At 67.6% G+C, this 57,671-nt stretch carries 53 protein-coding genes (1 of these 53 running past the window's edge); 25 read left to right on the forward strand and 28 right to left on the reverse strand.

Going from position 1 to position 57,671, the window contains the following annotated elements:
* Nucleotides 1–592: 592 nt before the first annotated feature.
* Genes rplE through rplN form a run of 3 tightly spaced genes read right to left on the reverse strand, consistent with a single transcriptional unit; the run spans nt 593 to nt 1,854 of the window.
* A complete protein-coding gene (gene rplE / locus CVA01_RS08340; RefSeq protein WP_014010868.1) occupies nt 593–1,162 on the reverse strand; it encodes a 50S ribosomal protein L5 in 570 nt (189 codons plus the stop codon).
* Entirely contained in the window at nt 1,162–1,476 is a 315-nt protein-coding gene (gene rplX, locus CVA01_RS08345; RefSeq protein ID WP_014010869.1) for a 50S ribosomal protein L24, read from the reverse strand. Before rplX ends, rplE begins: the two co-directional genes overlap by 1 nt.
* 3 nt (nt 1,477–1,479) lie before the next feature.
* Nucleotides 1,480–1,854, reverse strand: coding sequence for a 50S ribosomal protein L14 (gene rplN / locus CVA01_RS08350; RefSeq protein WP_014010870.1), 375 nt, complete (start codon nt 1,852–1,854; stop codon nt 1,480–1,482).
* A gap of 528 nt (nt 1,855–2,382) precedes the next feature.
* Between rplN and CVA01_RS08355 the strand changes: the two genes are divergently transcribed.
* The 9 genes from CVA01_RS08355 (at nt 2,383) to CVA01_RS08395 (ending at nt 9,166) form a co-directional block, all read left to right on the forward strand.
* Entirely contained in the window at nt 2,383–2,721 is a 339-nt protein-coding gene (locus CVA01_RS08355) for a hypothetical protein (protein WP_014010871.1), read from the forward strand.
* Nucleotides 2,722–2,996: 275 nt separating this feature from the next.
* On the forward strand, nt 2,997–3,326 hold the full coding sequence (locus CVA01_RS08360; RefSeq protein ID WP_141330015.1) for a hypothetical protein: 330 nt from the start codon (nt 2,997–2,999) through the stop codon (nt 3,324–3,326).
* A gap of 244 nt (nt 3,327–3,570) precedes the next feature.
* On the forward strand, nt 3,571–3,981 hold the full coding sequence (locus tag CVA01_RS08365) for a hypothetical protein (RefSeq protein WP_244938222.1): 411 nt from the start codon (nt 3,571–3,573) through the stop codon (nt 3,979–3,981).
* A gap of 214 nt (nt 3,982–4,195) precedes the next feature.
* Nucleotides 4,196–4,573 carry a hypothetical protein gene (locus CVA01_RS14920; protein ID WP_170209735.1) on the forward strand — a complete coding sequence of 126 codons (378 nt, stop codon included), beginning with the start codon at nt 4,196–4,198 and terminating at the stop codon, nt 4,571–4,573.
* 144 nt (nt 4,574–4,717) lie between these two features.
* Nucleotides 4,718–4,999 carry a hypothetical protein gene (locus tag CVA01_RS08375; protein ID WP_141330017.1) on the forward strand — a complete coding sequence of 94 codons (282 nt, stop codon included), beginning with the start codon at nt 4,718–4,720 and terminating at the stop codon, nt 4,997–4,999.
* Nucleotides 5,000–5,157: 158 nt separating this feature from the next.
* On the forward strand, nt 5,158–6,276 hold the full coding sequence (locus tag CVA01_RS08380) for a FecCD family ABC transporter permease (RefSeq protein ID WP_373862668.1): 1,119 nt from the start codon (nt 5,158–5,160) through the stop codon (nt 6,274–6,276).
* Between the two features lie 44 nt (nt 6,277–6,320).
* Complete coding sequence (locus CVA01_RS08385; protein ID WP_052302620.1) at nt 6,321–7,433, forward strand: FecCD family ABC transporter permease; 1,113 nt, start codon at nt 6,321–6,323, stop codon at nt 7,431–7,433.
* Nucleotides 7,430–8,260 carry an ABC transporter ATP-binding protein gene (locus tag CVA01_RS08390; RefSeq protein WP_141330019.1) on the forward strand — a complete coding sequence of 277 codons (831 nt, stop codon included), beginning with the start codon at nt 7,430–7,432 and terminating at the stop codon, nt 8,258–8,260. Before CVA01_RS08385 ends, CVA01_RS08390 begins: the two co-directional genes overlap by 4 nt.
* A 3-nt stretch (nt 8,261–8,263) precedes the next feature.
* The gene (locus tag CVA01_RS08395; RefSeq protein WP_141330021.1) at nt 8,264–9,166 is read left to right on the forward strand and encodes a siderophore-interacting protein; all 903 of its coding nucleotides are present in this window, start codon (nt 8,264–8,266) and stop codon (nt 9,164–9,166) included.
* A gap of 105 nt (nt 9,167–9,271) precedes the next feature.
* Here the strand turns inward: CVA01_RS08395 and CVA01_RS08400 are convergent, their stop codons facing one another.
* Complete coding sequence (locus tag CVA01_RS08400) at nt 9,272–10,516, reverse strand: MFS transporter (RefSeq protein WP_141330023.1); 1,245 nt, start codon at nt 10,514–10,516, stop codon at nt 9,272–9,274.
* A 4-nt stretch (nt 10,517–10,520) separates the two neighbouring features.
* The gene (locus CVA01_RS08405) at nt 10,521–11,591 is read right to left on the reverse strand and encodes an esterase-like activity of phytase family protein (protein WP_170209736.1); all 1,071 of its coding nucleotides are present in this window, start codon (nt 11,589–11,591) and stop codon (nt 10,521–10,523) included.
* A 211-nt stretch (nt 11,592–11,802) separates the two neighbouring features.
* Between CVA01_RS08405 and CVA01_RS08410 the strand changes: the two genes are divergently transcribed.
* Genes CVA01_RS08410 through CVA01_RS08420 form a run of 3 tightly spaced genes read left to right on the forward strand, consistent with a single transcriptional unit; the run spans nt 11,803 to nt 15,820 of the window.
* Nucleotides 11,803–13,200: a styrene monooxygenase/indole monooxygenase family protein gene (locus CVA01_RS08410; protein WP_141330027.1), complete on the forward strand. Its 1,398-nt coding sequence runs from the start codon at nt 11,803–11,805 to the stop codon at nt 13,198–13,200.
* Entirely contained in the window at nt 13,197–14,630 is a 1,434-nt protein-coding gene (locus tag CVA01_RS08415) for an LLM class flavin-dependent oxidoreductase (protein ID WP_244938223.1), read from the forward strand. The genes CVA01_RS08410 and CVA01_RS08415 overlap by 4 nt, the downstream gene beginning before the upstream one ends.
* Nucleotides 14,627–15,820, forward strand: coding sequence for an acyl-CoA dehydrogenase family protein (locus CVA01_RS08420; protein WP_141330030.1), 1,194 nt, complete (start codon nt 14,627–14,629; stop codon nt 15,818–15,820). Before CVA01_RS08415 ends, CVA01_RS08420 begins: the two co-directional genes overlap by 4 nt.
* A 253-nt stretch (nt 15,821–16,073) precedes the next feature.
* Here the strand turns inward: CVA01_RS08420 and CVA01_RS08425 are convergent, their stop codons facing one another.
* Nucleotides 16,074–17,075 carry a type IV toxin-antitoxin system AbiEi family antitoxin domain-containing protein gene (locus tag CVA01_RS08425; RefSeq protein WP_141330032.1) on the reverse strand — a complete coding sequence of 334 codons (1,002 nt, stop codon included), beginning with the start codon at nt 17,073–17,075 and terminating at the stop codon, nt 16,074–16,076.
* A 349-nt stretch (nt 17,076–17,424) separates the two neighbouring features.
* Between CVA01_RS08425 and CVA01_RS08430 the strand changes: the two genes are divergently transcribed.
* The 3 genes from CVA01_RS08430 to CVA01_RS08440 are packed head-to-tail and all read left to right on the forward strand — an operon-like array spanning nt 17,425 to nt 20,197.
* Nucleotides 17,425–17,997, forward strand: a complete 573-nt coding sequence (locus CVA01_RS08430; RefSeq protein WP_141330034.1) for a flavin reductase family protein — start codon at nt 17,425–17,427, stop codon at nt 17,995–17,997.
* Nucleotides 17,997–19,091 (forward strand): dimethylsulfone monooxygenase SfnG, encoded by a 1,095-nt coding sequence (gene sfnG / locus CVA01_RS08435; protein ID WP_141330036.1) that lies wholly within the window; start codon nt 17,997–17,999, stop codon nt 19,089–19,091. The genes CVA01_RS08430 and sfnG overlap by 1 nt, the downstream gene beginning before the upstream one ends.
* Entirely contained in the window at nt 19,088–20,197 is a 1,110-nt protein-coding gene (locus CVA01_RS08440) for an acyl-CoA dehydrogenase family protein (RefSeq protein WP_141330038.1), read from the forward strand. The genes sfnG and CVA01_RS08440 overlap by 4 nt, the downstream gene beginning before the upstream one ends.
* A gap of 16 nt (nt 20,198–20,213) precedes the next feature.
* On the opposite strand, the gene CVA01_RS08445 is transcribed toward CVA01_RS08440, so the two are convergent.
* On the reverse strand, nt 20,214–20,846 hold the full coding sequence (locus CVA01_RS08445; protein WP_244938224.1) for a GNAT family N-acetyltransferase: 633 nt from the start codon (nt 20,844–20,846) through the stop codon (nt 20,214–20,216).
* Nucleotides 20,847–20,956: 110 nt separating this feature from the next.
* Complete coding sequence (locus CVA01_RS08450) at nt 20,957–21,652, reverse strand: GNAT family N-acetyltransferase (protein ID WP_141330042.1); 696 nt, start codon at nt 21,650–21,652, stop codon at nt 20,957–20,959.
* A gap of 86 nt (nt 21,653–21,738) precedes the next feature.
* Between CVA01_RS08450 and CVA01_RS08455 the strand changes: the two genes are divergently transcribed.
* A complete protein-coding gene (locus tag CVA01_RS08455) occupies nt 21,739–23,094 on the forward strand; it encodes a SidA/IucD/PvdA family monooxygenase (RefSeq protein ID WP_141330044.1) in 1,356 nt (451 codons plus the stop codon).
* On the forward strand, nt 23,091–24,836 hold the full coding sequence (locus tag CVA01_RS08460; RefSeq protein WP_141330046.1) for an amino acid adenylation domain-containing protein: 1,746 nt from the start codon (nt 23,091–23,093) through the stop codon (nt 24,834–24,836). The genes CVA01_RS08455 and CVA01_RS08460 overlap by 4 nt, the downstream gene beginning before the upstream one ends.
* Nucleotides 24,837–24,847: 11 nt before the next feature.
* On the opposite strand, the gene CVA01_RS08465 is transcribed toward CVA01_RS08460, so the two are convergent.
* A complete protein-coding gene (locus tag CVA01_RS08465) occupies nt 24,848–25,126 on the reverse strand; it encodes a phosphopantetheine-binding protein (protein WP_141330048.1) in 279 nt (92 codons plus the stop codon).
* A gap of 87 nt (nt 25,127–25,213) precedes the next feature.
* Here CVA01_RS08465 and CVA01_RS08470 point away from each other — a divergent pair, with 87 nt between their 5' ends.
* Together CVA01_RS08470 and CVA01_RS08475 are read left to right on the forward strand one after the other, a co-directional pair.
* The gene (locus CVA01_RS08470; RefSeq protein ID WP_141330050.1) at nt 25,214–31,969 is read left to right on the forward strand and encodes a condensation domain-containing protein; all 6,756 of its coding nucleotides are present in this window, start codon (nt 25,214–25,216) and stop codon (nt 31,967–31,969) included.
* A 47-nt stretch (nt 31,970–32,016) separates the two neighbouring features.
* On the forward strand, nt 32,017–33,603 hold the full coding sequence (locus CVA01_RS08475) for a (2,3-dihydroxybenzoyl)adenylate synthase (protein ID WP_218024567.1): 1,587 nt from the start codon (nt 32,017–32,019) through the stop codon (nt 33,601–33,603).
* Between the two features lie 108 nt (nt 33,604–33,711).
* Here CVA01_RS08475 and rpsQ read toward each other — a convergent pair whose 3' ends face one another.
* Genes rpsQ through rpsJ form a run of 11 tightly spaced genes read right to left on the reverse strand, consistent with a single transcriptional unit; the run spans nt 33,712 to nt 38,878 of the window.
* Nucleotides 33,712–33,993 carry a 30S ribosomal protein S17 gene (rpsQ, locus tag CVA01_RS08480; RefSeq protein ID WP_014010885.1) on the reverse strand — a complete coding sequence of 94 codons (282 nt, stop codon included), beginning with the start codon at nt 33,991–33,993 and terminating at the stop codon, nt 33,712–33,714.
* Complete coding sequence (rpmC, locus tag CVA01_RS08485) at nt 33,990–34,223, reverse strand: 50S ribosomal protein L29 (RefSeq protein ID WP_014010886.1); 234 nt, start codon at nt 34,221–34,223, stop codon at nt 33,990–33,992. The genes rpsQ and rpmC overlap by 4 nt, the downstream gene beginning before the upstream one ends.
* Nucleotides 34,223–34,639 carry a 50S ribosomal protein L16 gene (rplP, locus tag CVA01_RS08490; protein WP_014010887.1) on the reverse strand — a complete coding sequence of 139 codons (417 nt, stop codon included), beginning with the start codon at nt 34,637–34,639 and terminating at the stop codon, nt 34,223–34,225. The genes rpmC and rplP overlap by 1 nt, the downstream gene beginning before the upstream one ends.
* A 3-nt stretch (nt 34,640–34,642) precedes the next feature.
* Nucleotides 34,643–35,392, reverse strand: a complete 750-nt coding sequence (gene rpsC, locus CVA01_RS08495) for a 30S ribosomal protein S3 (protein WP_014010888.1) — start codon at nt 35,390–35,392, stop codon at nt 34,643–34,645.
* Nucleotides 35,392–35,754, reverse strand: a complete 363-nt coding sequence (gene rplV / locus CVA01_RS08500) for a 50S ribosomal protein L22 (protein WP_014010889.1) — start codon at nt 35,752–35,754, stop codon at nt 35,392–35,394. The genes rpsC and rplV overlap by 1 nt, the downstream gene beginning before the upstream one ends.
* 2 nt (nt 35,755–35,756) lie before the next feature.
* Nucleotides 35,757–36,035 carry a 30S ribosomal protein S19 gene (gene rpsS, locus CVA01_RS08505; RefSeq protein WP_014010890.1) on the reverse strand — a complete coding sequence of 93 codons (279 nt, stop codon included), beginning with the start codon at nt 36,033–36,035 and terminating at the stop codon, nt 35,757–35,759.
* Nucleotides 36,036–36,050: 15 nt separating this feature from the next.
* Nucleotides 36,051–36,893, reverse strand: coding sequence for a 50S ribosomal protein L2 (gene rplB / locus CVA01_RS08510; protein WP_014010891.1), 843 nt, complete (start codon nt 36,891–36,893; stop codon nt 36,051–36,053).
* Nucleotides 36,894–36,929: 36 nt separating this feature from the next.
* Nucleotides 36,930–37,232 (reverse strand): 50S ribosomal protein L23, encoded by a 303-nt coding sequence (gene rplW, locus CVA01_RS08515; RefSeq protein WP_014010892.1) that lies wholly within the window; start codon nt 37,230–37,232, stop codon nt 36,930–36,932.
* Nucleotides 37,229–37,879: a 50S ribosomal protein L4 gene (gene rplD / locus CVA01_RS08520; protein ID WP_014010893.1), complete on the reverse strand. Its 651-nt coding sequence runs from the start codon at nt 37,877–37,879 to the stop codon at nt 37,229–37,231. The genes rplW and rplD overlap by 4 nt, the downstream gene beginning before the upstream one ends.
* Complete coding sequence (gene rplC, locus CVA01_RS08525) at nt 37,876–38,532, reverse strand: 50S ribosomal protein L3 (protein WP_014010894.1); 657 nt, start codon at nt 38,530–38,532, stop codon at nt 37,876–37,878. Before rplC ends, rplD begins: the two co-directional genes overlap by 4 nt.
* A gap of 40 nt (nt 38,533–38,572) precedes the next feature.
* Nucleotides 38,573–38,878 (reverse strand): 30S ribosomal protein S10, encoded by a 306-nt coding sequence (gene rpsJ / locus CVA01_RS08530; protein WP_010120790.1) that lies wholly within the window; start codon nt 38,876–38,878, stop codon nt 38,573–38,575.
* A 666-nt stretch (nt 38,879–39,544) separates the two neighbouring features.
* On the opposite strand from rpsJ, the gene CVA01_RS08535 reads away from it, so the two are divergent.
* Genes CVA01_RS08535 through CVA01_RS08560 form a run of 6 tightly spaced genes read left to right on the forward strand, consistent with a single transcriptional unit; the run spans nt 39,545 to nt 42,795 of the window.
* Nucleotides 39,545–40,045, forward strand: a complete 501-nt coding sequence (locus CVA01_RS08535) for an Asp23/Gls24 family envelope stress response protein (protein WP_141330052.1) — start codon at nt 39,545–39,547, stop codon at nt 40,043–40,045.
* An 18-nt stretch (nt 40,046–40,063) separates the two neighbouring features.
* Nucleotides 40,064–40,552 (forward strand): hypothetical protein, encoded by a 489-nt coding sequence (locus CVA01_RS08540; RefSeq protein ID WP_141330054.1) that lies wholly within the window; start codon nt 40,064–40,066, stop codon nt 40,550–40,552.
* Complete coding sequence (locus CVA01_RS08545) at nt 40,549–40,737, forward strand: hypothetical protein (protein ID WP_014010897.1); 189 nt, start codon at nt 40,549–40,551, stop codon at nt 40,735–40,737. Before CVA01_RS08540 ends, CVA01_RS08545 begins: the two co-directional genes overlap by 4 nt.
* Nucleotides 40,738–40,743: 6 nt before the next feature.
* Nucleotides 40,744–41,637: an Asp23/Gls24 family envelope stress response protein gene (locus CVA01_RS08550; RefSeq protein WP_141330056.1), complete on the forward strand. Its 894-nt coding sequence runs from the start codon at nt 40,744–40,746 to the stop codon at nt 41,635–41,637.
* A 4-nt stretch (nt 41,638–41,641) separates the two neighbouring features.
* Nucleotides 41,642–42,235: an Asp23/Gls24 family envelope stress response protein gene (locus CVA01_RS08555; protein WP_141330058.1), complete on the forward strand. Its 594-nt coding sequence runs from the start codon at nt 41,642–41,644 to the stop codon at nt 42,233–42,235.
* Nucleotides 42,232–42,795, forward strand: a complete 564-nt coding sequence (locus CVA01_RS08560; protein WP_141330060.1) for a hypothetical protein — start codon at nt 42,232–42,234, stop codon at nt 42,793–42,795. Before CVA01_RS08555 ends, CVA01_RS08560 begins: the two co-directional genes overlap by 4 nt.
* A gap of 227 nt (nt 42,796–43,022) precedes the next feature.
* Here the strand turns inward: CVA01_RS08560 and tuf are convergent, their stop codons facing one another.
* The 8 genes from tuf to pgfA form a co-directional block, all read right to left on the reverse strand.
* Entirely contained in the window at nt 43,023–44,213 is a 1,191-nt protein-coding gene (gene tuf, locus CVA01_RS08565; RefSeq protein WP_141330062.1) for an elongation factor Tu, read from the reverse strand.
* A gap of 363 nt (nt 44,214–44,576) precedes the next feature.
* Nucleotides 44,577–46,703, reverse strand: a complete 2,127-nt coding sequence (fusA, locus tag CVA01_RS08570) for an elongation factor G (RefSeq protein ID WP_141330064.1) — start codon at nt 46,701–46,703, stop codon at nt 44,577–44,579.
* Nucleotides 46,704–46,727: 24 nt separating this feature from the next.
* Complete coding sequence (gene rpsG / locus CVA01_RS08575) at nt 46,728–47,198, reverse strand: 30S ribosomal protein S7 (RefSeq protein WP_141330066.1); 471 nt, start codon at nt 47,196–47,198, stop codon at nt 46,728–46,730.
* Between the two features lie 3 nt (nt 47,199–47,201).
* Nucleotides 47,202–47,573, reverse strand: coding sequence for a 30S ribosomal protein S12 (gene rpsL / locus CVA01_RS08580; protein ID WP_014010904.1), 372 nt, complete (start codon nt 47,571–47,573; stop codon nt 47,202–47,204).
* 238 nt (nt 47,574–47,811) lie between these two features.
* Nucleotides 47,812–49,032 carry an aminotransferase class I/II-fold pyridoxal phosphate-dependent enzyme gene (locus CVA01_RS08585; protein WP_141330068.1) on the reverse strand — a complete coding sequence of 407 codons (1,221 nt, stop codon included), beginning with the start codon at nt 49,030–49,032 and terminating at the stop codon, nt 47,812–47,814.
* Between the two features lie 93 nt (nt 49,033–49,125).
* Nucleotides 49,126–53,097 (reverse strand): DNA-directed RNA polymerase subunit beta', encoded by a 3,972-nt coding sequence (locus CVA01_RS08590; protein WP_141330070.1) that lies wholly within the window; start codon nt 53,095–53,097, stop codon nt 49,126–49,128.
* Between the two features lie 68 nt (nt 53,098–53,165).
* Nucleotides 53,166–56,675 carry a DNA-directed RNA polymerase subunit beta gene (gene rpoB / locus CVA01_RS08595; protein ID WP_014010907.1) on the reverse strand — a complete coding sequence of 1,170 codons (3,510 nt, stop codon included), beginning with the start codon at nt 56,673–56,675 and terminating at the stop codon, nt 53,166–53,168.
* 345 nt (nt 56,676–57,020) lie between these two features.
* On the reverse strand, nt 57,021–57,671 hold the 3' portion of the coding sequence (gene pgfA / locus CVA01_RS08600; protein WP_244938225.1) for a cell envelope lipid trafficking protein PgfA. The gene runs 354 nt beyond the window's last position; only the last 651 of its 1,005 coding nucleotides appear in the window; its start codon lies off the right edge, out of view; its stop codon occupies nt 57,021–57,023.

Here is a 57,671-nt window from a genome sequence, read left to right on the forward strand (position 1 = left end):
GCCCTTTCGAGGAGATGTAGGAGTTGAGTCGAAAGGTACCTGCGGTGGTCGCCGTCGTCGTGGACGGGGTGGTCACCGGCAGTTACAGATACACCACGCTAGAGGACGTAACCCTCATCTGGCAGGGTCCACGCCACCAGACGTGAACCTCGCGCCCGAACAGCACAAGCCCCTTGACCAGCAGACCCGGGCGGTTCCGCGTTGCAAGGGCCCACGCAGCAGCGAGGAGGGCGACCGACGGGCCGCACCACGTGCACCACTTCCGGACACTAGCAACCCGACCGGACACCGGAACCCGCCCTCTTCAGAGCCGCTCACCCCGGTCGCTGCCCTGCTGCCGCAGCTACCAGTACGCAGGAGGGGCTTCATGTCTGCGGCAGGCACAAATCATGACTTTCGTGGCACAGAAACCCGGATTCGTGCCTGACGCAGACATGCTGCAATCTTGGGACCAGATCCACCCCGGAACCGCCCACATCCCGGCCCCCTCAAGAACCCTACCCACACAACAGAAAACCACCCGCCCCGTGCACGAAGCACAGGAGCGGGCGGTCAGCTCACCGGGGCCGGAACCCCGAAGACAGAGGCCGAATTACTCGGCGTTCTGGCCGGCCTTGAACGGGAAGCCGAGCTCGCGCAGGAGAGCGCGACCCTCGTCGTCGTTCGAGGCGGTGGTCACCACGGTGATGTTCATACCGCGGGGACGGTCGATGGAGTCGACGTCGATCTCGTAGAACATGGACTGCTCGGAGAGACCGAAGGTGTAGTTACCGTGGCCGTCGAACTGCTGGTCGGAGAGACCACGGAAGTCGCGGATTCGCGGCAGGGCCACGGTCAGCAGACGGTCCAGGAACTCCCACATGCGGTCGCCACGCAGGGTGACGCGGGCGCCGATGGGCATACCCTCGCGGAGCTTGAAGTTCGAGATGGCCTTCTTGGCGACGCGGATCTGCGGCTTCTGACCGGTGATGAGGGTCAGGTCCTTGATGGCACCGTTGATCAGCTTGGAGTCGCGGGCAGCCTCGCCGACACCCATGTTCACGACAACCTTGGTCACGCCCGGGATGAGCATGACGTTCTCGAAGGAGAACTCGGTGTTGAGCGTGTCGCGGATCTCGGACTTGTAGCGGGCCTTGAGGCGGGGAGTGTAGTTCTCGCTCATTAGATGTCCTTCCCGTTACGGCGCGAGACGCGGATCTTCTTGCCGTTCTCGTCGAAACGGTAGCCGACGCGGGTCGGGTTACCGTCGGCGTCCAGGACCATCACGTTGGAGACGTGGATGGGGGCTTCCTGGGTGACGATGCCCTCGGACTCGGCGCCACGCTCCGGAGCGGAGTTGACGACGTGCTTCTTGATGCGGTTGACACCCTCGACGAGGACCTTGTCGCGGGCCGGGTAGGCCTCGATGACGCGACCCTTGGCACCCTTGTCGGGGCCGGAGATGACGAGGACGTTGTCGCCCTTACGGATCTTCATGAGTTAGAGCACCTCCGGGGCGAGAGAAACGATGCGCATGAAGCGCTTGTCGCGCAGCTCGCGGGCAACCGGCCCGAAGATACGGGTACCGCGCGGGTCGGTGTTGTCGGCGCCCTTGATGAGGACGGCGGCGTTCTCGTCGAACTTGATGTAGGAGCCGTCCGGACGACGGGTCTCCTTCTTGGTGCGGACGACGACGGCCTTGACGATGTCGCCGGCCTTCACTGCGCCACCGGGGGTGGCTTCCTTGACGGTGCCGACGACGATGTCACCGATGCCGCCGGAACGTCGGGTGGATCCGCCGAGCACGCGGATGACCAGGATTTCCCGGGCACCGGTGTTGTCGGCGACCCGCAGACGTGATTCCTGCTGGATCACTGGAGTCTCCTTGTAGACCTAGTAGTTCTGTGTGCGTGTGGATTTCCGTCCCGCACGCACCGGTCTGTGCCTGTGTGCGGTCCGGTGGGCTTTGTCGCGTCCCGGAGGTCTCCGTCTCTTCCTGCAGCGGAAGGGTCGGACACAACGGGCCGCGCCCGTGGGACCACAGGCAACCGCCCAAGTATGCCACCGGCGGTGGCGGGGACCAAATATCGACCGGGAGGACACACAGGGCAGCAAAAGGACCCCATTCCGACCCAGTGGACCTGAGGCCTATGCCACATCTGCCGCAACAACCTTCACTTTCCCTCAACACCCGGCACACGCAGGATCTTTAGGCCCTTGACGCGCTGTTACCGCAGGGATCGTAAGTAATTGCCGACTACCCCCGTTTTCACCCCTTGTGACTCACATCACTGTAGTTTCCTGACGTGATCTGTCTGTAACATTCTGGGAAACGTCGCGTTAACGTGCCCTTCCCTGGGTTTCGCGACGTGCCCTTCCCTTTTGACGTAAAGGACATGTCACATGACCATCAAGAAGAGCCTGCTCGCAGTTGCCACCGCTTCCGCCGTTGCCGTCGCCGGTGCCGGTGTTGCCAGCGCCCAGGAGGACCTCCCCAAGACTGAGCTTTCCGCCGACGGCTCCCTCGACAATGTTGACCTGAGCGCCCAGGTCGGCGACGTCTTCGGCTCCGTCGTGACCGAAGAGGGTAAGGCGCCCACCTGGCAGCTCGGCGCAGCCATCGGCGCCCTCGGCGCCATCGTCTCTGCTGGTGGCGCTGTCGCCGGCTCCATCGTGCTCCTCCCGACGCTCGACGGTGCCATCAAGGACTTCCAGGCCTGGGCCGGCCAGTACGTCGGCTAATCGTCCTCCCGGACACCACGAAACCCCCGCGATACATCGCGGGGGTTTTCGCGTCTCTGTTACCGGAAGATGTCCCGTAGCGGACGTTTGCATGACGAGCTACTGCGATACATGAACCCCAGGTTACGCCGTCTTTCTGCGCCCACAGTGGTGAGTCGATTCTCGGCGCGACACACCCGGGAAACACCGCTAGATTCCTTCTCGTCCGGCGGATCCCCCGCCACCGGGAGCAACGGCACACGCCGCCCGGCCCAGTGACCAGAAGGATCACAGACATGACCATCAAGAAGAGCCTGCTCGCCGTCGCCACCGCCTCGGCCGTCGCCATCGCCGGAGCCGGCGTCGCCTCTGCCGACACTGGGGTTCCCGACACCCAGCTTTCCGCCACGGGATCCCTCGACAACTTCGACCTCGGCGAGCAGCTGGGCAACGCCTTCGGCTCCGTCGACGACAATGGCGACGCACAGCTCGGCCTCGCCTTCGGCGCTCTCGGCGCCATCGTCACCGCCGGCGCCGCGGTCACCGGATCCATCATGCTTCTCCCGAGCCTCGACGGCGCCATCAAGGACTTCCAGTCCTGGGCCTCCCAGTACATCCCCCAGTAGAACGCCCCGCTCCGCAGCGTCCGCAGCGCTCAGCCCCGACCCCACCCGGTCGGGGCTTTCTCTGCGCCTTGTTTCCCCCTGAGCGTTCCCCCACTGATGTTTTCACGATACTCATACCTCAACGTGGCTCACCTGCCGGTGAATACCCCGTGAACTGCACGTTCACCTGCCGCTTCAGAAGTGAGCAGGCGACCACCCGAACATGTCAGTCGGCGATCCACGCCCGGGTTCCTGCACTGAAGATGTGCTGATTGTCTTAAGTAAGAGCCTGTTCATTATTGTTTTCCCTGTTTCCTCACCTCAGACGCTTCAAGGAGAACACACGTCCATCAAGAAGTCCCTCATCACCGTCGGCACCGTTGCCGCCGTCACTGTCGCCGGTACCGGTGTCGCTGCTGCTGGCGAAGATACTCCAACGCCCGCCACCGCCAGCTCCGCCGAGCTGTCCGCCCACCGCGATGTCTTCGGCTCCATCGCCGGCGCCGACAACCTCGGCTCCTACGACGCTGACGGCCAGATCAACTACGAGAAGACCCTCGGTGCCCTGCTCTCCATCGCCGGTGGCGCCGCTTCCATCAAGGGCATCGCCGACGCCTACCAGGGCGTCGTCGACGACACCCTGGCCTTCCTGGCCTCCCAGGGCATCAAGTTCTAGGAACTCCTGAGTCCCACTCAGGAACAGCCCGGCGAACGCCCCGACCTGCATGGTCGGGGCTTTCGCCGTACCTGTCGGAGTCCGGCACATGCCGATCCGGGGGTGACTCCTCCACTCAGGGAGAGTGAATAGGTCGTATCTGTAGACAGCGTTCTCACAGTCGGTTACCGTGGAGCGCGGACCTCACATCCACACCTCTCCCAGGAGTTCTCCCATGACCATCAAGAAGACCCTCTTCACTGTCGGCACCGCTACGGCCGTCGCCATCGCCGGCACCGGCGTCGCCTCCGCACAGGAGACCGCCGAGACCCCCGATTCCTCCGCCCCCACCGCCGGCTCCGCTGAGCTCTCCAAGGAGCGCGACGTCTTCGGCTCCATCACCGGTGCCGACGTCCTCGGTTCCTGGACCGGCGACCAGCTCGACTACGGCAAGACCATCACAGCCCTCGCCAGCCTCGCCGCTGGCGCAGCCTCCGTCGCCGCCATCGCCGGTGCCTACAACGCCGTGATCGACGCCTCCGACGCCTACCAGGGTGTCATCGACAACACCGTCGGCTTCCTCGCCCAGCAGGGCATCACCCTGCCGAACTAAGGCAGCAGCCGCGTCCTCGTCGACGCACCCCACCCCACCGTTGAGGTCCACGGAAGAACGCCCCGGCTCAGACCGGGGCTTTTCCGTTGGACCCGGTGGACAACCCCTGACCCTCACGAACCGCAACAGAGGTACCCCATGAACATGAAGAAGTCTCTCCTCGCACTGAGCACCACCGCTGTCGTCGCGATCGGCGGTGCAGGCATCGCCGCCGCCGACGAGCCTGCCGGAGACACCCCCACCACCACCGGCTCCATCACGAACCTCCCCTCCGGGGACGCCGCCGGCAGCCTCGAGTCCGTCGCCGGCGCAGCCAAGAGCATCACCACCATCCTCAAGGCCGTCAACACCCTCATCGCGACCGGCGGCAATGTCGAGGGCGTCATCTCCGACACCCAGGACTTCCTGGGCGCCACCGGAAACTGACAGACCAACTGACCGCATCCGCTCCACGAGGTCCACGGATACGGGCGACCCCGGCCACCCGGCCGGGGTTTCGTTGTATCCGCCCCGTCGTTGCACCCGAAACACCACGTACGTAAGGTTAACCTGTCCTGCAGCCGACGAAAGGTCCCGACGCGCCCATGACCACCGGTACAACCACCGGGGCCGCCCACGGCACCCTACCCGGCATGCCCGGCACGAAAGCCGGACGCCACGGTGCCCCGTCAGCCACCGCGGCCCTGCGACGCAGACGACTGATCGGGCTCCTCGGCCTCACCGTCCTGCTGGTCATCGGGTTCGCCCTCAGCCTGGCCTTCGGCTCGCGCAACATCCCCCTGGGCGACCTCTGGGGCCTGCTCAAGCAGGTGCCCGGGGCCCTCGGCAGCGACAACATCGACAACACCGACCTCCAGGTCATCGTCGAGTACCGCTGGCCACGTACCCTCATCGGCATCATCGTCGGAGCCGGACTCGGCGTCGCCGGCGCTCTGATCCAGGGTCATACCCGTAACCCGCTGGCCGACCCCGGCATCCTCGGCATCGCCTCCGGTGCCGCGCTCGCCGTGGTCATCTCCTTTGCCCTGTTCAACGTGTCCGGCACCTGGGCCACCTCGCTCTGGGCCTTCGGTGGTGCATGTATCGCCACCGCCGTCGTCTTCGCCCTGGCGTCCGTCTCCGGCGGCAACGTGAACCCGATGACGCTCATTCTCGGCGGCGCGGCGATGAACGCCGTGCTCCAGGCGATCATCTCCGCTTTCGTGCTCACCGACTCGAACAACCTCGACCGGATGCGCTTCTGGACCGTCGGTTCCATCGCCGGACGCGACATGTCGATCTTCTGGACCGCGCTGCCCGTGGTCCTTGTCGGCCTGCTGCTCGCCTTCATGACCGGCCCGACGCTCAACCTGCTCAACCTCGGTGACGATGTCGCCACCGCCCTGGGTGTGAACACCGGTCGCGCCCGCGTCCTCGGGATGGTCATCATCGCCCTGCTCGCCGCCTCGTCCACCGCTGCCGCCGGCCCGATCAGCTTCCTCGGACTGGTGATCCCGCACCTCGTGCGTACCCTCACCGGCCCCGACTACCGGTGGATCCTCCCCTACTCCGCCCTCGGCGGCGCGGTCCTGCTGATCTACGCCGACATCCTCGGCCGCGTCATCACCCGCCCCGGCGAACTCGAGGTCGGCATCGTCCTCGCTTTCGTCGGCGCCCCGATCTTCATCTGGATGCTGACCCGACGCAAGGTGGTGGAACTGTGAGTGCCCCAGAGAACTCCCAGGTATCCTCCCAGTGCGACCTGCGTATCGAGCGCCAGCGTCGACGCGGTGTCTACCGCTACGTCTCGGGCACCAAGGTCGCCGGTCGGCCGGCGTTCCGTGTCGGTCCCGTCTCCACGGTGTGGCGTCCCCGCCACTTCTTCGCCACCATCGCCATGGTCGTGGTCCTGTTCGTCCTCGCCGCCGTCTCCCTCGGCCTCGGCGACTACCCGATCAGCCCGGTCCGCGTCGCCGAGATCCTCCTGACCAACGGCGGCTCCCGCATCGAACACCTCGTCATCTTCGACTGGCGGATGCCCAGGACGCTGACCGCCATCCTCGTCGGTTCCGCCCTCGGCATCTCCGGTGCGCTGACCCAGTCCGTGACCCGGAACCCGCTGGCCAGCCCCGACATCCTCGGCATCACCACCGGTGCGTCCGCCGCCGCGGTGACCGTCATCGTCCTCGGCGGCGGATCCACCGGCATCGTCGGTTGGCTCTCCGACGTCGGCATCCCCGTGGCGTCCCTCATCGGCGCATTCCTCACCGGTGCCGTGATCTGGCTGCTCGCCTACCGCCGTGGCGTGGACCCGTTCCGCCTGGTGCTGGCCGGTATCGTCATCTCCGCACTGCTCGCCGCCTTCATCAACTTCCTCATGACACGGGCGAACATCGACGACGCCGCGTCCGCCCAGATGTGGCTCGCCGGCTCGCTGAACTCCGCCGACTGGTCACGCGTACGGCCCGTGCTGCTGGTCGTGGTGCTGCTGACCCCGCTGTTCGTCTGGATCTCCTTCCAGCTCTTCGCCAACGTCCTCGGCCCCGACGTGGCCAAGGGGCTCGGCCAGAACGTCACGATCGTCCAGGCGCTGCTGCTGGTCCTGTCCGTCATCCTCGCCGCGATGGCCGTCGCCGCGGCCGGGCCCATCGGCTTCGTCGCCTTCGTCTCCCCGCAGATCGCCCGCCTGATCTGCGGACGCGACACCCCACCGATCATCGCGTCCGGACTGTTCGGTGCCACACTGCTGCTCGCCGCCGACATCATCACCCAGTCCTGGCTGCCCGTCGAACTGCCCGTCGGCCTGCTCACCTCCGCCGTGGGTGGACTGTTCCTCATCTACCTGCTCGTCAAGACCAACCGGAAGGTGACCACCTCATGACAACCACCGTCCATGACCACTCCATCTCGGTAGCCAACCTGCGCGTCGGTTACACCCCGGACCGGCCTGTCATCTCCGACCTGTCACTGAACATCCCCGGCGGGCAGGTCACCACCATCATCGGCCCCAACGGCTGCGGCAAGTCCACCCTGCTGCGCGCCATCGGACGCCTCATCCCCTCCCAGGGCGGCGAGGTCCACCTCGGCGACACCGACATCGGAAGCATGAAGCGCAGGGACATCGCCAAGACCATCGGCGTCCTGCCGCAGTCGCCCATCTCCCCGCCCGGGCTGATCGTCTCCGACCTGGTCTCACGGGGACGCCACCCCCACCAGTCGTGGATCCGTCAGTGGTCCTCCTCGGACGAGGAGGAGGTCAACGCCGCCCTGGAGATGACTGACGTCGCCGAGCTGGCCGACCGTTCCGTGGACTCCCTGTCCGGTGGTCAGCGCCAGCGCGTGTGGATCTCCATGGTGCTCGCCCAGCACACCGACGTACTCTTCCTCGATGAGCCGACGACCTACCTCGACCTCGCGCACTCCATCGAGGTGCTTGACCTGGTCAACCGGCTGCGCCGCGACCTCGACCGCACGGTGGTCATGGTGCTCCACGACCTCAACCTGGCGATCCGGTACACCGACAACCTCGTCGTCATGCGCGACGGCGACCTCATCGCGACGGGGAAGCCCGAGGAGATCATCACCTCGGAGCTGCTCAAGGATGTCTTCGAACTGGACGCCACCGTCATCGAGGACCCGGTGGTCGGCGGTCCGCTCATCGTGCCGAACGACCCCTACGACATCAAAGGCAAGAAGGTGCAGAACTAACCCATGACCACTCTCCCCGCGTCCGCCGTCACATCCACTGACCTGATCACCCACCCGAACCGGGACATCTCCGGGTCCGACCGACTGGTGCGCGTGACCGTCTCCGCGGTCTCCGCGGTCGCGCCGAACCTGCGACGGCTGACGCTGCGTGGCCCCGGCCTCGCGTCCCTGGAGCTCACCGGCCCGGACGAGTATTTCGGGCTGCTCATGCCGGCGCCGGGTCAGTCGGTGCCCGATCTGGAGGCGGACGGGTTGAACATCCGCGCCGCCGTCGCCGCGTTGGATGAGGAGGAGCGGCCGGGGCTGCGCTGGTACACGGTGCGGCACTTCCGGCAGGACGCAGGGACGGACGCCGTCTCTGGTGAGAAGGTCGGCGAGATCGACCTCGACGTGGTGATGCACGACGACCGCCCCGGGCCCGGTGCTCAGTGGGTGGCTGCGGCGTCCGTCGGTGATGAGGCCGCGATGTGGCTGTGCAACGCGATCTGGATCCGGCACGCGGAGCGTCCCCTGTTCGTGGCGGACGCCTCGGCGGTGCCTGCTTTGAGGGCGGTGCTGGAGTTCACCGAGGACCACCACCCCGATGACCTGGTGAAGTACCACGTCCGGGTGATCGCCCACTCCCCCGACGAGCTGGAACCGGGCCTGGCCGAGGAGTGGACCGAACGGGTCGGGTCGCTGACCATCCTCTATGTCGCGCCCGGGCTTGAGGCCGAGGCGATCTGTGATGCGCTGCGCCGTGACCGCGAGGCCGGGCATCCCGCTGCGTCCCCGGAGTACCTGTGGGCGTCCGGCGAGGCGGGGTTGACGAAGGCCGTCCGCAAGATGGCCGTCGATGAGTGGGATGTCGACCGGGATTTCGCCGACTGGGTGGCCTACTGGATCGAGGGCCGGCCACGGCCGTAGGTCGGCTGCCTCTCTTTCTCTCCTTGCGCCCGGTTGACCGCCCTGGGTCGGTCTCGCCGTCTGATTCCACCCCTGGACGGTCAATCCAGCGCACACCCCCGATGATCAGTGCCCCTCAAGCTCCCGCCAGTGGGTGGCCATCAACTCGTCGTCGATGACGGTACGCTTGCCCGCCAGCACACCGAGCACACCCATGAGTACCGCGGTACACACCAGGACGATGAGGATCCCGTCCCACGACCCGACCTGCTCATGCACCACACCCAGCACGAACGGCCCGAGCCCGGCGATGAAGTAGCCCAGCGGCTGGACGAAGCCGGATAGTCGTGCGGTCACCAGCGGCGTCCTCGACCGTGCCGGGATCAGGGCAATGGCCGTCGGGAAGCAGCAGCCGCCGATGCCCAGCAGCACCGCCCACAGCAGCGGCACCGTCGACGGCGCCTGCCACAGCCCCACATAACCCAGCCCCGTCAGCGCGGCGAAGACCGCAGGGAAAGGACGCAGGTCAGTCACCCGCGCGATGATGCCCGGCATGAGCAGTCCACCGACGATGTTCAGCGCACCGATCACGCTCAGCCCGATGGACGCGGTCGAAGAACTGACGCCGTTGTCCGTGTAGATCTTCGGCAGCCAGCCCATCTGGATGTAGGCGTTCATCGCCTGCAGCCCGAAGAACAGCATGAGGAACCGCGCGGTCGGCGACCGCCAGAGGGAGGTCTCGCGCAGTCGACGGGCGGTCTCAGCGTCCTCCGTCGTGGCGGACGCCGGCCCTGCACCAGGGATGTCGAGCCCGGTCCGCGGCACCACGAATGCCCAGACCAGGACCTGGGCCACGGCGAGGAAGACCCAGATGAACAGTGCCCATTTCCAGGCGCCCTCCCCGGAGAACCACATCGCCGAGAGCGGACCGAGCGCGCCGGACGCGCCGAGCCCGGCGGAGTAGAGCGTCATGAGGACGACGGCGTGGCGTCCACCGTGGCTCTTGATCCACGCCGGCAGCAGCACGTTGCCGAGCGCGATGCCGCCGACGACACATGCCGTGAGCACCAGAAAGACCGCGACATCACCGACCCACGGGCGGACCGCGAGGCCGAGGAGCGTCAGCAGCATCCCGCCGAACAGGGCGCGACTCAGGCCGATGCGCGTGGCCAGCGGGACGGCGGCGAGACCCATGATGCCGAAGAAGACGCCGGGCATCGCGGTGATCGCGCCGGCAAGCGAGCCGGACGCCCCGAACGCGTCGAGCACGTCATCGAGGACCGGGCCGAGCGACGCGATGCCGGTGCGCAGATTGAGCGCCGTGACCGTGACGGCGAGGAGGAGAAGAAGGAGAGAGAGGTTCTTGCGCACCCGCTCACCGTACCCGGACCCGGTGGAGGACGCCCCGCTGGCCGTCGCTGAAATTGTCGTCCGTGGCGATGAGGAGTTCGCCGGTGGCTCCGGGCTGCCGGCCCGGCGCCCACGCCATCGCCTCGGTATTGCCGACATCGCTGTGACCGATCAGCGCACCGAGGTCTGCGACCCGTTCCCTTATCAGGACGCCGGTTCCGGCGCCTCCCGTACCGGGGAGCGTGGTGCGCCAGATCATCACGGAGTTGCCTGCGCCCGGGGTGTAGCCGCGTTCGAGGACGAGGAGCCGGTTGCCGTCGGTGGGATCGGCGAGGATCTCGGAGATGCCGTTACCGGGCCAGTTGTAGGACGCCACGTCCTGATCCCCCTCGTAGACCGTGATGACCGGGTGGCCGTGGCCGGCTGGTGCGGCTTCGGTGGCGGTGATGATGCGCTGTTCGTCTGCTGTGCCTGTGCCGGTGTCGGTGACGGCGAGCCCTTCAAGTCCCTGGTTTCGCCGGATACCCGCTGCGACCGGGAGTGTTGCTGTGGCCCGTCCGTGCCGGTCAGCGACGGTGACGCCGGGTGTCCCTTCGGCCGTCCAGACGAGGCCGGCGTCCTCGCTCGTGTCGGTGTTTGCGCTGGTGAACCGGATGCTCTCCGGGTCGACGGCACCCGGCCGGTACGGGACGCCGCGATCATCGGTGAGCACGATCGGCTCCCCCACCTCGCCGGTCTCCGGGTCGAGGTCGTAGGCGCGGACCGGGCCGCGCTGCCCCGGGTCGTCGCTGATCGCGATGCAGCGGGGGTCGGTGCCGTCGGCGGTGCAGTCGATGCCCGAGATCCCACCCACCGGGACATGTGCGTAGATGCCGCTGCGGGTGGCGTCCGACGCCGTGATGTCCACCGTCCCGAGGTACTCGGCCTGAGGTGTCGGGCCGGTGGTGGCGTCCTGAGTGGCGTCCTGCGATGTCTCCTGAAATGGCGTGTCGCCGCGCAGCCCGACCACCTGCATCGCCCCACCCACGCCCGGCACCACCAGCAGAGACAGTGCGAGCCCCGCCGACACGGCGAGCCCGCACCCCGTCCGCCGCATCCGCCGCATCTGCCACCTCTGCCTCGCCGACCTCACCCACCCCAGACTACGGCGGCAGCATGTCTGCGGCACTCACAGAATCCTGATTCACCGGCACCGATGGCCATGTTTGTGAGTGCCGCAGACATGAAGCCCTGTAGATCCGCGCCGTTCCATTCAGGACGCGCCGATCCATGGCGCCCCACACAGACCGAGTGGTCTACTCATGGCCATGAGCACACCGAGCACACCACACACCCCGGACAACCAGAACGACACCCGTCAATCCCAGCACACGCCGACCGACGCACCCCGCAGCATCGCGATCATCGGTGCAGGTCTCGCCGGCACCGGAGCGGCACTCGCCCTGGCCCGCGCCGGCTACCGCGTCGACCTGTACTCCGATCGCACCCGCGACGCCCTGCGCGACGAGGTCCCCGCCACCGGCACCGCGATCCTCTTCGGCGCGTCCCGTACCGCCGATGCGCAGATCATCGACGACCTCTACGCCGACAATCCCGCAGCGCACTTCGCCGCCAGCGCCGCGGGCCTGGCCAACCCGGACAACCCGTCCGGTGTCGACAGCTTTCCCGCCCGCTACACCTACGAGGCCCAGTCGGTGGACGCCCGGCTGCGCGCCGACGACCGCCTCGCCGCCTTCCTCGACCTCACCGGAGACACTGCCGGGGACGCCACGGGCTCCGCCTTCCACGTCACCCGCGTCACCCCACCCGACCTCGACCGCATCGCCGCCGACCACGACCTCACCCTCGTCGCCACCGGCAAGGGCGGCCTGGCCGACGCCTTCACCACCGACCACGAGCGCACCCCCTACCCCGGCCCGCAGCGCCGCGTCCTCACCGTCACCGCCACCGGCCTGCCCTCCGACCACCTGTTCAGCGGACGCGCCGAGGTCCCCGGCGTCAACAACGCCCTGCTCTCACTGCATGAGGAAGGCGAGGTCTTCGTCGGCCCCTACCTCCACAAGGACGGCCTCGACGCCTGGGTCATCCTCGCCTGGGCCAGGCCCGGCACCGCCACCGAACAGGCCTTCTCCGAGGCCACCGACGCAGAGTCCTCGCTGCGCATCCTCCAGGACCTGCACCGCCGCGTCCTCCCCGATGTCGCCGACGACCTCGACCAGCTGCGTCCGATCGAGGCCGACCCGCACTCCTGGCTCGCCGGTGCCGTGACCCCGCGGGTGCGGCGTCCGGTCGGCTACACCGACGGCGGCAGTCTCGTCGCCGCCCTCGGGGACACCGCCATCGCCGTCGACCCGATCGCAGGGCAGGGCGCGCAGCTCGGCGACTTCCAGGTCGCCGCCCTCGTCGAGGGACTGACCGCCGCCGAGACCTCCGGACAACCGTGGGACGCCGACCTCCTCACCGACCTTTTCGAGGCTCACTGGGACAACCACGGTGCGGCCGGCGTCGCCGTGACCTCACTGTTCCTCGGCGACCCGTTGTACGCCGAGGTCGCCGGCGCCTTCTTCGGCAGCGCGGGCGCCGATCCCGCCTACGCCACCGCACTGTTCTCCCTCTTCTCCGAACCGGCCCCCGCCCTCACGCTGCGCACCGCGGAAGACGTCGCCGGGCTGGTGGCGTCCTTCAGTCAGAAGGTCACCGCATGACCCGGATCCGCTTCAACGCCTTCGACATGAACTGCGTGGTCCACCAGTCGCCGGGGTTGTGGCGGCACCCCGAGGACCACTCGCGTGACTACACGGACCTGCGCTACTGGACCGACCTGGCACAGCTGCTGGAGACCGGCTACTTCGACGGGCTCTTTCTCGCCGACGTCCTCGGCCTCTACGACCTCTACGGCGCCTCCCCGGACGCCGCCCTGCGCGCCGCCGCCCAGGTCCCCGTCAATGACCCGTTACCCCTGGTCAGCGCCATGGCGGCAGTGACGGACAACCTCGGCTTCGGACTGACCACCGGCACCGCCTTCGAGCACCCCTTCCCCTTCGCCCGCCGGATCAGCACGCTCGACCACCTCACCGACGGACGCCTCGGCTGGAACGTCGTCACCGGCTACCTGCCCTCGGCGGCGGAGAACACGCAGTCCCGTGGCCAGCTCGACACCTTCGAGCACGACGCCCGCTACGACCACGCCGACGAATACCTCGAGGTGCTCTACAAACTCTGGGAAGGCTCCTGGGATCAGGACGCCGTCCTCGCCGACCCCGTCTCCGGCGTCTACACGGACCCGGCGAAGGTCCGTCCGATCAACCACGCGGGGACGCACTACACGGTGCCCGGCATCCACGTCTCCGAACCGTCACCGCAGCGGACACCGGTGATCTTCCAGGCCGGGGCGTCCTCCCGCGGCAGCACCTTCGCCGCCGACCATGCCGAGGCGGTGTTCGTCGCCGCACCGACGAAGGAGGCGCTGGCGTCCACCGTCCGCACGCTCACCGCAAAGCTGGCGGACGCCGGGCGGTCGCGCGAGGACCTGGTCGTCTACGCCCTGCTCACCGTCATCACCGACGCCACGGAGGACGCCGCCCGCGCCAAGGCCGCGGAGTACCGCAGCTACATCGACCACGAGGGTGCGCTGACACTGATGTCCGGGTGGATGGGTGTCGACTTCTCCTCCTTCGACCTCGACGACCCGGTCGTCGGCATCGAGTCCAATGCGATCCAGTCCGCCGTCGCCGCCTTCCAGCGGTCGGCGGGCGAGGAGGGACGCGAGTGGACCGTGCGCGAACTCGCCGAGTTCGGCGGCATCGGAGGGCTCGGGCCGGTCGTCGTCGGCTCCGGCGAATCCGTCGCCGACCAGCTGGAGAACTGGGTGGAGGCCACCGGCGTCGACGGCTTCAACCTCGCCTACGCGGTGACGCCGGGGACCTTCCGCGACGTCATCGACCATGTCGTCCCGGTGCTCCAGGCCCGCGGCGAATACCCGACCACCTACGCCCCCGGCACGCTGCGCGAGAAGCTCTTCGCCGACCGCACCGGTGCCGGACCACTTGTCCCCCACAACCATTCCGCCGCCCGGTACCGCCCTGCGTCCACCGTGTCCGCCGCGTCCCAGCCCCTGACAGGAGCCACCTCATGACCACCTTCTCCCCCACCCCGACCGACGCCGACCTCACCGCCCGGTTCCGCCCCGTCCTCGACAGCATCGCCCACGGCGCGGTCGACCGTGACCGCAACCGCGAACTGCCCCGTGAGCAGATCCGACTGCTGCGGGACGCCGGCTTCACCGCCCTGCGCGTCCCCGTCGAACACGGCGGCCTCGGGGCGACCGTCCGCCAGACCTTCGCCCAGCTCACCGACCTCGCCGCAGCGGACCCGAACCTCACCCAGGCCCTGCGCGTCCACTTCTTCACGGTCGAGGGCTTCCTCGCCGGCGGGGACGCCGAAGGGTTGCGCCGTGCCGGGGAGGGGATCATCTACGGCAACGCGATCTCGGAGAAGGGCATCGGCGCCGTCGACCGCTACCAGACCCACCTGACGCCCACCGATGACGGGAACTACCAGCTCAACGGTACGAAGTACTACTCCACCGGAACGCTCTACGCCGATGTCATCAGCGTCGCCGCGGATCTCGACGGCCGTCGGGTGACGGTCCTCGTGGACGCCGACGCGCCCGGCGTCCACCAGTTCGACGACTGGGACGGCTTCGGCCAGCGCCTCACCGGGTCCGGGACGACCGTGTTCACCGGGGTGACGGTGGACGCCGAGGCCGTGACCGAGGGCGGCTACGGGGACGCAGGCCATGTCATCGACACCGCCTACCTGCAGTTGTTCCACCTCTCCGCCCTCGCCGGCATCGCCCGACGTGCCGCCGACGACGCCCGCGACAGGGTGGGGAACCGGGACCGGACGTTCAGCCATGCGCCTGCCGACCTGCCCCGGGAGGATCCGCTGGTGCAGGCGGTGCTCGGGCGGGTGTACTCGGCGGTCTCGGTCGCCCGGGCCTCGGCTCTGGCGGTGGCGGACGCGGTGGCAGCGTCCTTCGACTCCCCCGGCGACATCGCGCTGATCGACGCCGCGGAGCTGGCGTCCTCCGAGGCCCAGGTCGTGCTGGTCCCGCTGGTGCTGGACGCCGTGTCCGAGGCCTTCGAGACCGGTGGGGCGTCGGTGGCGTCCGAGAAGCTGGACCTCGACCGGCACTGGCGCAACGCCCGGACGCTGGGCGTGCACAATCCGGTGATCTACAAGCAGCAGGCGGTCGGTCGCTACCACCTGACCGGCGAGGGCCTGGCCTTCGCCTGGTCCGCCGGCGTGCGCCCCGCCGACTGAGGCTGGCATCCCGCAGGCCCCATGCGCCCCATTAGCCCCTTCAACCCTTCCGTCCTACACGCCCCACCCGGCCTTTCCGTCTCGGCGTCGCACGGGTCCCTCACGGCTCAACCGCTCCAGTGACCTCTCCTGTCCCACCGAAGCAGTGCAGCATGTCTGCGGCACTCACAGATCCCGACTTCGGCGCCACTGAATCATGGTTCTGTGAGTGCCGCAGACATGAAGCCCTCCAGCCTCCCGGCGTCGGCGATCCTCACAACCGCGAGGACGGCTTCAACAACGCATGCCAGTACTGCGCCGGGCCGTCCAGGAACAGGAACTCCTTCAGCGTGCGCTTCCGACGCGTCCGCGGATGACGCAGGTTGTAGCGCACCGTATCCACGACCATCCCGACCATATGCTCCGGGAGCCACCGCACCGTGTCACCGGTGAAACGCAGCAGCTCCCACCCGGCGCGCACGGCGGTGTTGCCCTTCCACCGGTCCAGCTCGAACGTGCGCTCGGCCGACTCTCTGCCGCTCGGGCCGTGAAACGCGAAACTGTCGATCTCGATCAGCAGATCAGCTTCCTCGATGACGATGTCGAACCGGTATCCGGCGACGACCTCGTTGACCTTCACCGTGACGTCGATACCGTCGAGTCCTTCGAGAATGTACTTCACCGCCTTCAGCTCCAGCTTGCTCGCCGTGCCGGTGACCAGGCCGTCGAGCAGGTCCGTGGCGTCCTTCCTGATCCGGGGCGGAAGTGCGACGAGATCCTCGGCAAGCACCTCATTGCCCTTCGCTCCGGAATACCGGCCGGTGAGAAAGGTCCGCAGCTTCTTTCTGTCCCAGCCGACGGCGAGAAGTCCGACGGCGGTCTCGATCGGCGAGGTGACGGACACGTCGTTGACGACCACCGGGCGCCGCGTCCGCTCCGCCGTGAGGGTGAGGAGTTCCCCGCCGTCCCGACTTCCTTTCCGGTCGACGCGACCGCTCGCCGGCCAGGTCATCCCACCGAGCCCGTAGACGTGGGCCGCTGTCACGCCGGTATAGACGACGCCCCGGTGGTGCCGTCGGCTCAACTCCCGCAGCCGCAGCAGGTCAGTAGGCGGCTCCGTGCTGTAGATGCCCGGAATGACCCGGTGGATCTTCCCCTCGGCGACCGCCGCCGCAATCTGCGACGAGTGCTTACCCGACTTCTGCAGGTCAGCGGTTGTCCAGAGCCGTGACCGCTTCTTCTTCTGCGACCGGCCGATCTTCGGCTCCTGCGCCACATTTCCCCCGTTGTCCGGTGTGAGACCCCCTGCCTCGACAGTTTCAGGTTAGCAACCGGAAAGCATCTGCGGGTCACTTCCGCAAAGATGAGCTGAAGAATGTCCGCGCCGATCCCCCACCCGACCACGCCCCACATATGCAGCATGTCTGCGGCACTCACATATCCGGATCTGAGTGCCACTAAGTTCCGATTTTGTGAGTGCCGCAGACATGAAGCCCCAGCGCAGTGAGGACACAGGGAGGACGCCGAGAGGACTCAGCGAGGACGCAGCGAGCCCCCGGACCCTTCCATTCAGGGGTTCTGGTATTCGTGGCGTCCAATCCAGACCGAGTGGTCTACTCGTGGGCATGACAGCACCGACCTCAGCAGCAGCCCACTCGACCACCGACCGCACCACCACCCGCACCACCACCACTTCGACCACCACCAAGACCACCACCACACCGCTCTCCCCCACCGAGCTCCGCTCCGCGTGGGCGTCCATCCCGACCCCGATCACCACACTCGCCGCCGTCGTCGACGACAAGCCCATCGGCCTCATCGTCGGCTCCTACGTCGGCCTCTCCCTGGAACCCGCCCTCGTCGCGGTCAGCGTCCAGAAGTCCTCCCGCTCCTGGCCGCTGCTGCGCACCGCCGACCACCTCGGCATCTCCGTCCTCACCGCCGACCACGCCTCACTCGTCCGCCAGCTCGCCGGACCGATCGACGAACGGTTCGACGGCATCTCCTGGGACAACGACCGCAACGCGGTCCTCGTCGAGGACGCCGCGGTCCATCTCACCGGCCACATCATCAACGAACTCGACACCGGCGACCACGTCACCGCCGTCCTCGAGGTCGATCGTGTCGCCCAGCACGCCCCGTCCGCCGCACCGCTGGTCTTCCACGGTTCGCAGGTCACCACGATCGGAGAGCTGTAGTGTCCACCGCGCGGATCGCCGACGACCTGCAGTTCGCCTACTGGGTCCCGAACGTCTCCGGTGGCCTCGTCGTCTCGGACATCAAGCAGACCACCGACTGGGGTATCGACTACAACCGCCGCCTGGCGCAGACCGCCGAGCAGGTCGGCTTCGACTACGCCCTGTCCCAGGTCCGTTACCTCGGCTCCTACGGTGCCGAGTCCCAGCACGAGTCCGTCAGCTTCTCCCTCGCCCTGCTCGAGGCCACCGAGAAACTCAAGGTCATCGCCGCCGTCCACCCCGGCTTCTGGCAGCCCGCCGTCCTCGCCAACCTCGCCACGACCGCCAGTGAACTCTACGACGGACGCTTCGCCCTCAACGTCGTCTCCGGCTGGTTGAAGGACGAGTTCCAGAAGTTCGGCGAACCCTGGCTGGAGCATGACGAACGCTACCGCCGCTCCGGCGAGTTCCTGCAGGTCCTCCGCGCGATCTTCGCCGGCGACCACGCCGAGTTCAACGGTGACTTCTACCGACTGCACGACTACTCCATCAGCCCGCACCCGACCGTCGCCCCCGAGCTCTTCCAGGGCGGCAACTCGTCGGCCGCACAGTTCAACGGCGGACACTTCGCCGACTGGTACTTCCTCAACGGTGCCCCGGTCGACGAACTGAAGCTCCAGATCGACCAGGTCCGCCGCCATGCCGAGGAGGCCGGACGCGAGGTGAAGATCGGCGTCAACGGCTTCGTCATCCTCGAGGACACCGAGGAGCAGGCCCATGACAGGCTCCGGGACATCATCTCGCAGGCCAACCAGGACGCGGTCGAGGGCTTCGCCGCGTCCGTGAAGCAGGCCGGCCAGTCCACTGCCGACGGCAAGGGGATGTGGGCGAACTCCTCCCTGGAAGACCTCGTGCAGTACAACGACGGTTTCCGCACCGGGCTCATCGGCACTGCCGACCAGATCAGCGAGCGGATCGAGGAGCTGCGGAGCATCGGCGCCGACCTCGTGCTCACCGGACACCTCAATTTCCAGGAGGAGGTCGAGCGCTTCGGCACCGAGGTCATCGCACCGCTGCGGGCCCGGACCAGCAGTCACGTCCCGACTCACGCATGACCGCGGTACTCACCGGTCCCGCCACCGCCGCCCGTGCGGTGGCCGCCGTCGTCTCCGGGGATGCCGCCGATCACACAGGCCGTGCACACCGGATCAAGGACGCCGTCACCGCACTGAAACCCTCAGGTCTGCTCGCCGCCACCGTCCCGGCGCGTCTCGGTGGCCCGGAACTCCCGCCGTCACAGATCGCGGACGCCCTGCGGATCCTCGCCACCGCCGACGGGTCCCTCGCGCAGATCCCGCAGTCGCACTTCACCTTCAGCCGCTGGCTCTTCGCCGGCGACCACCCCGGATACGAGGAGTACTGGGCCGAGCGCCTACTCACCGGCGCGTTGATCGCCAACGCCCAGGCTGAGCGGGACCCGGTCACGCTCCACCACAAGGCACTGAACGGCACCAAGATCTTCTGTACCGGCTCCCCCTTCGCCGATGTCCTGGCGGTCACCGCGCGTCGCCCCGGCGACGACCGCCAGACCGTCGCCGCGTTCCTCGACGCAGGCTCCCCCGGCATCCGTGTCCACGATGACTGGGACGCCCTCGGTCAACGCTTCACCGGTTCCGGGACGGTCACGTTGGAGGACGCCGCGGTCCCCGACCACCGCGTCCACACCTTTGACCGCGCGCTCGCACTTCCCGGCTACGGGGCGTTCGCGCAGCTGCTGCACACGGCGATCGACGTGGGTATCGCCGCGTCCGCCCTGGACAGTGGACTCGTCGCCACCACCTCGACCGATGACCTCACCGCGCAGCTCGCCGGCGAACTCACCGCGCAACGCTTCGCCGCCGAGGCGGTCCTGGAGAAGGCCGGCCGGGCGCTCGACGCCCTGTGGTCGCGACCCGACCCGACCGACGCCGACCGGGCGGACGCCGCCCTGCAGGTCGCCGCCGCGAAAGTCACCACGGGTGCACTGACGGTCGATGTGGCGTCCCGCATCTTCGAACTCACCGGCACCCGCGGCACGGCGGCCCACGGCGACGACGGCCTCGACCGGCACTGGCGTGACCTGCGCACGCATACTCTCCATGAACGACGCCGCGACAAGGCCGCGGTCCTGGGCCGTGCCGCGCTCACGGGCGAAGCACCGGAGCTCGGGCCGCAGCTGTGAGCGCCGCGGACGCCGGTCACCGCGTCGCGGCGTCCTCCCCGTAGAGGAACAGGCGCACCCGCCGGTCAGGGCGCTGCTGCCGCTCACCCCGGTCGATCCACCCCTCACGGCGCAGCACCGCATGGACCCGCCCGTTGCGGTGGTCCGGCTCGCCGACCACGACCCGGCATTCCGGATCGGCGTCCAGCAGCGCAGGCGGCAGGGCACCGAGCATGGGCCCGACGATCCTCTGACCGACGAGCTCAGGGTCACCGACCGCGATGTGCAGACCGAGGTCGTGCGGCTCCGACGCGTAGACCGCACCGATCTCGTCGCGGTGGGGCCGGTAGATCTCCATGTAGCCGATATCCTCACCACGCAGCGAGAGGATCAGGGGCACGGAGTAGGTCGTGGCGAGCTTCGCGCGCCAGTCTTCGGCCCAGCGCTCGGGTCCCCAGGGCTGTTCCCAGGTCTCGACGAGGTGCGGACGCGACATCCACTCGGCGACGAGGGCGGCGTCCGCCGAATCGGGCGAGGGTGAGGCGACACGGAGGGCGAAATCAGCGAATCCCCCGGTCAGGACGGGCACCGGGGGCTGGGAGGGAAGTACTGAGGTGGCGGGAAGATCGGTCCGCAGACGTGACAGGATCGGTGAGGGAGCGCCTGGCATGGAGAGTTCCTTAGGGGTGAGGGGACAGGATGACATGGGGTAGGGGTGTCGCCGGAGATGCGACGGAGGCGACCCTAACACATGATCCTGATCGGGCCGTGCGGCTCCGGTCAGTGTTCCCGGTCGAACAGCCGCGCCTGGGCGTCCTCCCCCTCCGCCGGCCAGAGGAACAGCCGGACGCGACGGTCGGCACGCTGCTGCCACTCGCCGGCGTCCACCGCGCCGAAGGCCCGCAGCCCGTGGTGGACACGCTCGTTGCCGGCGTCCGGCTCCACGATGACGAGGGTGCACTCCGGGTCGGCGGCCATGAGCGCCCCGGTGAGGTCGCGCAGGAACGGTCCGAAGATGCCGTTGGAGGTCAGGGAGGCGTCACCGATGGCGACGTGCCAGCCGAGATCGTGTGGCTGCGAGCGGTAGACCTTGCCGATCTCGTCCCGGTGCGGCCGGTAGATCTCCATGTAGCCGACGTCGCGGCCCTGGTAGGAGACGATGACGGGCACGGAGTAGGTGGTGGAGAGCTTCGCCCGCCAGTCCGCGGCCCAGCGTTCGGCGGGCCAGGGCTGCTCCCACGCGGCCTCCAGCTGCGGGGTCTGCATCCATTCGGCGACCATCCCGGCGTCCTTCGCAGGATCGGCGGGGCGGACCGCGAAGTGTGCGTCGAGGCCGCGGCCGAGTTCGGCGGGCACCGGCGGGGGGTCGGGGAGGAATTCTCCGGCGGGCACGTCCGCGCGCAGGCGGTGCAGGACGCTGAGATCGACGTCGGGATCCATCGGCTGTCCGGCAGAGTGTGTAGGGTTCGGGGTCATGGCGTGACAACCACTTTCGGCGTATGCAGTAAGGTAGCCACCCTTTACCTTTGATCAGGGTGACCTTCCCAAGGTACCCTACCCACGTGAAGTCACTCGTCATACTCGGCGCCGGCCCGAAAGCGGTCGCCGTCCAGGCCAAAGCGCACGCCCTGCGCAGCCTCGGGCTGCCCGCCCCCGACATCACCGTCGTGGACTACCAGGGCATCGGCGGAAACTGGCGGTCCGGCGGTGGCTGGACCGACGGACGCCACCAGCTCGGCACCTCCCCTACCAAGGACGTCGGCTTCCCCTACCGCACCCGCATCGCCGGGTCCGGGGAGACCGATCCGCTCAACCGCTCCGTCGACCGCGAACTCATGGCGGTCAGCTGGCAGGCCTTCCTCATCGCCACGGACCGCTACGCCTCCTGGGTCGACCGCGGACACCCCTCGCCCCGCCACTACCTCTGGGCGGACTACCTGCGCTGGGCGGCGGTGAACACCCGCATGAACCTGGTCAACGGCCAGGTCACCCGCATCGGACTGCGCAACACCCACGGCACCGGCAACCTCGGCGCCGACGGCTGGTCGCTGTCCGTCGACCTCGCCGACGGCACCACCACCCGCGTCACCGCGGACGCCCTGATGATGACCGGCCCGGGACGCTCCGACCGCCGCATCGCCCCGCTGCCGAGCGTCCTCTCCGTGTCCGGTTTCTGGTCGGCGGTCGGGGCAGGACGCCTCCCCGCGGCCAGCCGTGCCGCCGTCATCGGCGGCGGCGAGACCGCGGCGTCCATCATCGACGAAGTGGTCCGCCACGATGTGGTGGACATCGCCGTCGTCTCACCCACGGCCACAATCTTCTCCCGCGGTGAGGGCGTCTTCGAGAACGAGATCTACACCGACCCGCGGGCGTGGGCCTCCCTCGACGAGGACGCCCGGCGCGACGTCATCGCCCGCTGCGACAGGGGCGTGTTCTCCGCCCGGGTGCAGACCAACCTCATGGCCGAGGACCGCGTCAGCCACCTGCGCGGACGCGTCAGCGCGGTCACCGGCGAGGCCGGGGCGACGGCGGTGCACCTCACCGAGAACCTTCCGGGAGGACGCACCGGTGAGCGCACCGAACTGTTCGACCTCGTCATCGACGCCCGCGGCAATTCGCCGCTGTGGTTCACCCGGATGCTGGACGAGCGCACCGTCGCCTCGCTGATCTCCGCCTGCGGTGGCGCGGTCACCGCCGGAGCCGTCGAGGACCGCATCGCCGGGGACCTCTCACTGGAGGGCATGTCCCCCACTCTCTTCCTCCCCGCCTTCGCCGGTTTCCGGCAGGGCCCCGGCTTCGCCAACCTCAGTTGCCTGGGTGAACTTTCCGACCGGGTCCTCGCCGGACTCGGCGTCCACCCTGCCTCCCCTGCCTCCCCTACCTCCACCGTCCCGTCCCCCGAAAGGATCACCCTGTGACCGCTTCCCTGTCTTCAGCGTCTTCAGCCCCCGCCTACACCGGACGCGCAGATGACCTGCGGTTCGGCCCGACCGTCGACATCGAGCCGGGCACGCTCGACGTCCTGTTCTCGCAGACCGCGGCGGCCCACCCCGACGACCCTGCTGTCGTGGGCGACGGTGGTCCGCTGACCTACGCCGAGCTCGACCGTCGCGCCACCGCCGTCGCCCGCTACCTGCGCGAGCGTGGCGTGGGCACCGGCGACCGTGTCGCCGTGCTCGCCAACCGCTGCGGCTGGATGTCCGCCGTCGTCTCCGGCATCATCCGCGCCGGTGCGGTGTACGTCCCGGTGGACGCCTCCTACCCGGCCGAGCGCGTGGCCTTCATCTTCGGCGACTGTGAGCCGGCCGCGGCCTTCGCCCTCGGTGGGGCGTCCCTCCCGGCGGACCTGGCCGACGGTCTGGCGAAGTCCGGCATCGTCACCGCGACAATCACCGACGATTCCCCCCTGGGCCGCGCGATCATCGACGGTTCCGCCGACCCCGCCTGGGCCACCGCCGGCCCGTTCAGCCAGGCCGAGCAGTCCCGCCCGGTCATCGGCGAGGACCCCTGCTACATCATCTACACCTCGGGCACCACGGGGACGCCGAAGGGCGCGGTGAACACGCACATCGGCGTCACCGCGCACATGCTGTGGATGGGTCGCGCCCTGACCACCGTCGGCGACGAGTCCGCCCCGATCCGCATGCTTCAGAAGGCCCCGGTGAGCTTCGACGTGGGCGTCGGTGAACTCATCGGACCGCTGGCCACCGGTGGTGTGGTCGTCGTCCCCGCCCCCGACTGGTGGCCCGGTGACGTCGACGCGCTGGTGTCGATGATCTCCGGCTACGACGTCACCGTCATGTCGATGGTCCCCTCGCTGATGCGCGTCCTCTTCGACGTCCTCGACGACTTCGGCGTCCCGCTGAGCGCGTTCAGCAATATCCGCCACATGATCTTCGGCGGCGAGGCCGTGCCCGCGGACATCGTGCGCCGCTCCCGCGACGAGATCGGCTGCCACGTCTACGGCCTCTACGGCCCGACCGAGACGGCGATGGACGTCACCTGGATCGAGTACACCGACGAGCTGGTCAATGCCGACGACTTCGATGACACGGCCAGCCTGCTGGGCCTGCCGGAGGACAACGTGGCCTGCTACGTCCTCGCCGACGACGGCAGCGCGACCGGCACGGAGATCGACCCCGCCGGTGAGGCCTGGGACACCCCCGGCGAACTGTGCCTCGCCGGCCCGCAGGTCGGCCTGGGCTACCTCAACCGTGACGAGTTGACCGCCGGGGTATTCGTCGAATCCCTCCATCCCGAGTCCGACGGCGGCCGCATGTACCGCACCGGCGACATCGTCGCCTGGACCGAGGTGGGCGGACGCCGCGTCCTGAAGTTCCTGGGCCGCATCGGCGACCAGGTGAAGATCCGCGGCAACCGCGTGGAGCTCGGCGAGGTCGAGTCCCGTCTCCGGGAACTGCCGGGTGTGCGTCAGGCCGCCGCCGTCGCCGCCGACGAGGACGGCGCGCAGGTGCTCTACGCCGCCGTCATCGCCGACGAGGACGCTGCGGACGCCACTCTGGACGTCACCACGCTGGCCACGGACCTCGCCCGCGAAGTGCCGGAGTACATGGTCCCCTCGAAGATCCTCGTGGTCGACACGCTGCCGATGAGCCACAACGGCAAGCTCGACCGCAAGGCCCTCGCGGAGCTGTTCTAGTTCTCCCCGGGCTAGTTCTCCCCCAGCTCCTCGAGGAGCTCACGCCACGCGGCGAGCGAGCTGTCCTCGGCCAGGTCGGCGAAGTCGGCCTGGTAGCCGGCGTCCCGCAGGAAACTGACGACCTCGACGAGGCGGACCGAGTCCAGCCCCTGGTCCATGAGCTCCTCGTCCTCGTCGAGGTCAGTGACCTCGACGTTCATCAGCGTGGCGACCTTCACCCGGAGGGACGCCATGAGGTCGTCGAGAGCGCCCTGCTCTTTCTGCGCCACCTGGTCTGCCTGCTCTGCCATGTATCTGCCTTTCCTCGTGCGGTTGTTCCGCGCGGACTCTACCACCCCGGCTTAACTGAGCCTCACCAGACCTGAAAGGTCACTGTCTTGTCCCTGCTCGACCTCGGTGCCGCCCAGCGCGGCATCTGGAACGCCCAGCTCCTCGACCCGACCTCCCCCTACTACGTCGTGGGCGAGGTCCTGGAACTCGACGGTCTGGCCCCCGGCGCGCACGGGGAGAGCCCCGTCGACCTGCTCGCCGAGGCCGTCCGGCTGACCGTCGACGAGTCCGAGACCCTGCGGCTCCACGTCACCGACACCGTCGACGGCCCCCGCCAGGTCGTCGACGACACCCCGGCGTCCCGCCCGGAGGTCCGTGACCTCTCCGGCGCGCCGGACCCGGTGCTGCTCGCCCACGCGGTCGTGGACGCGGAGAAAGCGTCCTGCGGGGAGCGCTGGCGCACCATGACCGGCAGTGACCTGCACCGTTACCTGATCCTCGACCTGGGTTCCGATGACGACGGGCTGCGTCGGGTGTGGTGCGTGCAGCTGTACCACCACATCATCGTCGACGGATACAGCGCCGCCCTACTCACCCGTCGCACCGCCGCGCACTACACCGAGCTGGCCGGAGGACGCGCCGCCCGGCGTACCAGGTTCGCCCCGATCGCCGAGGTTATCGAGGCCGACCTGGCCTACGCCGCCACGGACAAGGACGCCGACCGCGCGTTCTGGCACGACTACCTCACGCCCGCTCCGGACACCGCCGGCCGTGAGGACCACGTCCACGGGGCGGGCACGACCTCGATCACCACGACCGTGCGGCTCTCCGCCGGGGAGATGGCCGACCTGCGCTCCCGTGCCGAGGCCGCCGGCCTGGTCTGGTCGGACCTGGTCATGGCGGCCTACGGGGCCTGGCTGCGCAAGTTCGGGTTTGCCGGGGACGAGGCACTGCTGGCGATGCCGATGATGGCCCGGACCTCCGGCCCGTTGCGACGCACCCCGGCGATGCTGGTGAACATGCTGCCGCTGCGCTTCCCGGTCGCCGGCACGGACACCCTGGAGCAGGTCGCCGCTGCGGCCCACTCCGCTCTCGACGAGGTCCGCTCCCACCAGCGCTACCCCGGTTCCGAACTGGCCCGTGACCTGCGTGGCACCGGTGGCCCGGCGGTGCTGCACGGCATCGGACTGAACCTCAAGACCTTTGATTTCTCGCTCGACTTCAACGGCACCGTCGGTGTGCTGCGCAATGTCGCCGGTGGCCCGCCGGAGGACCTCGTCCTCGTGGCCACCCCGGCTGCCGACGGTGGCGTCGACCTCGGTTTCGAGACTGACCCGGTGAGCGTCCCTGCGGTGACCGCCCGCCAGCGGCTCGAGGACATCCGGGCTTTCCTCACCTGCTCCGGCCCGCTGGCCGATGTCCGACTGCGGGACGCCGCCTTCCGGGCGTCCGTCGCCGAGGCCCGCTCCGGTGAGCCGCTGCCGGAGGTCGTCCCGACCCTCGATGACCTCATCGACCGACTCGGGGGCCGTGCTGTCGGTGAGAGCGCGTGGGAGACCGCGGACGCTCCCCTGCTCGTCAGCGACGACGCCACCATCGCCCTCACCGCGGCGGAGGTCCACGGGCAGGTCACCGAGCTGGTCGCCGGACTGTCCGGAGTCGGTGTGGAAGGCTCGGTCATCGCCCTCGACCTGCCGAAGGGCCCGGCGCTGGCTGTCGCGGTCCTGGCCGTGTGGCGTGCCCACCGCGCCTTCGTCATCCTCGACCGGGAGCACCCGGCGGCCCGGCGGGCGCAGATCCTCGCCGACTCCGGCGCTGTGGCGGTGCTCGACGAGGGCGGGCTGCGGATCACCGACAGCACCGACAGCACTGCAGGGACCACCCCTGACCTGGCGTATCTCCTCTACACCTCGGGCACCACCGGCACCCCGAAGGGCGTGGAGATCACCCGGTCCGCCGTCGAAGCCCTGCTCGCCGGGCACGCCGCCGAGCTGTGGCCGGACGCCTGGTCACGCTCCACCGACGGACGCCTCCATGTCGCGCACACGGCGTCCTTCTCCTTCGACGCCGCCCTCGACCAGCTCGCCTGGATCTTCACCGGAGCGACCGTGCACCTCTACGACCACGGCACCGTCGGTGATCCGGCCACGGTGCGCACCGTGCTGCAGCGCGACCGGATCGGCGTCCTCGATGCCACCCCCTCGCTCGCCGGTGCGCTCATCGACTCCGGCGCGCTCGATGATTCCGTGGTGGGCACCGTCATCCTCGGCGGTGAGGCGATCCCGGCGTCCCTGTGGGACCGGCTCGCGGCGTCCGGGGTCTCGGCGTGGAATGTCTACGGGCCCACCGAGACCACGGTGGACGCCCTCACCGCACGCGTTACGCCGGGACCGGTCACCATCGGTCGCGCCGTGCCGGGCATGACCGCGCTGATCCTGGACACCGACGGTGAGCCGGTGCCGGACAACGAGGTCGGTGAGCTCGTCCTCGCCGGTCCGCAGGTCGCGCTGGGTTACCGCGGCCGCCCGGAGCAGACCGCCGGAGTTTTCGGTGGGGCCTCCGGTGAGGTCTTCGGTGACATCCTCCCTGACCTGGACGGCACCCGCACCTACCGCACCGGTGACCTCGTGCGGTGGGTGCCGGGACGCGGCACCCTGTTCCTCGGCCGGGCCGACGACCAGGTGGAGATCCGCGGCCACCGGGTCGAACCCGGCGAGGTCGAGGCCGCACTGCTCGCCCTGCCCGAGATCACCGGTGCCGCCGTCGGCACGTTCGGGACGCCCGGCGCGCTGAAGCTCATCGCCCATGTCTCGCTCACCGAGACTGCTACCGCGCAGGTCCCGGCGTTCGACGTACGGACTGCGGTCGCCGAGACCGTGCCCGGTCACCTCGTGCCGACCCGTGTACAGATCCACGGGCGACTGCCGCTGACGGTCGGCGGCAAGGTCGACCGTCGCGCACTGGCGGAGAACACGACCACCGACCCGAGCGGAAATCTGCCACCCCTCAGGTCATCCAGGGCCCGGGAAAACGACCTGAGAGGTGGCAGATTCCCGGAGGGGGCGGCAGAGGACGGGCCAGTGAACACCCGGACCGACGCCGAGCTGGTCCTCGCCGATGTCCTCGCCGGGATCCTCGGTCTCGACTCCGGCTACCGGCTACCGCTGGACCGGGACTTCATCAGCCTCGGTGGCGACAGCATCGGTGCGCTCACCGCCGCCGGACGCCTGCGCCACCGCGGCTACGGCATCAGGGCGAAGGACCTGCTCGCCGGGACGGAACTGGCCGATGTCGCCGCCGCAGCCGAGCAGGTCACGCCAGGATCAAGGAGCACCGGGAGCACCGGACACACCGGGGCCGCCACGGCCACCACGGCGACCGGAGAGACCGCACAGACCGCACAGACCGTCTACGCCACCGGCTCCTTCCCCACCATGACTGTGCCCGACGGGGCAGCCATGGCCTGCACCGTCTCCGCCCCCGGACTCGACCACGCGCGTCTGCTCACCGCCGTCACCACGATGATGACCACCCACGGAGCACTGCGTGGTGTCCTCGATCTCACCGGACCGACCCCGCAGATCATCATTCCGCGCACCTCGCTGGTCGACCCGGCCGAGGTCATCGCCGACAGCACAGACACCGCTCCCACCACCGCCGACCTCGCCCCGCAGCGTGGTCTCGTCTGGCGCATCACCACCCCGGATGAGAACGGTGACCTGCAGGTCCTCGTGCACCGCAGCGTCCTCGACCCGGACAGTGCCGCCGCTTTCCTCGCAGAGCTCGAGCGCGCCCTGACCGGCTGCCCGCTGCGTCCTGCCGCCGGGTCCTGGCGTGCCGCCGCGCTGACCGACACCACCACCGAACCCGACCTCGTCGCCGTCGACACACAGGAGCCGGCAGAGGAGCCGGCACAGGAGCCCACGCTGCTCGGTGTGCCCGACCGCGAGGCCCTGTTCACCCTGCTCCCCGAGCTGTTCCGCACCTCCCCGGAGGTTGTCCTCACCGCAGCAGCGGCACTGGCGACCGGTCAGCCCGTCGGCCTGCGCCACCGCACCAGCGGCACGCAGGTCCTCGGCAATCTCGCCCACACCGTCACCGTCCCCGCAGCCACGGGCACTCCCCGCGAGGTCCTGCTGCAGGTCAAGGAGGCTGAGCCGACGGAAGAGGTCCCCGCGCTGACGGTCGGGCTGGCGTCCTCCCGGATGCTGCCGACCGGGCCGACGCTGCTCACCGCCGGTGCGCCGCACCTGCTCGTCAGCCCGGACGCCGCCCGGCTCTACAACGGCACCCCGGAACTCACCGCGCAGCTCACCGACGCGCTGACCACCCTGGCCGTGCTCGCCCGCACCACCGACGGCGGTGCGAGCCCCGCCGACCTCGCTGTCGAGGTCAGCCAGGCACAGATCGACACCTGGGAGCAGCACCACGGCCCGCTCGCCGACGTGCTGCCGGTCTCCCCGATGCAGGAGGGCCTGCTCTACCACGCGCTCAGCGGTGGGTCGGGCTACGTCCTCTCCGCCGGCATCGACCTCCGCGGACCGGTGGACGCCGACCGTCTCCACCGGGCGTTCCGTGCCACCCTCGCCCGTCATGACCTGCTGCGCGCCCGCTTCGACGGCGAGAGCCTCGACGAACCCGTGCAGCTCATTCCCCGTGGTGTCGAGCTGCCGTGGCGCACCGTCGATCTCCGTCACCTCCCGACCGACGCCGCCACGGCCGCCGCCGAAGAACGCCAGCGCGTCATGGCGTCCCGACGCATCGACCTGGCCTCCGGCCCGCTCGTCGCCGCCGAACTCGTGCTGCTTCCCCGGGACGTGGACGGTGGCATCTCCGCCCGCCTGGTCCTCGGCAACCACCACCTGCTCACCGACGGCTGGTCCACCCCGGTCATGCTGCGTGACCTGCTCGGCATCTACCACGGGGACGCCCTGCCGACCGCCGCCCCCTACTCCGACTACCTCGCCTGGCTGGCCGACCGCGACGCGTCGGGAGCCACCGACGCCGATGACGCCGCCTGGCGTGGACGGCTCGGAGCGGACACCGGCACCGTCCACGGCACGATCATCCATGATCTCGCCCCGGCCACGCCGGAGGACCTGGAACGTGCCGGAGAGGTCACCCACGAGACCGTCGACGAACTCACCGTCCCGGACTCCCTGTCCCGGCGTGCCCGCGCCGCCGGTGTCACGGGAAACACCCTGCTGCAGGCCGCCTGGTCGCTGACGCTGGCCGCGCTGACCGGCCGGGAAGACATCATCTTCGGGACCACGGTCTCGGGGCGTCCGACCGAACTGCCCGGTATCGAGCAGACCGTGGGCCTGTTCATCAACACCCTGCCCGCCCGCGTCACCCTCGACGCCGCCGCCCGCGCCGGCACCGTCACCGATCTGCTGCGGACCATCGGACGCACCCAGGCGGCGATGACCGCGCACGAATCCACCCCGCTGATCCGCGTGGAGCAGCTCGCCGGCGGCGGGGCCCTGTTCGACACCCTCGTCGTCTTCGACAACTTCCCCTCGCTGCCTTCCACTCCTTTCACCGGCGACCGGATCGGCGTCGCGGAGGTGCACGTCGACGGCATGACCAGCTTCCCGCTGTCCTGCGTCGCACCGCCGAGCGACACCGGAGAGCCGATGCGGGTCGTGCTCGCGCACCGCCCCGACCTGGTGGACGCCGCCTTCGTCGCCCTCGCGCGCGACACACTCACCAGCGTGCTCCACGCCCTGGTCGGCGATCCGACGGTGGATGAGGTACTCACCGGACTACCGCGCTGGGAGAGGGCCGAACGGAAGATCGTACAGCAGGACGGACAGCAGGACGCGGCGCCGGTCACGCCGGTCACTCACGTGGCGTCGCCCACCGCCGCTAAGCCTTGCCTCGATGCCGCAGAGGTCACCGCGACCGTCGCCCGCGTCATGGCGTCCCTGCTGAAGAAGGACCATGTGGGCGACCACGACAACTTCTTCGACATCGGCGGGCACTCCCTGCTCGCCATGCGACTGCTCGGTCGGCTGCGCCGGGAAGGGCTCGACGAAGTCACCATCCAGGACATCGTCGAGACCGGCTCCCCCGCCGCCCTCGCCGCCCGGCTGACCGGCGGTGGGTCGGGCCAGATCCTGCCGCTGGGCCCCGGCACGCTGGCCCCGGTCTTCGCCGTGCACCCCGGCGGTGGGTTCGCCCTGCCGTTCCGCGGCCTGGCGGACCGACTCACCGACCACGACGTCCCCGTCACAGGGCTGCAGCTGCCGGACCCTCACCCGACGGTCACCGACCTGGTCGACCTGGCCGTCGGCTACGTCGATTCGATCCAGCAGGTCCAGGAGCAAGGCCCCTACCGGCTGCTCGGCTACTCCTTCGGTGGCGTCCTCGCGCAGGCCATGACCGCCGAACTGCTGCGCCGCGGCGAGGAGGTCTCCTGGCTCGGCATCATGGACGCCTACCCCGCCGGTGCCGGTCCCCGGCCCGCAGAATCCGCCGGGACGCCGGAGTTGACCGCCACGCAGATCGCCGCGGTCGCCGGTGTTCCCGACATCGACGACCTGCCCGGGGGCGCCGAGGCCGCCGAAATGGTCGCCCGTACTCTCGGCACGAACCTCGCCTACTGCGACGGTCTGCTGCGCACCGCCACCCCGGTGGACCTCACCGGCTTCGGTGGCGAGACCCAGCTCATCGTCGCCACGAAGGCCGATGACCGGGTCGCCTACCTGAACGGGCTCCGCGACTGGGACCCCGCCACCGCCTGGGCCGGCGTCCTCCCCCGCACCCCGCGCACCCTCACCCTCGACCTCACGCACACCGGCCTCGCCACCGACGCCGGCTGGGACGCGATCACCCCCGCCATCCTGGAAGGACTTCAGTGAACCACCAGACTGTTCTCGACGCCGCGACCGACTCCGACGACCCCGGCATGCTCGCCACCGGCGTCTCCCGTGAGGACGCTGAGCGCTACCGCGAGCTCGGCGCATGGACCGGCGACACCCACTGGGCCCTCTTCCGCCGTGCCGTGGACTCCTGGCCGACCGGGACCGCCGCGACCGACCGACACTGCACCGTGACCTGGTATGACCTGGACGCGGGAGTCTCCCGTGCCGCCGCCGTCCTGGCCGGCGCCGGGGTCGGACGCGGTGACGGCGTCATCATCCAGCTGCCGAACTCCGTGGCCTACCTGGAGACCGTCTTCGCCGTCTGGCGGCTCGGCGCGATCCCGGTCTTCTCCCTGCCCGCCCACGGCTCCGCCGAGATCCGCCACTTCGCCTCCCACGCCCCGGCCCGGTTCTACGTCTCCACCGGGACCCCGAACCGGCACCTCGCCCGGGTGCACAGGGACATTGCCGACCTCGCCGGCACCGTCACCATGATCCTCATCGACGAGGCGTCCCCGTGGGACGGGGCGGACGCCCTCCCCGTGCCGGACGCCGCGTCCGTCCCCTCCGAGGAACTCGCTTTCCTGCAGCTCTCCGGCGGGACGACCGGTGTGCCGAAGCAGATCCCGAAGACCCATGACGACTACCTCTACTCGGTGCGCGCCTCCGTCGACGTCTGCGATCTGCGGCACGGCGATGTGCTGCTCGTGGCCCTGCCCGCCTCCCACAACTTCACGATGAGCTCCCCGGGGATCCTCGGTGCGGTGCAGGTCGGGGCGTCCATCGTCTTCGCCGCCGACCCGATGCCGACCGAGGTGCTCCCGCTGATCGCCGAACACGGCGTCACCCATCTGGCCCTGGTGCCGCCGGCGCTGATCAGTCTGCTGAACTTCCCCGGGCGCGACGCCTACGACGTGTCCTCGGTACGCACCGTCTGGGTCGGCGGGGCGAAGCTGTCCGAGGCTGCGGCGCGGCGCGTCCGCCCGGAGCTCGGTTGGACGCTCCAGCAGGTCTTCGGCATGGCCGAGGGTCTGGTCAACTACACCCCGCTGGACGCCTCGATCGAGGAGATCGTCTCCACACAGGGCCGCCCGATGAGTCCGTGGGACGAGATCCGCGTCGTCGATGACGAGGACGTCGACGTGCCGGAGGGTGAGCCGGGCAACCTGCTGACCCGCGGTCCGTACACCATCCGCCGCTACCACCGCGCCCCCGAGGTCAACGCCCGGTCGTTCACCGAGGACGGCTTCTACCGCACCGGCGACATCGTCGTCTTCCGCGAGGGGACGCTGACCGTCGTCGGACGTGCCAAGGACCAGATCAACCGGGGTGGCGAGAAGATCGCGCCGGAGGCCGTGGAGAACATCCTGCTCACCCATGACGCCGTCCACGACGTCTCTGTCGTCGGCGTGCCGGACGAGGTGCTCGGTGAGAAGATCCGCGCCTTCGTCATCCCCCGGCAGGACGCCGCCTCCGACCCCGCCGCCCACGGGCTGACCCCCACGAAGCTGCGGAAGTTCGCCCGCGAGGCCGGCTTGTCGAGCTTCGCGGTGCCGGACCTCATCGACATCGTCGCCGAGTTCCCGCTCACCGGTGTCGGCAAGGTCTCGAAGAAGGCACAGCAGGGGTAGGGGTACTTCCCGACCCCGGGGATGCGAAAGCCCCCGCACCCGGGCAATCCCGGGGGCGGGGGCTTTCAGATCAGACGATCGGGCGTGAGCCCTGCCGTGAGGCAGAGACTACTTGGCCTTCTCGATGATCTCGACGAGACGGAAGTGCTTGTCCTTGGACAGCGGGCGGGTCTCCTCGATGCGGACGAGGTCGCCGATACCGGCGGAGTTCTCCTCGTCGTGCGCCTTCACCTTGGTGTTGGTGCGCATGATCTTGCCGTAGAGCGCGTGGCGCTTACGGTCCTCGAGCTCGACAACGATGGTCTTGCTCATCTTGTCGGACACCACGTAGCCCTGACGGACCTTGCGGCTGCCCTTGGTGTTCTCGTTGGTCACGTTGGCCTCACTCATGCTGCGTCACCCTCCGGAGCGGTGGACAGGCCCAGCTCGCGCTCACGGAGCACGGTGTAGATCCGGGCGATGTCGCGCTTGACGGTGCCGAGGCGACGGTTGTTGGTCAGCTGACCGGTGGCGTTCTGGAAGCGCAGGTTGAACAGCTCCTCCTTCGCCTCCTTCAGCTTGGTGGTCAGCTCGTCGTTGCTGAGGTCACGGAGCTCGTGAGCCGGGGTACCGGTAGCCATCAGAACTGATCCTCCTTCTTCACGATACGCACCTTGCAGGGGAGCTTGTTACCGGCGCGACGGAGAGCCTCGAGGGCGATCTCCTCGTTCGGGTAGGACATCTCGAACAGGATGCGGCCGGGCTTGACGTTCGCGACCCACTTCTCGACCGGGCCCTTACCGGAACCCATACGCACGCCGAGCGGCTTCTGGGTCAGCGGACGATCCGGGAAGATGTTGATCCACACCTTGCCACCACGCTTGACGTGGCGGTTGATGGCGATACGAGCAGCCTCGATCTGACGGTTGGTGATGTAGGTCGGCTCCAGGGCCTGCAGGCCGTAGTCGCCGAAGGTCACGCGGTTGCCGCCCTTGGACACACCGGAACGGTGCGGCCGGTGCTGGCGGCGGAACTTGACGCGCTTGGGGATAAGCATGGGTTAACCCTCCTGCTTCTGGTCGGCACGCTGCCGGCGGGCCCCACCGCGACGCGGACGCTCACGACGGGCGCCACCGCGGGAGTTGCGCTCGTCACGGGCGTTCAGCAGGGACTCGCGGCGACCGCCGACGACGTCGCCCTTGTAGATCCAGACCTTCACGCCGATGCGGCCGAAGGTGGTGCGGGCCTCGTAGGTGCCGTAGTCGATCTCGGCGCGCAGGGTGTGCAGCGGAACGCGACCCTCGTGGTAACGCTCGGTGCGGCCCATCTCAGCGCCGCCGAGACGACCGGAGCAGACAACCTTGATGCCCTTGACCTGGGGCTGACGCATCGCGGACTGGATGGCCTTGCGCATCGCCCGACGGAAGGCGACACGGTTGGTCAGCTGCTCAGCGATGGACTGGGCCACCAGCTGGGCGTTCGCGTCGATGTTCTTGACCTCGAGGATGTTCAGCTGGACCTGCTTACCGGTCAGCTTCTCCAGACGGCCACGGATCCGGTCGGCCTCGGCGCCGCGGCGACCGATGACGATGCCCGGGCGGGCGGTGTGGATGTCCACGCGGACGCGGTCGCGGGTGCGCTCGATGACGACGTCGGCGATGCCGGCGCGGTCGAGGCCCTTCGACAGGAACTCGCGGATCTTGATGTCCTCGGCGAGGTAGTCAGCGTACTGCTTGTCGGCGTACCAGCGGGAGCGCCACTCGGAAGTGATACCCAGCCGGAGGCCGTGGGGGTGAATCTTCTGGCCCACTACTGAGCACTTCCCTTCTGGCTCTCGACAACCACGGTGATGTGGCTGGTGCGCTTGCGGATCTGGAAGGCCCGACCCTGGGCGCGGGGCTGGAACCGCTTGAGCGTCGGTCCCTCGTCGGCGAAAGCCTCGGAGACGACGAGCGAGTTCGGATCCAGGCCGAAGTTGTTCTCGGCGTTCGCGGCGGCGGAAGCGACGACCTTCGCGACCGGCTCAGAGGCCGACTGCGGGGCGTAGCGCAGGATCGCCAGCGCGTCCTCCACGGACTTGCCGCGGATGGTGTCGATGACGCGACGGGCCTTCATCGGGGTGACCCGAACGAACTTGGCCGTGGCGCGTGCGGAGTTGATGGTGTCGGACATGACTATCGCCGACCCTTCTTGTCGTCCTTGATGTGACCCTTGAAGGTCTTGGTCGGGGCGAACTCGCCCAGCTTGTGACCGACCATCGAGTCATCGATGAACACCGGGACATGCTTCCGACCGTCGTGGACGGCGAAAGTGTGACCGATGAAATCGGGGAGAATGGTCGAACGGCGTGACCAGGTCTTGATGACCTTCTTGGTGCCGGCGTCGTTCTGGACGTCCACCTTCGCGAGGAGGTGTTCGTCCACGAACGGGCCCTTCTTGAGGCTGCGTGGCATTCTCAACTACCTCCTTTAGCGCTTCTTGTTCTTGTTGGCACGGCGACGGCGGACGATCAGCTTGTCGCTCGGACGGTTGGGCTTGCGGGTACGGCCCTCAGGCTGGCCCCACGGGGAGACCGGGTGGCGACCACCGGAGGTCTTACCCTCACCACCACCGTGCGGGTGGTCGACCGGGTTCATGACGACACCGCGGACGGTCGGGCGGACGCCCTTCCAGCGCATGCGGCCGGCCTTGCCCCAGCGGATGTTGATCTGGTCCTGGTTTCCGACCTCACCCACGGTGGCGCGGCAACGGATGTCGACGCGACGGATCTCGGTGGACGGCATACGCAGGATCGCGTACTTGCCTTCCTTACCGAGGAGCTGGATGGAAGCACCGGCGGAACGGGCCAGCTTGGCACCGCCGCCCGGCTTCAGCTCCACAGCGTGGATGGTGGTACCGGTCGGGATGTTGCGCAGCGGCAGGTTGTTGCCGGGCTTGATGTCAGCCTGGGCACCGGTCTCGATGACCTGGCCCTGCTTGAGACCCTTCGGCGCGATGATGTACCGCTTCTCGCCGTCGGCGAAGTGAAGCAGCGCGATGTTCGCGGTGCGGTTCGGGTCGTACTCGATGTGGGCGACCTTGGCGGGCACGCCGTCCTTGTCGACACGACGGAAGTCGATGACGCGGTAACGGCGCTTGTGACCGCCACCCTTGTGACGGGTGGTGATGTGGCCGTGGACGTTGCGGCCGCCGGTCTTGGACAGCGGGCGCAGCAGAGACTTCTCCGGGGTCGAACGAGTGATCTCGTCGAACTCGGACACGGAACTCTGGCGGCGACCCGGCGTAGTCGGCTTGTACTTGCGAATAGCCATACTTCTGCTCTCTCTTTACCTGTCGGTATCCGCGGCCTAGGCCGCGCCACCGAAGATGTCGATGGGCTCGCTGCCGGCGACCAGGGTGACCATGGCGCGCTTGGTGGCCTTGCGCTGACCGTAACCGGTGCGGGAGCGCTTGCGCTTGCCTGCACGGTTGAGGGTGTTAACGCTGGCGACCTTCACACCGAAGATCTCCTCGACGGCAATCTTGATCTGGGTCTTGTTGGAGTCCGGGCTCACCAGGAACGTGTAGACGTTCTGCTCCATGAGACCGTAGGACTTCTCGGAGACGACGGGGGCGATGATGACGTCCCGGGGGTCAGCGATGGTGGTCACTTGGCCTCCTCCTTCTTGCTGGACTGCTCGATGAAGGCGTTGAGCGCCTCGACAGAGAAGACCACGTCGTCCGCGTTGAGGACGTCGTAGGTGTTCAGCTGGTCAAAGGACAGAGCGTGGACAGCCGGGAGGTTGTTCACGGACTTCCAGGCGGTGACGTCTTCGCGACCGAGGACAACCAGAACCGTCTTGCGGTCGGTGAGGCGTCCCAGGAAGGAACGCGCCGACTTGGTCGACGGGGTCTGGCCGGCGACGAGCTCCTCCACGAGGTGGATGCGCTCGTTGCGGACGCGGTCGGTCAGGGCACCGCGCAGAGCGGCGGCCTTCATCTTCTTCGGGGTGCGCTGGTCGTAGTCACGCGGCTGCGGACCGTGGACCGTGCCACCACCGGTCATGTGGGGCGCACGGGTGGAACCCTGACGGGCGCGACCGGTGCCCTTCTGACGGAACGGCTTCTTACCACCGCCGCGGACGTCACCGCGGGTCTTGGTGGCGTGGGTGCCCTGGCGCTTCGCGGCCAGCTGGGCCACGACGACCTGGTGCATCAGCGGCACAGAGGGCTCGACGTCGAAGATCGACGCCGGAAGCTCGACGGTACCGTTGGTGGATCCGTCAGCGGTGTGGACGTTGAGGGTCAGATTGCTCATGCGTGTGCACCGCCCTTCACTGCGGTCTTGACGGTGACGATGCCACCGTTGATTCCGGGGATGGCACCCTTGATCAGCACGAGGTTGGACTCTGCGTCCACCCGGGCGATCTTGAGGTTCTGCAGGGTGACCTGGTTGTTACCCATGCGGCCCGCCATACGGGTGCCCTTGAAGACACGACCCGGGGTGGCGCAGGCGCCGATGCCGCCGACGCGGCGGTGGGCGGCCTGGTTACCGTGGGAGGCGCCCTGGCCGGCGAAGCCGTGACGCTTCATGGCGCCGGCGTAGCCCTTACCCTTGGAGGTGCCGGTGACGTCGACGAAGGTGACGTCGGCGAAGAGCTCGGCGGTGATGTCCTGACCGACCTCGTAGGCGGAGGCGTCCTCGACGCGGATCTCCGTCACGTGGCGGCGGGGGGTCACGCCGGCCTTCTTGAAGTGACCGGCCTGCGGCTTCTTGACCTTACGCGGGTCAATGTCGCCGAAGGCGATCTGGACGGCTTCGTAGCCGTCGGTGTCCTTGGTGCGCACCTGGGTGACGACACAGGGCCCAGCCTCGACGACGGTGACCGGGACGACCCGGTTCTCCTCGTCGAAGATCTGGGTCATGCCGAGCTTCTTGCCCAGGATGCCCTTGATCTCGTTTTCGCTCATAATTCTGCTCCGCTGCTCAGTTCCGACTCAAAGACCAGGATTACTGGATGTTCACGTCGACGCTGGCCGGAAGATCGATGCGCATGAGAGCGTCAACGGTCTTCGGCGTCGGGTCGAGAATGTCGATGAGCCGCTTGTGGGTGCGCATCTCGAAGTGCTCGCGAGAATCCTTGTACTTGTGCGGCGAACGGATGACGCAGTACACGTTCTTCTCGGTGGGCAGAGGCACAGGGCCGACCACGCGGGCACCGGTACGGGTGACCGTCTCGACGATCTTCTTGGCAGAAGCGTCGATTGCCTCGTGGTCATAGGCCTTGAGCCTGATGCGGATCTTCTGTCCCGCCACGCTAGTCCTCTTCCTCGTTCCCCGTTCCAATGACGGGTGGGTGACTTCCCTGCCCGATGGCGTGGGAACTTCTTGTTTCTTGGTTAACGCTGTCCGGCTTATGAAGCTGGCACAGACGCCAGTGTCTTCATGACCGTGCGGGTTCCTGCGTCGAATCCGGGACGGGGAGGGGAGGCAATCACCACTGCGCCGTCATTGACCGGAAACGACCGGGAAACCCGAGCCATCCGAGGAAGAGCCCCCATGATGCGTGGGACCTTCGCTTAACTGCCGCTGTTTATTTGCCATGCCCCACTCCGGCTCCCGCAGGACGGACAAGTCCGTGACCCTGCGCTGGAACCCGTGGCTGCCCCGGAGGGCATCCGTGTGGTTCATGCTCACTTCACCATCGTCACCGTCTTGCGTCCGGAGGTGATCCGGGCACGCAGGAGACGTGTCAAAGCAACGAGAGCTATTAAAGCACGCTCTACCGGCGACAATCAAGTCCGGGGGACGACGTACCGCGTAGCATGGTCAACATCACACCGGACCGGACTCCGGATGTGGGTCACGTGGCCCCGAACTGCAGGACGTTCAGCTTTCTCCGGTGTCTACCATGGGCACAGAAAGGCTCCTGCACCACGCAGGCCACACACCGACCGCCTACCGAACGAAGGACGTAACCACATGAGCAACTCCACGCCCGCGGACGAGAAGACCGAGAACACCACCCCCTCGTCCTCCACCACCCCGGCCGTCCGCGAGGACGGCTCCAACCTGGTCACCGACCACGGACGCACCTCCGTCGCCGATGTCGTCGTCTCCAAGATCGCCGGCATGGCCGCGCGCGAGGTCACCGGCGTGCACGGTCTCGGCGGCTCCACCGCCCGCGCCCTCGGCGCCCTGCGCGAGCGTATCCCGGGAGGACGCGTCAACGTCCAGCAGGGCATCTCCGTCGAGGTCGGCGAGCGCCAGGCGGCCGTGGACATCTCTATCGTCGCCGAGTACGGCGTGGCCATCCACGAGCTCGCCGAGGCCATCCGCCGCAACATCATCATCTCCGTCGAGGAGATGACCGGGCTTGAGGTCACCGAGGTCAATGTCACCGTCCACGACGTCCACCTCCCGGGCGATGACGACCACGAAGGGGAGGACGCCGAGCCCGAGAAGGCTCCGCGCGTCCAGTAACCGGGGACTGCAGAGACCATGGCTGACCGAACCTCCCGCGACTCTTCCCGGGGCTCCTTCCGTGACGACCCGGAGTACGTCCGACGCCGCCGTCAGGTGATCCGGGACAACCATCCGGACCACGGTGGTTCCGACGAGGCGCTCATCGAGGCGCTCGCCCGACTCGACGGCGAATGGCAGCGCCGCACCAGGCCCCGACCGGAGTTCAACGACATCCACCTGCCCGGGTTCATCCCCGAGGATGTCGCGCGACAGGCCACCGATCTCGCCGAGCAGTACACCGACGAGGTCTACCGCCGGGCCGAGGAGATCCGCGACCGGGCACGCCTGGTCGTCGACACCCAGACGCCCAGGCTGCGCAAGGTCCGGAAGAACGCGGGCAAGGCGGCGTCCTCCGTGGTCCGCTCCGTCCAGGAGCATCTCCCCCGCAAGTTCCCCGGTGCCCGCCGCTACACGGACACCGGCACCACCAGAGACTCCAGCAACTCCAGATCGGAGAAACAATGAGGTACGCAACCCTCGTCGGCGTGCTTGTCGGCTTCCTGCTCGCCGTCGGTGCCCTGTGGGCCGGAATCACCGGCTTCCTCGTCGTCGCCGTGCTCTGCGGTGTCGGCGGCATCGTCGGTGCCCACCTCGAGGGCCTGATCGACCTCCGGGCCGTCTTCAGCTCGGGGCACCGCGGACGGGGCTGATCCACCGTGGAATCCATTTCCCCGAGCAGCACGACGATCGACGACCGGGTCCCCCGGCAGTTCGCCGTCCGCGGCGCACTGTCGGTGCCCGGCGTCCTCAGTCATTCCTCGGGCATCAACCGCTTCACCGGACGCAGCCTCCCGCGCGTCGATCTGCGGTGGGATGCCGGCCACCGCTCAGTCAGCGTCGACATCCAGATCGCCGTCGCCTGGCCCAGTCCCGTGGTCGACGTCGCGAAGGCCGTCCGGGAGACTGTCGCGCAGTGGATCACCGACGCGACGGGTATCGCCGTCTCCACGGTCAACGTGAGCGTCGGCGCCGTGGTCCCGGCCGCGCGCGTCACCACCACCGACCTCGCGGACGCCCCGCGTTCCCCCGAACTCGAACCCGTCGTCGCGACGCCGCTCGCCGCCACCTCCCCCACCGTCGAGCGTGCGGTATCCGGGGCAGCGCACCCGGTCACCCGCGAGCGCGGACCGCTGACCCCGGTACGTGCCGGACGCCCGCAGCGTCCTGACCATGTCGCCACTCCCCCGGCGCCCGGACTCGACGAGGTGCGGACCGCACCCCGGACCCCCCTCACCATGATCGATGTCACGCACCCTCCGGTGGTCGAGCCTGAGGCGCCGACCCCGCGTCCGGTGATGCACGACATCCCGACACCACCCGGTCCCCGCCTCGAGAACATCCCCACCCCGCAGGGCCTTCCGGTACAGGCTGTACCGACCCCGCAGGGACTGCCGGTGACGGTGTTCCCGCAGACTCAACGGCATGCGGCGACGCCGGTGACGGTGAACCGTCACCCGCGCATCACCCCGACCGTGGGGCGCCACAGGACTGTCGACGAGGTCGCCGAGGGCGCCGCCAGCGACAACCGACCGGACGAAGGAAAGGAATGAGGGCATGAGCGAACAACCCTCGGCGCCGGTTCTGACGCCGGCACTGACACCGGCACCGGTGCCTGCGGCGTCCCCCCGGGCGCGGTGGTGGACCATCCTCCTCGGCCTGCTGCTGCTGGCGGCCGGTGGTGTCGCCGTCCACGACCTGCTCGTGGTTCGCGGGACCATCCACACCGACCAGCTGCTGTCCCCGGTCTACGACTGGATCGCCGACGTCACCTACGCCGACTGGGTCCTTCCTGCCGCGATCGGTTGCGCCCTGGTCGCACTGATCCTCCTGATGGCGACCCTGCGCCCCCGTGCGAGGACGCACCTCTCCTTCGGGGAGGACGCCGCCCTCTACGCACGTCCAGTCGATGTCGCCCGCATGAGTACCGCGGCCGCCCGACAGGCCGGTGGGGTACTCCGGGCGTCCACCGTGGCGACCCGGAAGCGCATCACTGTGACGGCCACCACCGCCGCAGGTGACCAGGCCGAACGGAACGCTGTCTCAGCGGCCGTGTCCGAGCAGGTGGGACACCTGGCGGCGATGCTCGATCCGCAACCCGCCGTCGTCGTGAAAGTCGTCGCCTCGACACCGGGAGGTGATCGTCGATGAACCGCGGAAAGGCGGGCTTCGACCGCTTCATCACCTTCCTGCTCTTCCTCGTTTTCGCCGGCCTGGCTACCTGGGGTATCGGACTGGCGGTGGACTGGGATGTCGCCCACCGTATCGGTGAGTACGCCGACCGGGACTTCTGGGCAGGCCTCCCGGACCGGGAGAACTACGATAATATCCTGCGCATCACCTCCCTCGTCCTCTTTGTCCTGGGTCTGGTGCTGCTGGCGGTGAACATCGAGCGCAAGAGGCTGGGCCGGAAGACCTCGCCGGCATCCGGGACCGACGGAGTCATCAGTATCCATCCGGCAGACCTGGCGTCCGCCGTCGCGCAGACCTTCGAGGCCCGGGATGACATCCGGTCCGCCACGTTACGGGCGGTGGAGGACCGGTCGACTGACGTGCTGGAGATCCGGTTGCGTGCCACGGCGGACGCGGACGTCATGGGCCTGCGTCAGGCGTGTACACAGGCCTCGTCGGACATCGCCGCCGCGTTGCCCGACCAGGACATCCGGCCCCGTTTCCTGCTCCAGATCGAGCAGGTGACACAGGGCAACTGACCCCGGGCATGGCCCCAGGTGATGCCTGACCACGCGCCGTGGGGCGCCGGACCACACTGGTCCGATGGTCCGGCGCCCCTGTCGACTGCCCGCGGCCCCCACCCGCCAACGCATGACGAAGCCCCCACCTCCGATCCCGGGGATCAGTGGTGGGGGCTTCGCGGTGCCTGTATCAGGCGGTGTGTACCGGTACCCGGGCCGGAGCCCGGGCACTCAGGTCGACGAGATTAGTCGTTGATCTTGGTGACACGACCGGCGCCGACGGTGCGGCCACCCTCGCGGATAGCGAAGCGCAGGCCCTCGTCCATGGCGACCGGCTGGATGAGCTCGACGGACATGTCGACGTTGTCGCCGGGCATGACCATGTCGGTGCCCTCCGGCAGCTTCACGACGCCGGTGACGTCGGTGGTCCGGAAGTAGAACTGCGGACGGTAGTTGTCGAAGAACGGGGTGTGACGGCCGCCCTCGTCCTTGGACAGGACGTAGACGGAGCCCTCGAAGCTCTTGTGCGGAGTGTAGGCGCCCGGCTTGGCGATGACCTGGCCGCGCTCGACATCCTCGCGCTTGAGACCGCGGAGCAGCAGGGCGGCGTTGTCGCCGGCCTCAGCGGAATCGAGCAGCTTGTTGAACATCTCGATGGAGGTGACGGTGGTCTTCTGGGACTTCTCGCGGATACCCAGGATCTCGACCTCGTCGTTGAGGCCGAGGGAGCCACGCTCCACACGACCGGTGACCACGGTGCCGCGGCCGGTGATGGTGAAGATGTCCTCGACCGGCATCAGGAACGGCTTGTCGGTCTCGCGCTCCGGGTCCGGGATGGCGTCGTCGCAGGCCTGCATGAGCTCGACGATCTTGGCGGTCCACTCCGGGTCTCCCTCGAGAGCCTTCAGAGCGGAGATGCGGACGATCGGGGCGTCCTCATCGTAGTCCTGCTCGGCGAGGAGCTCGCGGACCTCCATCTCGACGAGCTCGATGAGCTCCTCGTCGTCAACCATGTCGCACTTGTTCAGGGCGACGAGGATGTAGGGGACGCCGACCTGGCGGGCCAGGAGGACGTGCTCACGGGTCTGCGGCATCGGGCCGTCGGTGGCGGCGACAACGAGGATCGCGCCATCCATCTGAGCAGCACCGGTGATCATGTTCTTGATGTAGTCGGCGTGACCCGGGGCATCCACGTGGGCGTAGTGGCGCTTCTCGGTCTGGTACTCCACGTGGGAGATGTTGATCGTGATGCCGCGCTCACGCTCTTCCGGCGCCTTGTCGATGGCGTCGAAGGCGAAGGCCTGGTTCAGGTCCGGGTAGGTGTCAGCCAGAACCTTGGTGATGGCAGCGGTCGTCGTGGTCTTGCCGTGGTCGACGTGACCGATGGTGCCGATGTTAACGTGGGGCTTCGTGCGCTCGAACTTAGCCTTCGCCACTTTTGTCCTCCTGGACTTCTCGGTGGCCACGACTCTCGCGACCACTTGTTGTGTATCTCCCGTAACAGGGAGTCACCGCCGGATGCGGTGGCCTGTCCCGGGCCTTACTTACGCCGGTAACAGCATCAGACAGTGTGATAGCCGGACGGGGATTACCCGGTCCACCCGGACAGACCGAGGTCGGTCGGCCGGACACACTGCGGCTGGGTAACGGCCAGCACCCAGCATCCTAACGCACAAACCCTGTCCGTGAAAACCGGGCCTGACATGAGGGATACGGAGTGCTGACCCCTACCCCCGCGGAGTCCCTCCGATGAACAGCTGTTCACCGGACGGGCACCGCGGATGGTGGGGTGCCGGGTGCTAGGCGTTGCCGTTGCGCTCGGCGATGATCTCCTGGGCCACGGAAGAGGGAACCTCACCGTAGGAGTCGAAGATCATGGTGTAGTTCGCGCGACCCTGGGTCTTGGAACGCAGGTCGCCGACGTAGCCGAACATCTCGGACAGCGGGACCTTACCCTTGACGATCTTGGCGCCGGAGCGGTCCTCCATGGAACCGATCTGGCCACGACGCGAGTTGATGTCGCCGATGACCTCACCCATGAACTCCTCAGGGGTGGTGACCTCGACAGCCATCAGCGGCTCGAGAAGGACCGGCTTCGCCTTGGCGACAGCCTCCTTCAGAGCCTGGGAACCGGCGATCTTGAAGGCCATCTCCGAGGAGTCGACCTCGTGGTAGGCACCGTCGATGAGGGTGGCCTCGATGTCGACCAGCGGGAAGCCGGCGAGGTAGCCGTACTGCATGGCGTCCTGGATACCGGCGTCCACCGACGGGATGTACTCGCGGGGGATGCGACCACCGGTGACGGCGTTGGTGAACTTGTAGTTCGGGTCGTCGCCTTCCTCCAGGGTCTCCGGGTCCGGGTTGTACGGAGCGATGCCGATGATCACCTTTGCGAACTGGCCGGAACCACCGGTCTGCTTCTTGTGGGTGAACTCGACCTTCTCGACCGTCTTGCGGATGGTCTCGCGGTAGGCGACCTGCGGGGCACCGACGTTGGCCTCGACCTTGAACTCGCGCTTCATGCGGTCGACGAAGACGTCGAGGTGGAGCTCGCCCATACCACCGATGATGGTCTGGCCGGTCTCGTCGTCGAGCTCGACGGTGAAGGTCGGATCCTCTTCGGTCAGACGCTGGATGGCGACACCCAGCTTCTCCTGGTCGGACTTGGTCTTCGGCTCGATGGAGACCTTGATCACCGGATCCGGGAAGTCCATGGACTCCAGCTGGATCGGCTCGGCGAGCGAGCAGAGCGTGTCGCCGGTGGTGGTCTCCTTGAGGCCGATGAACGCGTAGATGTTACCCGCGTGGGCCTTGTCGACCGGATTCTCCTTGTTGGCGTGCATCTGGAAGAGCTTGCCGATGCGCTCCTTCTTGCCGGTGACGGCATTCAGGACCTGCTCACCGGGCTCGACGCAGCCGGAGTAGACGCGGACGAAGGTGAGCTTGCCGAAGAACGGGTGCGCGGCGATCTTGAAGGCGAGCGCGGAGAACGGCTCGTCGTCAGACGGTTTACGGGTGAGCGGCTCGTCCTCGTGGCCCGGCTTGTGGCCCTCGATAGCCTCGACGTCCAGCGGGGACGGGAGGTAATCGATGACGGCGTCCAGCATCGGCTGGATGCCCTTGTTGTGGTAGGCGGTACCACAGAGAACCGGGTAGATCTCGGAGTTGATCGTCATCTTGCGGATGGCGGTCTTGATCTCGTCGATGGTGAGCTCTTCGCCGGCGAAGTACTTCTCCATGAGAGCCTCGTCGGACTCGGCGACGGTCTCGAGCAGCTTCTCGCGGTACTCGGCGGCCTTGTCGGCCAGATCCGCGGGGATCTCCTCGATGGTCGGCTCGGCGCCGACCTCGACCTTGCCGCGCCAGGTGATGGCGTTCATGTTGAGGAGGTCGACGACACCGTCGAACTCATCCTCGGCACCGATCGGCAGCTGCATGACCAGCGGCTTGGCACCGAGGCGGTCGATGATGGTCTGGACGGTGAAGTAGAAGTCAGCGCCCAGCTTGTCCATCTTGTTGACGAAGCAGATGCGCGGGACGTCGTACTTGTCAGCCTGACGCCAGACCTGCTCGGACTGGGGCTCGACGCCCTCCTTGCCGTCGAACACGGCGACAGCGCCGTCGAGGACGCGCAGGGAGCGCTCAACCTCGACGGTGAAGTCGACGTGGCCGGGGGTGTCGATGATGTTGACCTGGTTCTCGTCCCAGAAACAGGTGACGGCGGCGGAGGTGATGGTGATACCACGCTCCTTCTCCTGCTCCATCCAGTCGGTGGTGGAGGCGCCGTCGTGGGTCTCGCCGACCTTCCGGTTGATACCCGTGTAGAAGAGGATACGCTCGGTGGTCGTGGTCTTACCGGCATCGATGTGAGCCATGATGCCGATGTTGCGGACCTTCTTGAGGTCCTTCTGGACTTCCTGTGCCACTGTGATTCCTTAAGCTCTCGTGGGTTACCAGCGGTAGTGGGCGAAGGCGCGGTTGGCCTCAGCCATCTTGTGGGTGTCCTCACGACGCTTGACGGAGGCACCGAGACCGTTGGACGCGTCCAGGATCTCGTTGGCGAGGCGCTCGGTCATGGTGTTCTCGCGACGCTGGCGGGTGAAGGTCACGAGCCAACGCAGGGCGAGGGTGGTGCCGCGGCCCGGGCGAACCTCGACCGGGACCTGGTAGGTGGCGCCACCGACGCGACGGGAGCGGACCTCGAGGGCCGGCTTCACGTTGTCGAGAGCCTTCTTGAGGGTGAGGACCGGGTCGGTACCGGTCTTCTCACGGCAGGTCTCCAGGGCGCTGTAGACGATGCGCTCAGCGGTGGACTTCTTGCCGTCCAGCAGGATCTTGTTGACCAGCTGGGAGACGATGACGTCGTCGTAGACCGGATCCTTGACGATCGGGCGTGCGGGGGCGGGACCCTTGCGAGGCATGTTTTACTTCTCCTTCTTCGCGCCGTAGCGGGAACGGGCCTGCTTGCGGTCCTTGACACCCTGGGTATCGAGGGAACCGCGGACGATCTTGTATCGGACACCCGGAAGGTCCTTCACACGACCACCACGGACGAGCACCATGGAGTGCTCCTGGAGGTTGTGGCCCTCACCGGGGATGTAGGCGGAAACCTCGATGCCGGAGGTGAGGCGAACACGGGCGACCTTACGGAGCGCGGAGTTCGGCTTCTTCGGGGTGGTGGTGTACACGCGGGTGCACACGCCGCGACGCTGCGGGGAACCCTTGAGGGCGGCGGTCGCAACCTTCGCCGTCTTGTCGTGGCGGCCCTTACGGACCAGCTGCTGGATAGTAGGCATGAACCGACTTTCTTGTTTCAGTACTTTGGTCGACGGTGCCGTCGACACTGCCGGCCAACGAGACCTCTCCCCGGACACTCGGCGCACTTTGTTTTAAACGTGCCGAAACCCCTCAGCCGCTTTCGCTGGCCTACGGGGTGAGTTTCATCCTGCTGATTCATCATCGGTGACCCAGGGGCCACGCCGTCTCTCGACGGCCGGATGAGTCCTGATACGGGGACTAAAGGTGGACACTACCTTATGCGGGTCGTACCGCCAAATCCCTGAGTGACCGGGACAGCACGTCAACGAGGCGGTCACACTGCGGCAGAGTATGTTGAGCGGTCACCGTGACCCGGAGAATGGCGTGGCCTTTCCTCACGGTCGGCCACCGGATCGCGGGGACATGGATCGCAGCCTCCCGCAACCTTTCCTGAACCGCGAGAGCCAGGCGCTCGTCCCCCACCGCCACCGGAACGATCGGCCCTTCAGTCACCCCTCCCGCGGTGACACCACGCTCGCCCAGGCTTGTCCGCAGGTAGGCGGCATTTCTGTGGAGCTTTCCGACACCTGCCTCCCCACCACGCACGAGACGCACCGACGCCAGGGATGCGGCTGCGGTCACCGGACTCGCGGCCGTCGAGAATACATAGGACCGTGCCTGGTTACGGATGAGATCCGCGAGAATCCGGTCGCAACAGAGGAATCCACCCTCCGTACCGAGTGCCTTGCTCGCCGTACCCACCAGAACATCAGGACGGACTCCGGCATCACTGCAGCACCCGCGACCCGACACCCCCTCCCCCAGCGTGCCGATCCCGTGCGCATCATCGACGACGAGCAGGGCACCGTACCGGTCGCACACCTCACGTAGTTCCCGCACCGGGGCGACCGTCCCGTCCATCGAGAACAGGCCGTCCGTGACGACCACCGCGAGGGACGTCTCCCGCGTCCGCAGGAGTTCGGCCAGATGTCTGACATCGCGGTGCGGGTAGACCGACAACCGGGTCCCGGAGGACTTCGCGAAGCGGATCCCGTCAATGATGCTGGCGTGGTTCCTCTCGTCCGAGAACACGGTCACCTGTTCCTCGCGCGAATCGGCCAGGACAGAGAGCACCGCCAGGTTGGTCTGGTACCCGGTGGGCAGCCAGACGCACTCAGGGAAGTCGAGCCAGTCGGCGACCTCGTGTTCCAGCTCCCGGTGCACCGCGCCGGTGCCGGTGGTCAACCGCGAACCGCCGGACCCTGTGCCGAAACGGTCCAGGGCCCCGCGGGCGGCCTCGCGGAGCGCAGGATGGTCGGAGAGTCCCAGGTAGTTGCTGGACGCGAAAAGGAGACGCTTCTCTCCGTCAATCTCCGCGACAGCCCCCTGCCCTGAGCCGAACACCGACGGCCGGCGCTCCAGGCCGGCGTCCTGCCACTCCGCCCACCGTCGTGCGAGATGGGCCCGGAAACGCGCGCTGTCTTGAACAGTGTTCATGACGGCTACCCTACCCCCATCGACGACAGAGCCCGGACCCCGCAGTGCGGGATCCGGGCTCACAGGTCCGGATGAACCGGAACTGAACCTGGACTAGTTCATGTCGATGTCGTCCAGCGGGACGGCAGCGCCGGTGAAGTCACCGAAGCCGTCATCACCGTAGAAGCCGGAACCGTAGGAATCCGGCATCTGGTACGCGGCGGCACGGGCCTCCGCGGTGGGCTCGACGGAGATGTTGCGGTAACGGGAGATACCGGTACCGGCCGGGATCAGCTTACCGATGATCACGTTCTCCTTCAGGCCGATGAGCTTGTCGGAACGCTTGTTGATCGCGGCGTCCGTCAGAACACGGGTCGTCTCCTGGAAGGAGGCGGCCGACAGCCAGGAGTCGGTGGCCAGCGAAGCCTTGGTGATACCCATGATCTCGGCACGGACCTCGACCGGGCGTCCACCGGTGCGCACAGCCTCCTTGGAGGCGGCGACGGCGTCGGCGTGGTCGACGAGAGAACCGGGAAGGTACTCGGTCGAACCGGAGTCGATGACCGTCACGCGGCGCAGCATCTGGCGCACGATGATCTCGATGTGCTTGTCGTGGATGGCCACACCCTGGTCGCGGTAGACCTTCTGCACCTCGTTGATGAGGTGTTGCTGGACACCACGGCGACCGAGGACGCGGAGGACCTCGTGCGGGTCAGCGGCACCCTTGAGGAGCTGCTGGCCGACGGTGACGTGGTCACCCTCCTTGATCTGACGCTCGAAGTCGCCGACCTTGAGGACAGCCAGGCCCTGACGCTTCGAGAGCTTCTCGTACACGACCTCGTCGGAACCGTCGTCCGGGATGATGGTGAGAGTGTAGAAGTTCTCGTCATCCTCGATGCGGACCTCGCCGTCGACGGACGCGATGGGCGCCTTCGCCTTCGGGACACGGGCCTCGAAGAGCTCCTGGACACGAGGCAGACCGCCGGTGATGTCACCACCGACACCACCCTGGTGGAAGGTACGCATGGTCAGCTGGGTACCGGGCTCACCGATGGACTGTGCGGCCACGATGCCGACAGCCTCTCCGATGTCGACCTTCTTACCGGACGCCATGGACCGGCCGTAGCAGGTCGCACAGACACCGGTGGAGGTCTCACAGGTCATGACGGAGCGCAGCTTGACCTCGCGCACACCGGCCTCGACCAGCTTGTCGATCTCCGGATCGCCCAGGTCGACACCCGCGGGGATGATGACCTCGCCGGACGCGTCGACGGCGTCGGCGACCAGGAAGCGACCCTGGACAGCGGTCTCGACGAACTCGGCGCGACGGAAGGAACCGGTTTCGGCACCCTGCGCGTCCAGCACCGGGTCGGCGAGCGGCATGGTGACGCCGCGCTTGGTACCGCAGTCGTCCTCGCGGACGATGACGTCCTGGGCCACGTCGACGAGACGACGGGTCAGGTAGCCGGAGTCGGCGGTACGCAGCGCGGTATCGGCCAGGCCCTTACGGGAACCGTGGGAGTTGTTGAAGTACTCCAGAACGGAGAGGCCCTCACGGAAGGAGGTCTTGATCGGGCGGGTGATGTAGTCACCACGCGAGTTCGTGACCATGCCCTTCATGCCGGCCAGGGTCCAGATCTGACGCATGTTGCCGGCCGCGCCGGACTTCACGATCATCGGGATCGGGTTGTCGTCCGGGTACAGCTTCTCGACGGACTCACCGACGAAGTCGGTGGCTTCCTTCCAGAGGTCGACGAGGGAGTTGTAGCGCTCGGTACCGTTGATGGCACCGCGGCCGAACTTCTTCTCGATGACCTGGGCACGCTGCTCGTAGCGGTCCAGGATCTCCTTCTTGTTCGGCAGGACCAGCACGTCGTGCATGGTGATGGTCACGCCGGAACGGGTCGCCCAGTAGAAACCGGCGTCCTTGAGCTTGTCCACGGTCTGCGCGACGGTGATCATCGGGTAGCGCGCGGCGAGATCGTTGATGATCGCGGCCTGCGGCTTCTTGGCCATGACACCGTCGACGAACGGGTAGTTCCAGGGCAGCAGCTCGTTGAAGAGCACGCGACCCAGGGTGGTGGACGCCAGCCAGGTGTCGCCCTTGTTCCAGCCGTCGGGGAACTGCTCTGCCTCGACCTCGGCGGTCGGACGCAGGTGGCTGATCCGGACCTTGATCGGAGCCTGGAGACCCAGGACGCCGCGGTCGCGGGCCATGATGGCCTCGGCGAGCGAGGAGTACACGCCCCGCTCCGGACCGTTCTCGTCGGCCGGGGTGTAACGACCCTGGCCACCGGCCTCGTCGGCACCCTTGGGCATGGTCAGGAAGTACAGACCCGTGACCATGTCCAGACGTGGCATGGCCAGCGGCTTACCGGACGCCGGGGACAGGATGTTGTTGGACGCCAGCATGAGGATGCGGGCCTCGGCCTGCGCCTCATCGGACAGCGGCAGGTGGACAGCCATCTGGTCACCGTCGAAGTCGGCGTTGAAGGCCTCACAGGCCAGCGGGTGCAGCTGGATGGCCTTACCCTCGACGAGGACCGGCTCGAAAGCCTGGATACCCAGACGGTGCAGGGTAGGCGCACGGTTCAGCATCACCGGGTGCTCGGAGATGGCGTCCTCGAGAACGTCCCACACCTCGGGGCGCTGACGCTCCACCATCCGCTTGGCGGACTTGATGTTCTGGGCGTACTGCCTCTCGACCAGGCGCTTCATGACGAAGGGCTTGAAGAGCTCCAGGGCCATCTGCTTGGGCAGACCACACTGGTGCAGCTTCAGCTGCGGGCCGACGATGATCACGGAACGACCGGAGTAGTCCACGCGCTTACCGAGCAGGTTCTGACGGAAGCGACCCTGCTTACCCTTGAGCAGGTCAGAGAGGGACTTCAGCGGGCGGTTGCCCGGTCCGGTGACCGGACGGCCGCGACGACCGTTGTCGAACAGGGCGTCGACGGACTCCTGCAGCATGCGCTTCTCGTTGTTCACGATGATCTCGGGGGCGCCGAGATCGAGCATGCGCTTGAGGCGGTTGTTGCGGTTGATCACACGCCGGTAGAGGTCGTTGAGGTCGGAGGTCGCGAAGCGGCCACCGTCGAGCTGGACCATCGGGCGCAGCTCCGGCGGGATCACCGGGACAGCGTCGAGGACCATGCCGGCCGGGTCGTTGCCGGAACGCAGGAACGCGGCGACGACCTTGAGGCGCTTGAGGGCACGGAGCTTCTTCTGGCCCTTGCCGGAACGGATGGTCTCGCGGAGGATCTCGGCCTCGGCCTCGAGGTCGAAGGACCGGATGAGGGTCTGGATCGCCTCGGCGCCCATGCCGCCGGTGAAGTAGTCCTCGTAACGGTCGAAGAGCTCGTTGTAGATGCCCTCGTCGACGATCATCTGCTTCGGGGCGAGCTTGACGAAGGTGGTCCAGATCTCGTCGAGACGTGCGACCTCGCGCTCGGCGCGCTCACGGATGTGGCGCATCTCGCGCTCGGCAGCGGTCTGGATCTTGCGCTTGGCGTCGGCCTTGGCGCCGGCGGCCTCGAGCTCGGCCAGGTCGGCCTCGAGCTTCTCGGAACGCTCGGCCAGCTCGGCGTCGCGGTCGTTCTCGACCTCCTTCTTCTCCAGGAGCATCTCAGCCTCGAGGGTGGACTGGTCGTTGTGACGACCCTCGTCATCCACCGAGGTGATGATGTTCGCGGCGAAGTAGATGATCTTCTCGAGATCCTTCGGGGCGAGATCGAGCAGGTAGCCCAGACGGGAGGGCACACCCTTGAAGTACCAGATGTGGGTCACTGGGGCGGCGAGCTCGATGTGGCCCATGCGCTCACGACGGACCTTGGACTTGGTCACCTCGACGCCACAGCGCTCACAGATGATGCCCTTGTAACGGACTCGCTTGTACTTGCCGCAGGCACACTCCCAGTCCCGGGTAGGACCGAAGATGCGCTCGCAGAAGAGGCCGTCCTTCTCGGGCTTCAGGGTGCGGTAGTTGATGGTCTCAGGCTTCTTGACCTCGCCGTGGGACCAACGACGGATGTCGTCGGCGGTGGCGAGACCGATACGGAGCTCGTCAAAGAAATTGACGTCCAGCACGGGGACTCCCTTTCCCCTCCGTGGGACCGGAGGGCGGTAGTGCGGTGAAAAGTGGGATGGTGTCTGGGTTAGACGACGTCGGTCTCGGCGTCCGGACGCTCATCGCGGGACAGGTTGATGCCCAGCGCAGCGTTGGCGTGGTCGAGTTCGTCGTCATCCGTCGAGCTGAGCTCCATCGGAGTACCGTCCGCGGCGAGAACCTCGACGTTGAGGCACAGGGACTGCAGCTCCTTGAGGAGGACCTTGAAGGACTCGGGGATGCCCGGATCCGGGATGTTCTCGCCCTTGACGATGGCCTCGTAGACCTTCACCCGGCCGACAACGTCATCGGACTTGATGGTGAGCAGCTCCTGGAGGGTGTAGGCCGCGCCGTACGCCTGCATGGCCCACACCTCCATCTCACCGAAGCGCTGTCCACCGAACTGGGCCTTACCACCGAGCGGCTGCTGGGTGATCATGGAGTACGGACCGGTGGAACGGGCGTGGATCTTCTCGTCGACCAGGTGGTGCAGCTTCAGCATGTACTTGTAGCCGACCGAGACGGGGTACGGGAAGGGCTCGCCGGAGCGACCGTCGATGAGCACGGCCTTGCCGAACTCGTCGGTCAGCTTCATGCCGTCGGCGTTCGGGTTGATCGAGCGGAGCAGACCGGAGATCTCCTCGTTCTCGGCACCGTCGAACACCGGGGTGGCGACCAGCGACTCCGGCGGAACCTCGTAGAGATCCTCCGGCAACGTGTTGAGCATGGCCTGGACCTTCGGGTCCTCGGACTGGGTGTCCACGGTCCAGCCGTACTTGGCGAGCCAGCCGAGATGGGTCTCGAGGACCTGACCGATGTTCATACGACGCGGAACACCGTGGGTGTTCAGGATGAAGTCGACCGGGGTTCCGTCCGGCAGGAAGGGCATGTCCTCCTGCGGCAGAATCTTGCCGACGACACCCTTGTTGCCGTGGCGGCCGGCCATCTTGTCGCCGTCCTGGATCTTGCGCTTCTGGGCGACGTAGACGCGGACCATCTGGTTGACGCCGGGGGCCAGGTCGTCGTCGTCCTCGCGCGAGAACACGCGGACGCCGATGACCTTGCCGGTCTCACCGTGGGGCACCTTCATGGAGGTGTCGCGGACCTCGCGGGCCTTCTCACCGAAGATGGCGCGCAGCAGTCGCTCCTCCGGGGTCAGCTCGGTCTCGCCCTTCGGGGTGACCTTACCGACGAGGATGTCACCGTCACGGACGTCGGCACCGATGCGGACGATACCGCGGTCGTCGAGGTCTGCGAGGACGTCCTCACCGACGTTCGGGATGTCGCGGGTGATCTCCTCCGGGCCGAGCTTGGTGTCCCGGGCATCGATCTCGTGCTCCTCGATGTGGATCGAGGTGAGGAGATCCTCCTCCACGACGCGCTGGTTGAGGATGATGGCGTCCTCGTAGTTGTGACCTTCCCACGGCATGAACGCCACGAGGAGGTTACGACCCAGCGACATCTCGCCGTTGCGGGTACCGGGGCCGTCGGCGATGGCCTGACCGGCCTCGACGCGCTGACCCTGGTCGACCAGCGGGATCTGGTTGTAGCAGGTGCCCTGGTTGGTGCGCTCGAACTTGCGCAGCATGTAGGTGTCGCGCACGCCGTCATCGTCCATGATGGTGATGTAGTCGGCGGAGACGTACTCGACGGCACCGGCCTTCGGCGTGACGATGACGTCACCGGCGTCGTAGGCGGCACGCAGCTCCATGCCGGTACCGACGTACGGGGCCTCGCCACGCAGCAGCGGCACAGCCTGCTTCTGCATGTTCGCACCCATGAGGGCACGGTTGGCGTCGTCGTGCTCGAGGAAGGGGATCATCGCGGTACCCACGGAGACCATCTGCCGCGGGGAGACGTCCATGTAGTCGACCTCGGTGGCCGGAACGACCTCGACGTCGCCGGCACGAAGACGGACCTCGATCTGCTCGTCGACGAAGCGGCCCTCGGCATCGACCGGGGTCTTCGCCTGGGCGATGATGTGACGGTCCTCTTCATCGGCGGTCAGGTAGTCCACCTGGTCGGTGATGACACCGTTGTCGACGCGACGGTACGGGGTCTCGATGAAGCCGAAGGGGTTCACGCGGGCGTAGGTCGCGAGGTTACCGATCAGACCGATGTTCGGACCCTCAGGGGTCTCGATCGGGCACATGCGGCCGTAGTGGGACGCGTGGACGTCACGGACCTCGAGGCCGGCGCGCTCACGGGACAGACCACCGGGGCCCAGGGCGGACAGACGACGCTTGTGGGTCAGACCCGACAGCGAGTTGTTCTGGTCCATGAACTGGGACAGCTGGGAGGTACCGAAGAACTCGCGGATGGCCGCGGAGACCGGGCGCACGTTGATCAGCGAGGTCGGCGTGATGGACTCGGCGTCCTGCGTGGTCATCCGCTCGCGGACGACACGCTCCATGCGGGACAGGCCCACGCGGATCTGGTTCTGGATCAGCTCACCGACGGTACGCAGACGACGGTTACCGAAGTGGTCGATGTCGTCGGTACCCAGCGGGATCTCGGTGCCGTCCGGGGAGGTCATCGACTTCTCACCGGCGTGCAGACGCACGAGGTACTCGATGGTGGTGAGGATGTCCTGCTCGGTCAGGGTCATCGCGCCGGTGTCGCCGTCGAGGCCGAGCTTCCGGTTGACCTTGTAGCGACCGACCTTCGCCAGGTCGTAACGCTTCGCCTTGAAGAAGCTGTTCTCCAGCAGAGCCTGGGCGGAGTCGCGGGTCGGCGACTCACCGGGGCGCTGCTTGCGGTAGATCTCGAGGAGGGCTTCGTCGGTGTTGGCGACGCCGTCCTTCTCGAGGGTGGTCATCATGATCTCGGAGAATCCGAAGCGCTCGGTGATCTCCTCGGTCGTCAGACCCAGTGCCTTCAGCAGGACGGTGACCGGCTGGCGGCGCTTGCGGTCGATGCGGACACCGACGGTGTCGCGCTTGTCGACGTCGAACTCCAGCCACGCACCGCGGGAAGGGATCACCTTCACGGCGTGCAGCGGACGCTCGGTGGACGCGTCGATGGACTCGTCGAAGTAGACGCCCGGGGAGCGGACGAGCTGGGACACGACGACACGCTCGGTGCCGTTGATGATGAACGTGCCCTTGTCCGTCATCATCGGGAAATCACCGATGAAGACGGTCTGGCTCTTGATCTCGCCGGAGAGGGCGTTGGTGAACTCCGCAGTCACGTAGAGCGGTGCGGAGTAGTTGATGTCCTTGTCCTTGCACTCGTCGATCGTGTTCTTCACGTCGTCGAATCGCGGCTCGGACAGGGTCAGGGACATGTTCTCGGAGTAGTCCTCGACAGGAGAGAGCTCATCGAGGATGTCCTCGAGACCGCTGGTGACGCGGGTCCCTTCCTCTGCCTGGGCCTGCCGACGGGCACGCCACTCCGGCGTGCCGACGAGCCAGGCGAAGGACTCTCTCTGAACGTCGAGAAGACCGGGCACCTCGATCGGGGCATCGATCTTCGCGAAGGAGTATCGATGCGAAGCCCCGGGGATTCCGGCCGTGGAACTGGTCTGGCGGGAGACTGCCAAGATGGGTCCTTCCAGCACCTCACGTGTCTGCCGGGGTCTTGAGTCTCGGCGAACACGGTTGCTTTAGCGTACGGTCTGTGATGGTCTGTGAGGGACTGACGTCCCGGTGGTTCGTCCCCGGGAGGTCATCCCGGGCGTAGAAACACTTAATGGACCTTGTCAAGTGGTGTTTCCAATCCATCACCCGTCAAGGTCGTCGGTGTTCTCCGCAGAACCGCCGGATATCAGTCCAGCGCAAACGTCAACCCTATATCACGCGTGGACATAAGTCCACCCGCGCCCCTGATCTCCTCCCCCTGGAATGTCCCCCGCGCCCCGGACCCGTTCCCCAGGCGACCCGGTCGCTCTCCGGCCACGCTCCGGTCACTCCTTGCGGCCCTTCCTCTGCGGACGGAGGGTCACAACTCCTGCGGCGACAGTCACGATAGCACCGATCACCACACAGACAAGAGACCAGGTGCGTACAGGCCTGTCCTCCCCAACCTCGACGGCCTGGGACAGCAGCGCACCACGGTCCTCTTCCGGGGTCTCCCCGTGCAGGTCAAGCAGCAGTCCGGTCTCCGCACCGCCCTCGGCCGCGTAGTAGTCGTGGAGATCTTCACGGACCGAGACGATCATACCGCTGGAGGGCTCCACCGTGATCTCCCGCGTGCCACTGCGGTGCAGGGTCGAGACCGTGGATTTCCCCGGCCCGCCGTCCTTCCCCTCGGTCGTGACGTTCTGCGTCAGCCGCATGTGGTGCGGGTTGCCCTCCATCACCGGCTCGGTATCCATCTCCTGGCGGAAGACGTAGACCTCGTGTCCGTCGATCTCCTCCGACCGGTCGAAGGACGTCGGCACCGCGCGTCGCAGCAGGGTGTCGAAGAACGGGTACCCGGTCTGCTCCGTGTTCTCCGGGAACTTCAGCCACTGACCGTCAACGGTGGCCTCCCCGGCCGGCGTCCCCAGTGTGTCGGCGACCTTGACGTCCCCGGTGGCTTCACCGGAGTACCGGTCGACACTCATCGTCCAGAT

It is taken from the genome of Corynebacterium variabile (genome assembly GCF_006539825.1).
GTDB classification, from domain to species: domain Bacteria; phylum Actinomycetota; class Actinomycetes; order Mycobacteriales; family Mycobacteriaceae; genus Corynebacterium; species Corynebacterium variabile.

Bases quoted from the DNA above. Each gene is read 5' to 3' on its own strand.
- rplE (WP_014010868.1), bottom strand. From the start codon at position 1,162: ATGAGCGAGAACTACACTCCCCGCCTCAAGGCCCGCTACAAGTCCGAG.
- rplX (WP_014010869.1), bottom strand. From the start codon at position 1,476: ATGAAGATCCGTAAGGGCGACAACGTCCTCGTCATCTCCGGCCCCGAC.
- CVA01_RS08355 (WP_014010871.1), top strand. From the start codon at position 2,383: ATGACCATCAAGAAGAGCCTGCTCGCAGTTGCCACCGCTTCCGCCGTT.
- CVA01_RS08360 (WP_141330015.1), top strand. From the start codon at position 2,997: ATGACCATCAAGAAGAGCCTGCTCGCCGTCGCCACCGCCTCGGCCGTC.
- CVA01_RS14920 (WP_170209735.1), top strand. From the start codon at position 4,196: ATGACCATCAAGAAGACCCTCTTCACTGTCGGCACCGCTACGGCCGTC.
- CVA01_RS08375 (WP_141330017.1), top strand. From the start codon at position 4,718: ATGAAGAAGTCTCTCCTCGCACTGAGCACCACCGCTGTCGTCGCGATC.
- CVA01_RS08380 (WP_373862668.1), top strand. From the start codon at position 5,158: ATGACCACCGGTACAACCACCGGGGCCGCCCACGGCACCCTACCCGGC.
- CVA01_RS08390 (WP_141330019.1), top strand. From the start codon at position 7,430: ATGACAACCACCGTCCATGACCACTCCATCTCGGTAGCCAACCTGCGC.
- CVA01_RS08395 (WP_141330021.1), top strand. From the start codon at position 8,264: ATGACCACTCTCCCCGCGTCCGCCGTCACATCCACTGACCTGATCACC.
- CVA01_RS08405 (WP_170209736.1), bottom strand. From the start codon at position 11,591: ATGCGGCGGACGGGGTGCGGGCTCGCCGTGTCGGCGGGGCTCGCACTG.
- CVA01_RS08410 (WP_141330027.1), top strand. From the start codon at position 11,803: ATGAGCACACCGAGCACACCACACACCCCGGACAACCAGAACGACACC.
- CVA01_RS08415 (WP_244938223.1), top strand. From the start codon at position 13,197: ATGACCCGGATCCGCTTCAACGCCTTCGACATGAACTGCGTGGTCCAC.
- CVA01_RS08420 (WP_141330030.1), top strand. From the start codon at position 14,627: ATGACCACCTTCTCCCCCACCCCGACCGACGCCGACCTCACCGCCCGG.
- CVA01_RS08430 (WP_141330034.1), top strand. From the start codon at position 17,425: ATGACAGCACCGACCTCAGCAGCAGCCCACTCGACCACCGACCGCACC.
- CVA01_RS08440 (WP_141330038.1), top strand. From the start codon at position 19,088: ATGACCGCGGTACTCACCGGTCCCGCCACCGCCGCCCGTGCGGTGGCC.
- CVA01_RS08445 (WP_244938224.1), bottom strand. From the start codon at position 20,846: ATGCCAGGCGCTCCCTCACCGATCCTGTCACGTCTGCGGACCGATCTT.
- CVA01_RS08450 (WP_141330042.1), bottom strand. From the start codon at position 21,652: ATGACCCCGAACCCTACACACTCTGCCGGACAGCCGATGGATCCCGAC.
- CVA01_RS08465 (WP_141330048.1), bottom strand. From the start codon at position 25,126: ATGGCAGAGCAGGCAGACCAGGTGGCGCAGAAAGAGCAGGGCGCTCTC.
- CVA01_RS08475 (WP_218024567.1), top strand. From the start codon at position 32,017: ATGCTCGCCACCGGCGTCTCCCGTGAGGACGCTGAGCGCTACCGCGAG.
- rpsQ (WP_014010885.1), bottom strand. From the start codon at position 33,993: ATGAGTGAGGCCAACGTGACCAACGAGAACACCAAGGGCAGCCGCAAG.
- rpmC (WP_014010886.1), bottom strand. From the start codon at position 34,223: ATGGCTACCGGTACCCCGGCTCACGAGCTCCGTGACCTCAGCAACGAC.
- rplP (WP_014010887.1), bottom strand. From the start codon at position 34,639: ATGCTTATCCCCAAGCGCGTCAAGTTCCGCCGCCAGCACCGGCCGCAC.
- rplV (WP_014010889.1), bottom strand. From the start codon at position 35,754: ATGTCCGACACCATCAACTCCGCACGCGCCACGGCCAAGTTCGTTCGG.
- rpsS (WP_014010890.1), bottom strand. From the start codon at position 36,035: ATGCCACGCAGCCTCAAGAAGGGCCCGTTCGTGGACGAACACCTCCTC.
- rplB (WP_014010891.1), bottom strand. From the start codon at position 36,893: ATGGCTATTCGCAAGTACAAGCCGACTACGCCGGGTCGCCGCCAGAGT.
- rplD (WP_014010893.1), bottom strand. From the start codon at position 37,879: ATGAGCAATCTGACCCTCAACGTCCACACCGCTGACGGATCCACCAAC.
- rplC (WP_014010894.1), bottom strand. From the start codon at position 38,532: ATGAGCGAAAACGAGATCAAGGGCATCCTGGGCAAGAAGCTCGGCATG.
- CVA01_RS08535 (WP_141330052.1), top strand. From the start codon at position 39,545: ATGAGCAACTCCACGCCCGCGGACGAGAAGACCGAGAACACCACCCCC.
- CVA01_RS08540 (WP_141330054.1), top strand. From the start codon at position 40,064: ATGGCTGACCGAACCTCCCGCGACTCTTCCCGGGGCTCCTTCCGTGAC.
- CVA01_RS08545 (WP_014010897.1), top strand. From the start codon at position 40,549: ATGAGGTACGCAACCCTCGTCGGCGTGCTTGTCGGCTTCCTGCTCGCC.
- CVA01_RS08555 (WP_141330058.1), top strand. From the start codon at position 41,642: ATGAGCGAACAACCCTCGGCGCCGGTTCTGACGCCGGCACTGACACCG.
- CVA01_RS08560 (WP_141330060.1), top strand. From the start codon at position 42,232: ATGAACCGCGGAAAGGCGGGCTTCGACCGCTTCATCACCTTCCTGCTC.
- rpsG (WP_141330066.1), bottom strand. From the start codon at position 47,198: ATGCCTCGCAAGGGTCCCGCCCCCGCACGCCCGATCGTCAAGGATCCG.
- rpsL (WP_014010904.1), bottom strand. From the start codon at position 47,573: ATGCCTACTATCCAGCAGCTGGTCCGTAAGGGCCGCCACGACAAGACG.
- CVA01_RS08585 (WP_141330068.1), bottom strand. From the start codon at position 49,032: ATGAACACTGTTCAAGACAGCGCGCGTTTCCGGGCCCATCTCGCACGA.